Raw genomic sequence first — 57,671 nt, forward strand, 5'->3', positions numbered from 1 at the left:
GCCAACTGCTCCTGGTGCGATTGAATGCCGGGACTGCTGAACCCAGCAATCAAGTCGCCCAGCATAGCCTTTGCACGGAACAAAGGCCAACTACGGCGAGGAACATGATCGCACGAAACTAAACAAGTAATTGCTCATCGGTTCAGTCCAGCAGACACAATAGCTCTTTGTTCTTAAGCGAGTTGAACAAGAGATAAGGTGGCTCCTCCGATGGCTGATCCGACCAGATTCTTCGATCAAGCGCTGCTTTCCCAGCGCGACCGTCTGCTAAAGCTGGATACTCCCCTCGGCGACGATATCCTCCTGCCACAACGCGTCCTTGCGCATGATCGTCTTGGACGAAGTTACGAATACACGGTCGATCTCGTATCGGTACGTGACGATATCGAACTCAAGAAGCTCATCGCCAAGCCGGTCACCCTCTGGCTACGACAACCAGATCGAAGCTACCTACCCGTCAGTGGTTATGTGCACACGATCAAACGATTGGGCAGTGACGGACAACTCACGTTTTGCCAGATGTCGTTTGCGCCGTGGCTGTACTTTCTGAAATTTCGCAAGGACGCCCGGATATGGCAGGACAAGGCAGCCGATGACATCCTGGCCGAAGTATTCTCCGCACATCCTCAAGCGGCAGGAAATTTTCGTTTTGAGTTGATCCAGCCAGCGGTTCCGCGCTCGTATTGCACGCAGTACGAGACGGATTGGCACTTTGTCCACCGATTGATGGAAGAGGAGGGATGGTACGGCTACCACAAGCAAGCGGAAGACGGATCCGGCCACGTCTTTGTCATTACTGACACGACTTATCGACTCCCACCTGTTCCGACTCAGCAGATTCGCTTCCACAGCGCAGGCACCGAGGATGAGCTCCAGGAAATTGGACACTGGAGCACAAGCCGAAGCGTGGCTCCGTATCAGTTCACCACTCGAACTGACGACTACAAGTCGCCCAACGAGCAAAAGCAATGCAATGTCTCCGTGCTGACGGAACACGGCGAGCTGCCCAGCCAGTTGGAAGTATACGAATACACGGGCGCCTATACCTATTCAAAGCGGGAGCAGGGAGACAGGCAAGCGCGTATCCGTGTGGAAGAGTGGGAATCAAGCATGAAGCGCTTCCATGGTGTTTCCAGTGTGCGTAATCTACGCGCGGGCAGTTGGTTCACGCTTGAAGATCACCCGGCCCATCGGGAGGATCCGGAGGAAGACCGCCAGTTCGTCGTCATTGCCCTTGACTGGTGCATTGAAAACAATTTGCCGGTGTCGGACAAATTGAGGGATGTTCCCGGCAGTCTCTCATCGCAAGTGAAAGCGTTCAAAGCCGCCATTGGTCGTGGCGATGCACCGGAGAGCAAAGACACCGGCCATTGCTTCAACTGTTTTGAAGTCCAACGGCGCAAGATTCCCTTTCGTAGTCCGGCGGAGCACGCCAAGCCGGACTTGCATCCGCAGACTGCCGTTGTCGTCGGGCCTGCTGGCGAAGAGGTCCATACGGATCGTCTCAACCGCGTCAAAGTCTGGTTCCGATGGGATCGGCAGAACCCCGGCGATGACAGGGCATCGTGCTGGGTACGCGTCAGCTACCCGAATGCGGGCCAGGGTTGGGGCGGGATCAACATTCCCCGCATTGGCCAGGAAGTCATCGTTACCTTCTTGAATGGGGACGTGGACCGGCCTGTGGTGACGGGACGGCTCTATAACGAAGACCAGATTCCGCAATGGCATACCGATGGGCGGCTTTCTGGTTTCAAGTCCAAGGAACTCAACGGCAGCGGCTTTAACCAGCTGGTTTTTGACGACACGACCAATCAAAACCGGGCGCATCTCTACAGCAGCAGCACCCATGCTCAGCTGAACCTTGGCTATCTGGTTACCCAGCGAGGCAACGAACGCAGTCGATTTTTCGGAACCGGTTTCGCGCTCAGCACTGACGATTTCGGCGGCATCGTCACGAATAAGGGGCTGTATATCAGCACCTTCGGTCGCCCTGGTGCGCAAGGAACACAGCTCGATGCGACGGAATCCACCAGTCAGCTCAAGGCGGCTGCGTCGCTCGCCGCAAACCTGTCCAGTACGGCGTCCAAGGCAGGCGCAGAACCGCTTGGCGGGCAGGATGCCCTCAAGCAATTCATCGACGCGACCGAAGACCGCTATGAAGGCGAAGGGCAAGGAGGCGCGAACCGCTTCAAGGAGCCGGTCCTGCTGGCCGGATCCCCGGCGGGGATTGGGCTTGCCAGCAACACGGGCACGCACGTTCATGCGGGTACCGATGTGACCCTATCGTCCGGTATGGATACGAATATGGCGGTGGGTAAAAGCTTTCTCGCCAGCGTCGCTGAAAAGATCAGTCTGTTCGCTTATAACGCGGGAATCAAGCTGTTCGCAGCCAAGGGCAAAATCGATATACAGGCACAGGGCAACGATCTCGACATCATTGCGGAAAAAGTCCTGCGCTTGTTGTCGACAACTTCCCGGATTGAAATCCATGCAAAGGAAGAGGTCACGATCTCCGCGGGCGGGTCTTCTATAAAAATCAATGCTTCCGGCATTACGAACAGCACGTCAGGCAAGTGGACTGCACACGCCTCAATGCACACCATGCCAGGCCCGGCAAAGACTTCTTATGTGATGCCGCATGTGCCCAAGGCCGCGCTGGAAAAGACCGACATCGAATTCCGGCATTTGACGGACTGGGGCGAACCCTTGGCAGGTGCTGCATACAAGGCGACGTTGAGCGACGGCAGCATTCGTAAGGGCACACTCGATGCGCAGGGCATTGCTCGGATCAGTGATGTACCTGCTGGTACGGCAGCGAAGATCGAATATGACTACAAGCCGCTGCAGGCAAGCTCCACCGTATCGGCCGAACTGGATGAGGATATCCACGAGTTACTGAACTGGGTCTCAAGCATCGGCGTTAAGAAAGGTAAAGCATGAGCCCAAGACCTTTACCGCCAGATCAAGACACCATTCTCCAAGATGCCTGGGACACGGTTGTCGGAGGAGTTAATTGGCTGAATTCCGTCCTCTTGGGGGAATTTGCTGACAACCGACCACTCTCGGCCGTCGTGGCCGACATGCTGATCAGCTTCGTTCCGGGGGTTGTTCTCGTCACTAGCGCCCGTGACGCGGTTGCTGTCATCCTGCGACTGGCTTGCCATCCCGAAAAGCGCGATGACCTTATGGAATGGGTGCTCCTTTGTGCCTGCCTGATCGTCTTGGCCCTGCCGTTCGCAATGGCAGCGGCTGGCGCCGCTGCGCTGGGCGCAGGCGCCGTCGTCGGCGGTATCGCGGGCTCGGAGCTTGGCGCAGCTCTGCGTGCCGTCATGCTCCTGCTGATCAAGGAAGCGTCAAAGCTGGTGGAACTGGTGCGATTTCTGCAGAAGTTCATCAAGGGTGATGTCCTGAAGTTCTTACGCGCCGTGAAATTCGCGCGCTACGAGAAAGCTCTGCTCACAGCGATGAATCAAGTCACCGGCAAGCTTCTCGAGATTGTCAAAGCACTGCGCACGCATCTTGAAAACCTGCGGTATTTCGATGCCGTCAAGACCACGATTGCAAAACTCGCAGAATGGGAGAATCGCTTTTACAAGGTACAGCAGGATGCGCTCAGGCAGATACCCAGAGCGCTGGCTGAACTCGACGCGCGGCTTAAAAAAGTGCTGGCGCAGACAGCGCCGAAGGAAGCGCATACGGTAGCTACGGGAACACAAGCTGATAAGGCTGTTGCAAAGCTACCTACCCAACAGCGGGTACGAGATACGCCGGGTAACGTCGTGGCAAAGACACAAAATCAGGCTTCGGACACAACGGTTTTGGAGAAGACAAAACGCGGAGTCAAACTAGAAAGCAAATCAAAACTAGTTCCCGGTGAGCCAATAAAGGACAAACCAGACCCCATCAAGCCACTTGATGAGGGCACGAATTCGAAAAAGCAAACTGTCGCTGATGCTGCTGTAGCGGCTGACCGGGAGCGGATAACGCAACTAGCTAAGGAAGGTAAAATCGCCGAAGCTCAAAAAATTCTACAGCCTTATGTAGATGCAGCCAAAGAGGCCAAGACATCAGCGGAAAAGCAGGCCGCAATGGATGCGATAATAAACAGATTGGACGTGACCTCTGACAAGGAAAAAATGTTTTGGTCCGGGAACAAAGACCTAGCCGCGAAGATGGCAAAGGAAAAAGGGAAGACCATCTTAGAGCAAACGCCGGGTGGAAGCGTCATTGATGGGTGGGAAGATTTGAATAATACGTTCTCTTGGGGCGGCATTGGCGTTGAACCTCGCGGGCCGGACTTTTGGGGCAGTGTGTCGGCTAAATATTCGGGTGACGCGGCGGGGAAAATCGACGTTATTCAAGATTTTGAGAAGAAGTTTCCGCGCGGGGGGGATATTTGGCGAGATTATGAGTGGCCGACCATCGTTGATCAAGGTAAGGTGACCTCTATAAATATTTATGGTATGGACCGTGCAGGTAATTTGGTAAAGTCGCTTGAAGTAGAGCCTGGCGGGGAGGTTGCTAAAAAACTATTTGGAGGAGGGTAAAATGACATTGGCGTTCGAAAATTTTATGAAGCAGTTTGAGATGACAGGTAGTGAAAAAGCTGATGGGTACAGTCGGGACGCATTCGTTGGGCTAGACAGTCAGGAGAAAGAAATCGTTTTCAAGTTGTTGGTGACAGAACTTCCTTGGTCCGCTGAATGGCTCTTCTTTCTTGATCCAGAAAGAGCTCTGACCGTAGTAAAACAAAAAGAAGAGCAATTACGAGGGAATTCTTATGCCCATGTTTATAAACTACAGGAGCAGTTGGTGAAGCACTCTGGGGAGTTGCTCTACCAGAAACACATGATAGAGGATTATGCAAACTATGCAGATGGTTTGAAGCCTCTTGTCGTAGACGCTATTGGTCGCACTCCTGCGAACGAGGTAACGCGAGAATTTTTCAAGCAAGTTATTTTGGTGGAAGTTAATGCTAGTGCCGTAGCAAGAGCAAGCCGAAATTTGCTGAGTTCACTCAAGGTTCCTCGTCAAACTGAAAGCGAAGAACAAAATTACCAAAATTTGATGGATAGGTTGCGCAGCGATAGTGATCAGGTTAAAAGGAGGGCCATCGCTGAGTTGGAGCGGTTTGCTTTCTCTAAAACCTAAGCTCTTTTTTGTGAAAACCCCAATATCCACGTATCGGGATGGGTAGGAAGTTCGAAATGAAGAAAATCACCCACTATAATTTCTATAATTCGTGACAGCTAGATGAGCTGAGCATCAAACCAAGTGAGGAGTATCGCATACTAATGGATCCTGATTGATCTGAAAAAAGGCGATCTTGTTAAATTCATCGGATTCGATGATGTGGGTAATCACTATAGCATATTTGTGTTTATGGATTCAGAAGGCAAAATTTTAGAGGTTGCTGGGGACTGTGCAGGACGAAATCATTCCTGCATGAAGAATCTCAGCTTGCCTTATCAAAAATTTAGTTAGCCGCTCAACAGCGCGCTACGCCCAGAAATGAACCAGGAAGAAAGAACAGTAGCATTTAACTACCTCCTGAAAATTGTGGAGGCTGGAGGTTCTGAGGAAAGTGTTAATGAATTGTTTCTGGCTGATGCAGGCCATGCACAGCTAATCGTGAAAGGATTGTCGAGAAACAATTCTTTGCGAGATGAGGCGAAGCTCGCTGCAATATGGAACCTGTCCTGCATGAAGTCTGATTCTTTACTTCTTCCTGTGTTTATCGAATTAATGTCGGTTGCGGATAGGCGAATAGTTGAAAAATATTCAGAATGAGTTTGTTTGGCTAAACCTCCTGTGCTTATCCATAGGTGGCCGTCACTAAGCTAGAAATCAGGGTACACCCGCAAGCGCAACGGTGACCGTGCAAGGCGACCATACGCTCACCCACCAGATACGTCGCAGCACCTTCGACAATACTATTGATGCCGTGCCCAGCTAGTGGGCAGGTAATCATATCTCCAACCCGGGCAATTCCTATTCCGTTGATGAAATGCGTAGTCGACGCTGAAATGACTTTGCCGCCATGTGATGTAGAGTCTCCCAAGCGGACGATTGGTAGTGCCATATGTGTTCCTCGTCAGTAATTAAATTTTTAATTCAGTTGTTGGTTGCCTGATAGCAAGCGAGGTTCTTGTCAAATTGAAGCGTACATGGACGCGCGTACTCTAGTGCTGGCGTCGAACAACATTTGTGTCCCGAACGGCTATCGGTCAATCGCTTGCTGTAGGACGGTTTCGCGAACATTCGCCTAAAGACGCGGTATGCTGGTAGACGTCATCAGTGCTGTGGCATTCGGTAAGGAAACCAAGGGCAAGGAGCGTCTGGAAATCACTGACATGGACGACAACAAGCACGAGCCCCCTGATCACCAAAGACAAACAAGTGCTGGTGCACGACGGTCAAGTGGTGGCGAGATGATCGTCGACGGTCCTATTACTTAACTCATCCGTACGCCCATCCCCTGTAATGACTGCTATGATCCACAGCTGAGTTAACGATTTATCCACACCTTGCCCACCGAGCACCATGCCCTGGCCCTTTGACGCGACCCCGGACGCCGCAAGCGCATCCTTGACTATGTCGGAGATGGAGCGCCAGATGCGCGCCTTCCCCTGGGAGACCACCGCCGTCGGCCCGGTCGCCGGCTGGCCGCAGAGCCTGAAAAGCGCCGTGCGCACCGTGCTCGACCTGCGCCTGCCGGCCTACCTCGCGTGGGGAGATTCGTACGTCCAGTTCTACAACGACGCCTACGTCCCCATCCTCGGCGCCAAGAAGGACGCCGCGCTCGGCAACGATTCGCGTGTCACCTGGGCCGAGATCTGGCCGGTCATCGGCCCGATGTGGGAGCAGGTGCGCCAGGGGCAGGCGATGGGGTCCGATGCGCTGCCGTTGACGATCAACCGCTACGGCTACAGCGAGACCTGCTACTTCAGCCATTCGTACAGCCCGATCTACGGCGACAGCGGCACGGTCGAGGGCGTGCTGGTCACCTTCGTCGAGATCACCAGGGCCGTGCTGGGCGAGCGGCGCCATGCCTACCAGCTCCGGCTGGCCGACACGCTGCGCCACGAGACCGAGTTCGGCCCGATGCTCAAGGCGACCATCCGCCTCGCCAGCGAGTACTTCACCAATTCCAACGTCGCCTATGTCGAGCTCGACGAGCAAAAGCGCACCTTCACGGTGAAGGAGGAATGGAAGGACGGTTTCGAGACCGGCGGCGCGCAAGGCACGCTGCCGGTGGACATGCTGTCGCCGGCGCAGCTCGGGCAGCTGTACGCGGGTGCCACCATCTGCATCGACGACGTGTCGACCGACCCGGAATGCGCCGCCGTCGCCAAGCCCTGCCTCATGCTCGGCATCCATTCGGTGATGGTCATTCCGCTCAAGGACGGCAACCGCCTGCACGGCGCCGGCTTCCTGTACAAGGACCATCCGTACCGCTGGACCGACGACGAGCGCACCTTGGCCGAAGACCTGGCGCGGCGCACCTGGGAAGCGCTGCGCCGGATCCGCGCCGAGGAGGCGCTGCGCGAGGAAAAGCGCGTGCTCGAACTCCTGAACCGCGCCGGCAGCGTGCTCGCGTCCACGCTCGACATCGATACGCTGCTGCAGTCGGTCACCGATGCCGCCACCGAACTGACCGGCGCCGCGTTCGGCGCCTTCTTCTACAACGGCAAGGACAGCAACGGCGACGCTTACTTGCTGTACACGCTCAGCGGCGCGCCGCGCGACGCCTTCGAAGGCTTCGGCCACCCGCGTCCCACCGAGGTGTTCCGCCCGACCTTCGAGGGCGGCGCGCCGATCCGCAGCGACGACATCACCAAGGACCCGCGCTACGGCAAGATAGGGCCGCACTACGGCATGCCGAAGGGCCACCTGCCGGTGCGCAGCTACCTGGCCGCGTCGGTCAGCTCGCGTTCGGGCGAGGTGCTGGGCGGCCTGTTCTTCGGCCATCCGGAGCCGAACCGTTTCGACGAGCGCACCGAGCAGCTCATCAGCGGCTTCGTGGCCCAGGCCGCGGTGGCGATCGACAATGCGCGCCTGTACGACATGGCCCAGCGCGCGGCCAAGGAGCGGGAAGGCATTCTCGCCAGCGAGCGCGCCGCGCGCGCCGAGGCCGAGCGCCACAACAAGATGAAGGACGAGTTCCTGGCCATGCTGGCGCACGAGCTGCGCAACCCGCTGGCGCCGATTACCAACGCGGCCCAGCTGATCAAGATGCCGGGCGCCGACGAGAACCTGCGCCGCAAGGCCGGCGACATCATCTCGCGCCAGGTGCGCCACATGACGGAGCTGGTGGACGATTTGCTGGACGTCTCGCGCGTGACGCGCGGCCTCGTCAAACTCGAGACCGAGACGCTGGAGCTGAACGCCGTGGTGCGCGCCGCCGTGGAGCAGGCGCGCCCGCACATCGAGGCGCGCCAGCACACCCTGACCGTGGATGCGCCGAACCTGCCGGTGATCGTGGCGGGCGACCGCACACGCCTGGTGCAGGTGCTGGTCAACCTGCTCAACAACGCGGCCAAGTACACGCCGCCGAACGGGCGCATCGCGCTGCGCCTGGAAGCCGGGCCGGAGCAGGCGCGCCTGACCGTCCTCGACAACGGCACCGGCATGGACGCCAAGCTGCTGCCGCACGTGTTCGACCTGTTTACGCAGGCCGAGCGCACGCCGGACCGCTCGCAGGGGGGACTGGGCATCGGCCTGGCGCTGGTAAAAAGCATCGTGCAGATGCACGGCGGCCAGGTGGAGGCGCACAGCGATGGCCCCAACCTGGGCACCTCGGTATCGGTGCTGCTGCCGCTGGCCGACGGCGTCGTGCAGCAGGCGCCGGCGCGCCTGCGCAACGCCGCGCGCGCGGTGGCGTCGTGTCAGCTCGCCATCGTCGACGACAACGTCGACGCCGCCCAGTCGCTCGCGGTGCTGCTGCGCGCGCAGGGGCACACCGTGCGCGTGTTCGAGGACGGCGTGCGCACGCTCGCCGCCAGTGACATCGCCGGCACCCAGGCTTTTATCCTCGACATCGGCCTGCCCGACATGACCGGCTACGAGCTGGCGCGCCGCCTGCGCCGCGACCACCCGGAGGCGACCTTCATCGCGCTCACCGGCTACGGCCAGGCGCGCGACCGCGACCTTTCACGGCAGGCCGGTTTCGACCATCACCTGGTCAAGCCGGTCGAGTTCCGCGCGCTGGCCGATATCCTGGCGCAGCTGCCGCAGTGCGATCCGGCCAACAAGCAGTCCAGGGCGGAACCGGATGTTGCCGATGTGAGTTGAGGGTGCGCTGACGGTGCGCTGACGGTGCGTTGACTTAGCTGTCTTGACTTTACTACCGTAAGTCAGCAGTATTGTTGAATTCCTGTCATCAATCCTAGCTCCGTGTCCCGTAAAAAGAACAGCCGCCAGTGGGCGCGCCTGCGGATCCTGTGTTCCGGCGGCCTGCACCTGATGACCCTCATCCCCGACGCGCTGGCGCTGGTGCGCGAGCTGATCCCCAACAGCGCTTCCCAGCTGTTCCTGCACGCCGAACGGGCGCCCGAAGACAGCATCGAGGCGAAGGTGCTGGGCGTGCTGCCGCCGCCCAACGGCTACTTTTATGGCGATGCGGCGGCGTTTACCGGCCTGCACCCGGCGCAGCTGCGCGCGCAGGCCCTTCACGTGCTGGAGGTGCGCCTCGGCCCGGCTTCCAGCCCGTTCGGCACGCTCACGCTGCTGCGCAATGAGGGCCCGTCCTTCGACACGGAGGATGCGGAAGACCTCGGCCGCGTGGCCAATTATTTCGACCATGCGCTGCGCAATGCGGTCGGCCACGGCCTGTCGGGCATGATCGAGGACGAGGCCATGCTGCTGGCCACCACCGACGGCGACATCCTGTTCCTGAGCGACTCGGCCGGCGCGCTGCTCGACCAGCTGGCCTCGCAGGAGCAGCAGGTGTTCGACCGCCGCATGCTGCCGCCGTTCTGCCTGCGCCTGGTGGAGTCGGTGGTGTACGGCGAGCGCTATCCGTGGCGCCTGCCGGCGGGCGCGCTGGAGCTGGCCGGCGGCGTGCTGGAGGCGCGCGCGCAGTGGATGAGCGCCGGTTCCTGCGCCGCCATCCACAGCCGCACCGTCGGCATCTTCCTGAAATTCGTGGTGCCGATGCCGCTGCGGATCTGGCGCGCGCTGGGCAGCGTCGAGCTGTCGCCGCAGCAGATGGAGGTGGCGTTCTGGATGGGCGTGGGAGGCGGACGGGAGGCGGCCAGGTCGCGCATGGATGTCAGCGACGCCGTGCTGCGCGACTGCGTGAAAGCCGTCTACGAAAAGCTCGGCTGCACCTCCGAAGCCGGCCTGCTGGCAATCCTGCGCCCTCCGGTCTCGCGCCTGTAGGAGGCCCCGGCCTGCGGCTGCTCGTCCGGAACACCCCCCATGGAAGGGGATGGAATACACTTGCTTGGCTTTTTATTATCTCAACTGAATCTCGAAGGAGCTTGTCATGAAGATTCGCTGGATGTGCGCTGTCCTGCTGGGTGCCAGCTGCGCCGTTGCCAATGCCGCCGACATGAAGGTCACCATGAAGATGGCGACCGAGAAGGGGGAGGGGGCCAACGTCGGCACCGTCACCATCAGCGAAACGCGCTACGGCCTCGTGTTCACGCCTGCGCTCACCGGGCTGCCGCCCGGCCTGCACGGCTTCCACGTGCATGAGAACGGCAACTGCGGACCGAACCAGAAGGACGGCAAGCCGGTGCCTGCGGGCGCCGCCGGCGGCCACCTCGACCCGGGCAAGACCGGCAAGCACGGCCTGCCGTGGGGCGACGGCCACCTGGGCGACCTGCCGGCCTTGACCGTGGACGAGAAGGGCGCTTCAAGCAATCCGGTGCTGTCGCCGCGCCTGAAGCTGGCGGACGTCAAGGGCAAGGCCCTGATGATCCATGCAGGCGGCGACAACCATGCCGACCACCCTGCGCCGCTCGGCGGCGGGGGCGCGCGCATCGCCTGCGGCGTGATTCAATAGCCACCCCTGATGCCATCAGGGGTGAAATAAAATTTCAAGTTAAAGGCTTTTCTGAAATGAAATTTCAACACCTGATGGCGACGGCGCTGCTGTTCGTCGCGCTCGACAGCCGCGCAGCGCTGATCCACCAGTTCGACCTGAACGGCTCGCTCCAGGACGCCCGGTCCGGCAAGACGCTCTCGACGCTCGGCGGCAAGCTGGAAGCCGGCCAGTACGTGTTCGGGGCCAACCAGGGCCTGTACCTGGAACTGGACAAGCACCTGGATAGCTACACGATCGACATGGCGTTCCGCCTCGACGAGATCGGCGGTTTCCGGCGCCTCGTCGACTTCAAGAAACAGGTATCGGATAGCGGGCTGTACACCGAAGGCAGCGCATTTCGGCTGTACGATTACCGCACAACCGGGGGCAGCGTCGCCGCCAGGGCGCCGACCCGCATGACGATCACGCGCGACAGCGACAAGCTGTTCGCGCTCTACCAGAACGGCGACCTGGTCTTCAGCCTGACGGATACCAATGACATCGCTGCGCTCAGCACGAACTTCCTGTACTTCTTCAAGGATAACGGCGGCAGCCATTCCGGCGAAGCGGCGCCGGGCGCGGTGGACTTCATCCACGTGTACGACAACGCGCTCGGTGCGGCGCAAGTGAAGGCCCTGCCGATGCCGACGGCGGTCGCCGAGCCGGCGTCGCTGGGCCTGATGGGCGCCGGCCTGGCGCTGGTAGGCTGGACGCGGCGCCGCAAAAGCTGAGCCGCTTTTCGCAGGGTGGGCGGCGATGCCGCCCACCCTGCGCAAGAGGCAAGCGCTTACTTGGCGGCGCGCGCCTTCCCGAACGGATCGCCCGCCTTCCACTGCGGCGCCTTCGGCGAATCGGCCACCATGCGGCCCAGGTTCAGCGTGAACTGCGCCTGCTGCACCATGCCCGACAGGTCCCAGTTCGGATCGTATTCGTCGTTGGCCTGGTGGTAGCGCGCGCGGTAGGACTTCTGCTTGGCGTCGTTCGCTTCCTTGTCCTTGACCCAGGTGCTGCCCGCGCCCACCGAGAACGCCGGCACGCCGGCCTTGGCGAAGCTGAAGTGGTCGCTGCGGAAGTAGCCGCCGGCCAGGTCGGGACGCGCCGGGGCGATCGTCATGCCCATCTGTTTCGCGGTGGCCGCGGCCATCGCGCCCAGGTCGGAGCGCTCGCTGCCCGGGGTGCTCACGTCCTTGACCAGGCCCACGAAATTCAGGCTGTCCAGGTTCAGGTTGGCGACGGTCTTCTCGATCGGCCACAGCGGCTTTTCGGCATAGGCCGCGCTGCCCAGCAGGCCTTGCTCTTCGGCCGCGACCCACAGGAACATCTGGCTGCGCTTGGCCGGGTTGCGCACGGCTTCCTGCGCCATCGCCAGCAGGGCGGCGGTGCCGGAGGCGTTGTCGACGGCGCCGTTGAAGATGGTGTCGCCCTCGGTTCCCTGCTTGCCCATGTGGTCCCAGTGGGCGCTGTACACCACCAGCTCGTCCTTCAGTTTCGGGTCGGTGCCCGGCACCACGCCGGCCACGTTGAACTCGTTGAGCGTGCGCACCTCGGCGCGCGCCTCGCCCTTCACGCGGGCGTTCAGCGCCACCGGCTGGAAGTTCTTGTCTTCAGCCGCCGCGCGCAGCTTGTCGAGGTCCTGACCGCCGGCGGCGAACAGCTTGCGCGCGGTGGCGTCGGTCATCCAGCCCTGCAGGCCGGTGCCCAGCTTGCCCTCGGCCAGCTGGAAGCGCTCGGCGCCGGCCCAGCTGTTCTGCACCACGCTCCAGCCGTACGAGGCCGAGGCGTCGGTGTGGATCAGCAGGACGCCGGCCGCGCCCTGGCGCGCCGCTTCTTCCAGCTTGTAGGTCCAGCGGCCGTAGTAGGTCAGGCCTTCGCCGTTGAAGCGCTTCGGTTCCGCAGCGGTCGGCTTCGGATCGTTCACCATCATCACCAGCACCTTGCCTTTGAGGTCCTGGCCCTTGAAGTCGTTCCAGTTCTCTTCCGGCGCATCGATGCCGTAGCCCACGAAGACCAGTTCCGCGTCCAGGATGTGGTCGGCCTTGGCGTCGCCCGGGCCCCAGACCCAGTCCGGGCCGAACTGCAGCGGCAGCTGCTGGCCGCCGGCGATGATGCCGATGCTGCTCTTCTGCGGCAGCGAGCGCACGCCGGCGATCCTGACCGGCTGGCGGAAGCTGCCGTTGTTGGCTGGCTGCAGGCCGATCGCGGCGGCTTGCGTTTCGAGGTAGGTGACGGTCAGCTCGCCGCCGCGCTGGCCGGTGCCGCGGCCTTCGACGACGTCGGACGACAGGAAGGCCAGGTGCGCGCGCAGCGGCGCTTCCTTGACGGTTGCGGCCTGTGCGGACTGCGGCGCGCGGGTGGCGCCGGCGCCTGCGGCGTGGGCCGGGTAGGCCAGTGCCAGGCTGCCTGCGAGGGCGGTAAGGACAACGGAGGAGACGATCTTGTGCATGGAATCCTGCTGCGTAAGTTGATAATGACGTGATGCGTGGGGTGTGCACGGCGTGCATGGTGTGCGCTTGGCATTGTATGCCAACTGCTCAGTAAAACCGCAACACGTCGGACGAGATCGTCATGCCCGTCCCCGGCATGAACGGCGGCGCGCCCGGCGGCAGCAGGTGTTCGGGCAGCCCCGGCATGCGCTCCTCGACCACCACCGCCAGCACGTCGTCGGCCGGGGCATCGAGGGTGAAGCGCAGCAGGCGCTCGCCCATCCCGTACAGCGACACCGACCACGCGCTTTCCCCCGACGTCAGCAGGCGGCCGTCGAGGGTCGAGCGCCACGGCCGGGTGCCGGCCGCCCGTAGCTCGATGTGCGGCGCCCGGTTCTTCGAGCGCAGCGTGAATTCGACCTGGCGCATCACCGGCGTCGTACGCTGCTGCTCGGTGGAGAAGGCCAGTGCCGGGCTCCTGAGCACGAAGGCTTCGGGAAAGGCGATGCGGTCCTCGCGCGGCGCGACCGCGTACCACCGGCGCGGGCTGTGCCAGCCGAAGACGTCCACCTGGATGGCGGGACGGTCAAGATTGGGAAACAGCTGCCTGGTCCAGGCGTCGAGCGCTTGCGGCGGCAGCAGCCAGTAGGCGCGCCAGCTGTTCATGTCCTTGAAGTAGACCAGGCGGTTCGGCTCCTGCGCCGGACGTTCCCGCGGCACGGGGCCAGCCGCTGCATCCGGTACAGGCCCTGGCACCGGCAGCGCGAGGCAGGCGGCGAAGACCAGCCCCAGCACGGCGGCCACGATGCGCCCGACAGGCAGCAGCAGGAGCAGGCTGGCAAAGCACAGCAGCATCAGGGCGATGAGCAGGGCCGGCACATACACGCCGTGGGGCGCCGCCAGCCCGGTCCAGGCGTCGCGCAGCGCCGGCACGAACAGCAGCAGGGCAGCGGCCAGGGCGGCGGCGACGAGCGCGGCGCGCGCCGGCAAACCCATCGTTGCCGCCGGCGCCCCCAGGACGGTGAAGGCGCCGAGCGCCGCCGCCAGCGGCCAGGCCAGCACGTACGCCGTCTCCGGCGCGGCGAGCAGCGCCGACACGAGTGCCACCGCCAGCCAGGCCATCGCTCCCAGGAAGACCGGTACGCCACCCACCAGCCTGCCCAGCAGGTACAGGCTGCCGATGAACAGGCAGGCGCCGCTCACCAGCAGGACCAGGGCCGGCTCGGCGGTGGGCGCTTGCGTCATGGCGGCCAGCGCGTCGCGCCGCTCCCACAGGAACATGCGCGCGGCCAGCAGCAGCACGGCCACGCCGAAGAAACCCTGCACCAGCGGGGCCACGCTGGTGTCGAGCCGGGCCAGCGCGTCGCGGTAGCCGCGCGCCAGCAGCAGGATGCCCAGGGCGCCCAGGCCCCAGGACAGGATCGCAGGGTGCTGGACGGCGCCCACCAGCGGCAGCATGAACACCGAGTGCGCCCCCCGTTTGCCGCGGACCAGCGGCGCGTCGCCGTAGTGGCGCGCCAGATGCAGCATCGTCTCGCCCAGTTGCGCCGGCATGGCCGGGTCGAGGCGGTCGATGCTGTCGAGCGTGCGCTCGCCGCCGAAGCGCCGGCCGCTGTTCACGAACAGCAGGGCAGGGGCATCGATCGCCGCCAGCGGGCCGATGCGCGGCGTGTCCGGCAACAGCTTGCGCAGCCGCGCCATCAGCGACGATCCGGCGATGTCCGGCGCCGCGCCGGCAAGGCCGCGCAGCACCATCCCGCCGGCGCCGCTGGCGTCGTACAGGACCGGCGGCCCGCTGCTGCCCGCGCTGTCGAACTTCAGCGTCAGCCCGACCTGGCGCGCCCACGGATGCTGTTCGGCGAAACCCTTGGCGCCCAGGCCGCCGACGTCCTCGCCGTCCGCGAACAGCAGCACGATGTCGTTCAACTGCGCCGGCCCGGCGCGCAGCGCGCGCGCCGTTTCGAGCAGCGCCGCCACCTGGGCGCCGGAACGCGCCGCGCCCGGCGTCGTCTTGCCGGTGTCGTAGTGCGCGGCCAGCAGCAGCGCCGGCCGGCGCATGGCATCGGGGGCGCTGCCCGGCAGGCGCGCCAGGATGTTGTGGACCACGCCCAGCGTCATGTGGGTGCCGCCTCCCGGACGGAGGGTGGACTTCTGCACCGTCGCCGTCTGCACCAGCGGCGCCAGGCCCATGCCGCGCAGTTGGTCGGCGATGTAGTCGCGCGCCCTGGCGTTGGCATCCGTTGCGATGGGGCGGGGCGCCGCGGCGAGGGTGGCAACGTGCTCCATCATCCGATCAGGGGAGGGTGGCGCAGCCGGCGCAGGCAGTTGGCGGGTAGGCGCCAGGGCCAGCCAGGCCAGCGCCAGCAGGGTCAAGCAGGCGGCCGCCAGTGCGGCCAGGCCGAGGGCGCGCGGCGGCGGCGCGGGAATTCCAGCGGTATGCATGATGCTCTCTCCATTATTCGTGTTGTTGTGGGTACGGCAGGCGTGTCGGTGCGAAGGTCTCCCTGAAAAAGGCGAAAAAAAGCCCGCCGGCCTGAAAGGCGGCGGCGGGCGAAGAAGGGAAACGGAAAACCTGATGTGCCGCGCGTTACTCGAGGGTCCAGACATAGGCGATCTGCGCCCAGCTGGCTTCGGCGATGCCGTTGTTCATGGCCGGCTTGAACTGGCACAGGCTCAGGGCGTTCACCGCGGCGCGGTCGAGGTCGCGATGGCCGCTCGACCTCTGGATGCGCGCATCCTGCACCCGGCCGTCGGGTCCGACCATCAGCGCCAGCGTGACGGTGCCGCTGTCGCCATTGCGCGCCGCGCTGACCGGATAGTCCGGCTTGGCGCAGCTGTTGGCGTCGGCCAGTACGGCGCTGCGCATCTGGCCGGGGCTGGCGTTGCCGGCAGGCGTGGGTGGGGCAGGCGGCGCTTCGCTGCGCGCCGGCTGGGCCGGCTCAGGCATCGGCTCGGGCTCGGTGCTGGCCTGGATTGTTTCTTCCATCGGCGGCAGCGGCGTGTCGATTTCGGGCGCCGGCACCGCGATGGTCGGCTCGACGGCCCTGGCCTGCGGCTGCGGCGGTTGAGGGGGCGGTGGCGGCGGCGGCACTTCCGGCTTGATCCAGGCAATCGGTTCTTCGAGCAGGGCCGGCAACTGGATGCTCTTCGCATGCATCGCGTTCATGACGCCCATGGCGACCAGCACGTGCAGGCCGGCGACGAGGGCGAACTTGCCGGCCTTGCCGCCGGTCCCATCGTTGAGTTGCGAGAAGTGCATGGCGATCTCCTTTGTTATCGCGTCCGGCAAAAGGGGCGCAAGATTTTTTGCTTGAGGAAAGATATGCAACTGATCAGCTTGTGGAATCAATATATGCTAGGTGCTAGCAATAAGTAAAGCGGTTTGATGGTAATTTTTACTTCTCTTTTCAAGCTGTGGCGGTATCTGCAGGGAATGGCAGGGCACTCGCATCGAATCCCGTTGTATGAAATAATCCCCTTACAACCCGTGTCCTTTCCGTTGGCTGGAAGGTTCCGCTGCCAGAAAGTGGCAAGCGACTGTCAGTACGCCAACAAACGGGTCCAAAAACAGGAGTGAACTGGTGTCCGAACAGAAAAAACCGATCCGCGTGATGCTCGCGGATGACCATCCGATCGTCATGACCGGTTTTGCCATGTCGCTCGAAGCGGCCGGCATGCAGGTGGTGGGGCAGGCCAAGACCCCGAGCGAAGCGGTGACGCTGTACGCGGCGCAGCAGCCCGACGTCGTCATCCTCGACATGCGCTTCGGGACCGAACTGACCGGCCTCGATGCCGCCCAGAGCATCCTGAAGGACGATCCGCGCGCGAAGATCATCTTCCTGAGCCAGTTCGACCAGGACAGCCTGATCAAGGAAACCTACCGTCTCGGCGCCCATGCTTTCGTCACCAAGGATTGCGACCCGTCCGACCTGGTCACCGCGGTGCGCCATGCGCACGACGGCAAGTTGTACTTCCTGCCGCAGATCGCCTCGCGCCTGGCCAGCATGGCGGTGCGCGGCGACGTGACGCCGCAGTCGCAGCTCGATGAACGCGGGCTCGAGATCTTCAAGCTGATGGCCGAAGGGCTGACCAATGCGGAGATCGCCGAACGGCTCGACCTGTCGACCAAGACCATCAGCAACATCAGCCAGTCGATCAAGGAAAAGCTCGGCGTGCACCGCCAGGCCAACATCACCCTGCTGGCCGTGAAGCACGGCCTGATCGAGCCGTAAGCGATCCATGGGCTACCAGCGGACCATGCGCGCGGCTGCCGCTGCGCTCGCGCTTTGCATGGGGATGGTGCAGGGCGGCGCGGCGCATGCGGAGCAACTCAAGGACGACGAGGCGATGGGCTTTCGTTCGCAGATCATCACCGGCGACGACAGCGAGGTCACCCGGCGCATCGCCGAAGACCTGTACAAGCGCCTGCTGCCGACCTTCGCCGCTTTCCGTACCGAGCTGGCCCAGCGCCACCGCATGCTGTACGTCGCGATCGGCCCCACGGCGCTGCGCGACGCGGTCTCGCGCCGCTGCGACTGCGTCGTCATCTCGGCGTTCACGTCCAGCCAGGTCTGGCGCTCGCTGACGGCCAAGCTGCCGCCGGGACGCGCCGCCCGCTACACCGCCGTGTATGCCGAGCCGGCGCCGACCGACCAGCTGCGCCTGGCCGCGCTGCTGTACGGGCGCCCGGCGCGGGTCGGCACCATCCTCGGCCCCGACACGGCCTTCCTGCGTCCGGCGCTGGAAGCGGGCGTGGACGTGCAGCTGTTCGCCGGCGGCGACGACATCAACCACACCCTGAACCGCATGACGCGCGCCGAAGTGCTGCTGGCGCTGCCCGACGGCGACGTGTACAACCCGGAAAACGTGCGCAACATCCTGCTGTCGACCTACCGCCGCAAGCAGGGCGTGATCGGCTTCTCGGCCGACATGGTGAAGGTGGGGGCGCTGGCCACGACCTATTCCGAGATCGAGGACATCAACACCCAGGTGGCCGAGATCGCTGCCCATTTCGTGGCCACCGGCGAGCTGGCGCCGCCGCAGTTCCCGCGTTACTTCCGCACCGTGGTCAACGAAGGCGTGGCGCGTTCGCTCGACCTGCGCGTCACCAACGCAGCGCGCGAGTTTGCCCGCCTGCCGGCGCGCCCGCGTGCGGGTGTGCCTGCGAGTTCGCCCGAGCCCTCGGCTGCGCCCCAGCCAGACAAGCCATGACCCTGCGATTCTGGCGCGGCTGGAGCATCGGCCGGCGCATGGCCTTCATCACCATGCTGCCGGTGACCTTCCTGTTCACCTCCTTCGTGTGGTACTCGTACTATTCGCACCGCGCCCAGGTGGCCGACGAACTGGCCGAGCGCGGGCGCATCCTGGCGCGCGCGCTGTCCGAGACCAGCGAATACAACGTCATCTCGGGCAACCTGTCCGACCTGCGCCTGACCATCAACGGCCTGGTGCAGTCGGACCGCAGCATCTACCGGGTCGAGGTGGTGGGCGTGGACGGTGGCCAGGCCGTGCGCGTGGATTCCGAATCGGCGCGCGACGCCCAGCCGCATTACTACGAGGCGCCGATCAAGAAGCAGGTGGTGTGGATCAACCTGTTCACCGACAACGGCACCCCGCACGTCTCGGCCTCGAGCGCCCTGCGCCCGCCGACGCTCACCACCGAAGTCGTGGGCTGGGTGCGGGTGACGATGTCGCCCTCGAACATGATGGACAAGCAGACCCGGCGCTTCCGCTTCGAGATGAGCATCGCCGCGCTGGCGCTGGCGGCCAGCGGCGTGCTGGCCTGGGTGCTGGCGCGTTCGCTCACGGTGCCGCTGCGCGAAGCGATCGGCGCGCTGCGCGGCATCCGCAACGGCGACTTTCGGGTGCACCTGCCGGTCAAGACCGGCGGCGAGGTCGGCGAACTGCAGGCCTCGATCGGCGAGATGGCGCAGGCGCTGGACGAGTCCAAGCGCGACCTCGAGAACAAGGTGGCCGAGCGCACGCGCGACCTGCTCGCCTCGCGCAACGAGGCGCTGCGCGCCGACGCCGACAAGCGCAAGCTGATCCAGAAGGTGAACTCGATCATCGAGGACGAGCGCAAGAGCATCGCGGTCGAGATCCACGACGAGCTCAATGCGTCCCTGATCGCCGCGCGCCTGGAGGCGCAGTCCATCGGCGCATTGGCCGCCAGGGCGGCGAAGGCGGAACCGAGCCCGGAGATCGAGGAGATCGGGCGCAAGTCGCAGGCCATCACCAAGCTGGCGCTCGACCTGTACGCCAACGGCCGCCGCCTGGTGCGGCGCCTGCGCCCCGAAGTGCTCGACATGCTGGGCCTGCACGGCGCGGTGGAAGAGATGGTGCGCCACTACGACGGCAGTTCCGGCTGCAGTTTCGAGTTCCACGGCGAAGGCGACTTCGCGCGCCTGTCGAACGAGCTGGCCATCTCGGCCTACCGCATCGTGCAGGAGGCGCTGTCGAACGTGATGAAGCACGCGCATGCCTCCTCGGCCCAGGTGCGCCTGGTGCTCGACGAGGGCGCGCAGACGCTGCGCATCGTGGTGGCCGACGACGGCAACGGTTTCGATCCGGCCAGCGCCTCGGAGGGCATCGGCATCATCGGCATGCGCGAACGCGTGTACGCGGTGCACGGGGTGATGGACGTGCGCTCCCGGCCCGGCGGCGGCACCGTGGTGGCCATCACCTTGCCCCTGACGGCGCCAATTTCCGCGCCGAATCCTGTATCGTAACGGTCCGGCTTAACCAACACGAGCAATCATGTCGAACGAACTGCTGACGCCCTACGAAAAAGGCAACCTGAACCAGACCACCACGCTGGCCGACTGCATCGCCTGGTACGAAGACCTGGCGCGCCGCTACCCCAACGTGCTGCGCTTCCACCAGGTCGGCGTGTCGGATGCGGGCGTGCCGATCCACGCGGGCGTGGTCAGCAGCGACGGCGTATTCGACCGCGACGAGATCAAGCGCGCCGGGCGCCCGGTGTTCTTCAACAACAACGGCATCCACCCGGGCGAGCCGGAAGGCGTCGATGGCTGCATGGCGCTGGTGCGCGATTTCTGCACCCAGCCGCAGCGCCTGGCCGCGCTGGGCAGGACCGTGTTCCTGTTCATCCCGCTGTACAACGTCGACGGCAGCCTGAACCGCGCAAACACCTCGCGCGTGAACCAGGACGGCCCGGAGCAGTTCGGCTTTCGCGGCAACAGCCGCCACCTCGACCTGAACCGCGACTTCGTCAAGTGCGATTCGCGCACCGCCCAGGCGTTCAACAAGCTGTTTTCGGCCTGGGACCCGGACGTGATGGTCGACACCCACACTTCCAACGGCGCCGACTACAGCTACACCATGACCCTGATCCACACCCAGCCGGACAAGCTGGGCGGAGAACTGGGCGAGTTCCTGCGTTCGACCATGCTGCCGGCGATGTATGCCGGCATGGACGCGCGCGGCTGGCCGACCTGCCCCTACGTGAACCCGGTCAAGGACAGCCCGGACGACGGCATCGCCGACTTCCTCGAGACCGCCCGCTTCTCGACCGGCTACGCGGCCCTGCACCACACGATCGGCTTCATGCCCGAGACCCACATGCTCAAGCCGTTCAAGGACCGCTACGAATCGATGCGCGCGCTGGTCGAGACCGCGCTCGAGTTCACGGTGCGCAACGCGGAGCAGATCCAGGCGCTGCGCCGCGCAGCGAAGGGGGCCAGCGGCACCCGCACCGAATGGCCGATCCACTGGGCGATGGATACCGGGAACCCGTCGACCTTCCGCTTCAAGGGCTACGAGGCCGGGTACAAGCCGAGCGTGCTGGGGACGTACGCGCGCCTGTGGTACGACCGGACCAAGCCGTGGGAGCGCGACATCGCCTGGTACAACCGCTTCCCGGCCGATATCCACGTGCCGGCACCGCGCGCCTACGTGGTGCCGCAGCAGTGGGTTGAAGCGATCGAACGCCTGCAGTGGAACGGCGTGCGCATGGAACGTGTCGAAGCGGATCGCATGGAGGAGGTGGACTACTATCACATCGTGTCGGTGGCCTCGCGCCCGAACGCCTACGAGGGCCACATGTTCCATGACGACGTGGTGCTGGAAAAGCGCCGCGCGCGGGTAGCGCTGCGCGCGGGCGACGTCATCGTGCCGCTCGACCAGGACAATGCCCGCTATGCGGTCGAGACGCTGGAACCGCTGGGCCACGACAGCTTCTTCCGCTGGGGTTTCTTCAACAGCGTGCTGGAGAAGAAAGAAGCGTATTCGGATTACGTGTTCGAGGACCACGCGCTGGAATTGCTGAACGACGAGCCGGCGCTGGCGGCGAAGTTCGCGACGTGGAAGGAAGCCAATCCGGCGCTGCTGGGCAAGCAGGAGGCGGTGCTGGACTTTATCTTCGCGAATTGCGAGCGCTATCGCGAGCCGGAGTGGAGGCGGTATCCGGTGTTCATGCTAATCTAACTGGTGCTGTTAATTCTGTTTCATGTAAAAATAATCTTAAAAGATGTTCGGTGCTCGAACGGTTCAATGCCGAGGCCGAACATCTTTGGCTAACGCCTTCTATTCTTTCTTTTCTTTTTTTCTTTTTGTTTTTTCTTTTCGTCTTTTGCTTTCGCCGCTTCCTTGTCAGCATTGATGTCCGCAATTTTTTGTTTTTCTACTGCCGTATTCCATTGTTCGACAGCACTTTCAAAGCTATCAAAGATGCGTTTCCCTCGTTCGGTTATGCATAACGTTTTGCGTAGACTAGGGAAAATTTCAAGCCGTTCCTTGTTCAACGCAAAAAGCAGAAACTTTGATGCGATGAAAGCATATAGGCCTGTCGCAAAAATTGTTATTTGCATCCACAATGCTTGAGATTGCGAATAAGTATTGGTGAATATTTCGTACGCCCAGTGAAAAAACAAGACGTACCCGGTTACAAGAAGTGCTAAGAGGCCATATATTGGCCGCTTTAGCAAGCTAGTTTTCCCAATCTCTAAGTGTCTTAGGGTAAGTACATCAAAAAAACTAACAGCCAAAAATGGCATGCCTAAAAAGGCGAGATCGATATTCGAAAAGTTATATTTGTTAGGTGCTAAAAAGAAGAGTAGTGCTAACGTTAGTCCTACCGTAAAGCAGCTAAATAAGTCTTTCTTTATCCCCGAATAAAATTCAATCATATAAGGGGAGCATTTTCCACGCAGCGCTAGCTGGAAATCATAAAGGTAGAGCGTGGCTGCGCCCCACATTGGGCCGCCAAAGCTGGTGCGAAATATGGATGAGGCGCCCCCGTCAGTAAAGCTCATCTCCCAAATAAAGGAAATCCCAATTACAAGCAGGACCAAGTAGAACATTGTTAGATCAAGGAGTTAATGGGGAGTTTGGCGGTATGGAACAGACACCTACGGCACTGTTGTGAAACCTTGCTGGGTTGGGGGCCAAAATCAGTGTCGTGACAGGCGAATAGAAACATGGCGGCAATAGGCATACGTACGAAGCCTAACCGCCATTTATCGTTATTTTTGAAGGGTGTCTACTCTAGTATGGTATCTACTGTGCGTTGGCAATCCACCGATCCACCTTCGCCTCCAGCACCGCCAGCGGCAGCGTGCCTTCCTCCAGCACGACCTTGTGGAATTCCGGCAGGCTGAATTTATTACCCAGTGCCTCCTGCGCGCGCTTGCGCAGTTCCATGATCTTCAGCGAGCCGATCTTGTAGCCCAGCGCCTGGCCCGGCCACACCATGTAGCGCTCGATCTGCGCGCGCGCCTCGTGCTCCGAGTAGCCCAGCGTGTCCTGGAAATAGGTGATGGCGCGGTCGCGGCTCCAGCCCTTGGCATGCAGGCCGGTGTCCACCACCAGGCGCGCCGCGCGCAGCATTTCGTCGTTCAGGTGGCCGAAATAATCTTCCGGCTTCTCGAACAGGCCCATCTCCTTGCCCAGGGTCTCGGCATACAGCGCCCAACCTTCGGTGAAGGCGTTGTTGCCGCCGAACTTGCGGAAGTTCGGCAGGCCCAGTTCCTGCACCAGCGCGATGTGGAAGTGGTGGCCCGGCTGGCCTTCGTGCAGGTAGAGCGTGACCATGCCGGTGCTGCCGTACTGCTTCGGGTCGTTCACCACCGACCAGAACACGCCGGGGCGCGAACCGTCCACCGCCGGCGGGGTGTAGTGGTCCGACGCGGTGGCGCGCGACAGTTCCGGTTCCAGGCGCAGGTCGAGCGGCGACTTCGGCATCAGGGTGAACAGGGCCGGCAGCTTGGTGCGCACTTTGGCGTCGAGCTCGCGGTAGACCTCGATCACCTGCTGGTCCGAGGTGAAGGGCTTGAACTTCGGCTGTTCGGATACCCAGCGCGGCAGGCCGGCGGCGGGGCCGGTGTAGCCCATCTTCGGGCCGGTGACGGCATACTCTCCCTGGATGCGCGCCACTTCCTTCAGGCCGATCTCGTGGATCTGGTCCGGCGTGAGGTCGGTCGTCGTCATCGCCGCCACGCGCGCGGCGTACCAGGCAGCGCCGCCGGGCAGCGCGTTCCAGCCGGCGCTGGTGCGGGTCTTCGGCAGGTAGTCCTTCTCGAGGTAGGTCGCCAGGCGTTTCAAGGCCGGATTGAGCTTGTTGCCGATGGTCTTGCGGTAGGCTTCCCTCAAGCTGCGCTTCTCGGCCGCCGTGAAGCTGGCCGGCATGTTCTTGATCGGCGTGTAGAAGATGCTTTCTTCCGTCTTGCCCGCCACCAGCTGCTTGAACTGGGGCAGGGCCGATTGCATCGGTTCGCGCGGCTGCACGACGCCGCGCTTGACACCTTCGCGCATGTTGACGATCGACTGGTCGATGTGCGGCACCAGCTGGGCCAGTCGGTTCAGGTAGGCGCGGTACTCGCGCGGCGTGGTGAGCGGCTGGGCGCCCTGGCCGCCGGCATAGTTCGCCAGAATCACCGGCATGCTGATCATCTGGTCGATCGGGATCAGGTGCTCGGGGAAGGCGGCCAGGCGCAGCGCCGACTCGAGCTCGAACTTCAGGATGTCATGGCTGGTCTGGTCGCGGGTGCCGAGGCGCTCGCGCGGAATCCCTGACAAGCGCTTGAGGTAGTCGCGGTAGCGCGCGAACTGCTGCTCGCGCAGTTTCGGCGAGATCGACAGGCCGAGCTGGTCGTTGAAGCGGCTGTCGCCGTTCTCGGTGGCCCAGACCGGCTCGAAGCGCGCCAGCGATTCATAGTACTCGTCGGCCAGCGCGTTGATCTGCCGGCTTTCCGGCGTGGCGGTGGCGGAGGCGGGCGTGGGGACGGAAGCCGGCTGGGCAGCCGATTGGGCAAGGGCGCCCGGTGCGCAGGCCAGCAGTGCGGCCGCGGCCAGTGCCGCGGCGGCGGGCCGGGCCAGCTCGAAGCGTGCTTTCATGTCGTTATATCCTCGTGAATCAGTAGCTGGCGAGCGGCGTGAGGGCGCCGTTCTTGAACGTGTAAACCGTGACGGCGGTCTTCTTCAGGTTGCCCTTCGGGTCATAGCCGTAGGTGCCGACCACGCCCTGGTAGCTGATGCTGTGCATGGCGGCGCCGACCTTGGCGGCATCGGTCGAGTTCGCGCTCTTCATCGCCTGGGCGATGAACTTGGTCTGGTCGTAGAACGACGGGGCGTACACGTCCGGGTCGCGCTTGAAGCGCGCCTTGTAGGCGTTGATGAAGGCCGGTCCGCCCGGCTGCTTGGCGACGATGGCGCCGGCCTGTGCGCAGCGCACGTTCTCGCCGACGGCCGGGCCGCCCAGCTTGGCCATCTCGGGGCTGCACAGGGTGTCGCCGCCCAGCAGCGGCACGTTCAGGCCGAGCGCCTTCATCTGGCGCGCCATCGGGGCCGCCTGCGGCGCGTAGCCGCCGAAGAACACCGCATCGACGCGCTTGGCCCGCAGGGAAGTGAGGATGGCGGCGAAGTCGGTCGCCTTGTCGGTGGTGTATTCGTGGCCGGCGACCTTGATGCCGTTGGCCTGCGCCTGGCGCTTGAATTCCATGGCGATGCCCTGGCCGAAGGCGGTGCGGTCGTCAATCACGCCGACGTTCCTGACCTTCAATTCCTTGGCGGCGTAGGCCGCCACCGAGCCGCCCACCTGGGTGTCGCTGGCGACAATGCGGAACACGGTCGGGTAGCCGGCCTGGGTGATCTTGGGATTGGTGCCGACGGTCGACATCAGGATGCCGTTGTCGTTGTAGACGCGCGAAGCGGGAATCGCCACGCCCGAGTTGTACGGGCCGAGCACGAACTTGACTTTCGCATCGGCGAACTTCTGGGCCACGTTCACGCCCTGTTTCGGGTCGCCCCCGTCGTCTTCGGACTGCAGTTCGAAGCGGAGCACATTGCCGCCCACCTGGATCTTCTGCGCGTTGAGTTCTTCGATGGCGAGGCGCACGCCGTTCTCGTTGTCCTTGCCGGCGAAGGCATTGGCGCCCGACAGCGGGCCGCTCACGCCGATCCGGACGACTTGTTCCGCAGCGTTGGCCTGGACAGCGAGCAGCGCCGCGAATGCGAGCGGCGCCAGGGTGAATTTGGATGGCATTACCGTTGTCTCCGTTGTATTCGAACGGATGCCATCATCGCACGAATAACGCGCCCGATAAAACCCTCATGGCGGCGTTGCAGCGCCTCGATCAGGCAGGCAGCCCGTGCGCGATCAGTTCCAGCGGCAGCGCCGTGGTGCACTTGATCTGTTCCATCGAGAAGGCGGACGAGACGCCGGTCAGGCGCGCGGTCTTGATCAGCTTCTTGTAGAAGCGGTCGTAGCCGGCGATGTCGGTGGTGACGACCTTGAGCAGGTAATCGACGTCGCCGCTCATGCGGTGGAATTCGAGCACTTCCGGCAGCGCCATCACGGCCGCCGCGAAGCGCGCCAGCCATTTCTCGTCGTGCTCGGCCGTGCGCACGCTGACGAACACCGTCACCGGCAGGCCGACCTTGTTGCGGTTGACGATGCTGACCCGGCTTTCGATATATCCCTCTTCCTCGAGGCGCTTGACGCGCTTCCAGCATGGCGTACTGGACAGGCCGACCTTTTCGCTCAGGCCCGAGATCGAGAGGGTGGCGTCTGCCTGCAATGCAGCAAGAATGGCGCAATCAAACTTGTCGAGTGAATTCATTTTCCCTATATCGATATATGGAGAACACTTATCCTATTTTGCTGCGATAAATCAGAAAACTTGGGATATCTTTTCCTGCACGACTCCTTACTATATGCCGGAACAATAACACGATCCGCTGCGGAAAATTACTTTTTTGTAAGTTTTTCATGAACAACGAACTCTACCTCGACGCCAACGCCACCTCGCCCGTGCTGCCTGCCGCGGTCGCTGCCGCCACGGCCGCCATGGAAACCTGCTTCGGCAACCCGAGCAGCAGCCATGCGGCCGGCCTGCGCGCCAAGGCGCTGCTCGAGGCGACGCGGGCCGCGGCGCGGCGCGTGCTGGGCGCCCCGGACGGCGAGCTCGTGTTCACCAGCGGCGCGACCGAAGGCATCCAGGCGGCCGTGCTGTCGGCGCTGTGCGCGGTACGCGAGCGGCGCCGGCGCGGCCAGGCCTGCGGCAACCTGCTGCTGGTTGGCGCCACCGAGCACAAGGCGGTGCCGGAAAGCCTGGCGCACTGGAACCGCCTGCTCGGCACCGATCTGGAACTGCGCATGCTGCCGGTCGATGCCGACGGGCGCCACCGCCTCGACGTGCTGCGTGAACTGGCGCCGCGCGCGGCCTTCGTCTGCACGATGGCCGCCAACAACGAGACCGGCGTCGTGTCCGACCTCGACGGCATCGCCGCCGTGCTCGCGCAGACGGCCAGTCCCGCGTTGTGGATGGTCGACTGCGTGCAGGCGCTCGGCAAGCTGCCCCTGGCACTTGGCGACACGCGCATCGACTATGCGCCGTTCTCCGGCCACAAGCTGTACGCACCGAAAGGCATCGGCATGCTGTACGTCCGGGCCGGCGCACCCTATACGCCCCTGATGTGCGGCGGCGGGCAGGAGGGCGGCCGGCGCTCGGGCACCGAGAACATGGCCGGTATCGCCGCGCTCGGGGCGGTGCTGGCGGCGCTGGAGGAGGGCGGCACCTTCCGCACCCATGCCGAGCTGCTGGCGTACCGCGACCGCCTCGCCGCCGCCTTGCGCGAAGCCTTCCCCGGGCTGGTCTTCAATGCGCCGCTCGACCACGCGCTGCCGACCACGCTCAATTTTTCGGTGTTGGGCCTGGGCAGCAAGGAACTGCTCGACCTGTTCGACGCGGCCGGCGTGCGCGTCAGCGCAGGATCGGCCTGTTCGGCCGCCCGGGCGGCGCCGAGCTACGTGCTCGATGCGATGGGCGTACCCGAGGCGCGCAGCGCGTCGGCGGTGCGCCTGTCTTTCGGCCCGCTGGTGGAGGCGGCCTTCATCGACAGCGCCTGCGAGCGCATCCGGCGCTGCGGCCGGGCGCTGGCGCAGGCGCGTCCCGCCGCGGCCCTGCAGCAGCTCGAAGCAGCGGGCGCCAGCGGCTGGCTGCTGTTCGACGAGGCGGGGAGCGAGTGCATCGCGATCGACCCGCCCGCCGCGCTGGCGCCGCGCATCGCTGCCGACCTGCGGGCACACGCCTGCCGCCTGCTGGCGGCGATCGATACCGGCCACGGCGCCGGCGGCGCCGAGGCCTTGTGCGCGCTGCTGCCGCCCACGCCGTCCACGGCGCGGCAGGTCCGGTTCGGCGGCCACATCCTGGATGCGATCGCGCTGGGCGAGGACGTGCTGGCGCAGGCCGGCGCCGCCTTCCTGCTCGGCCGGCCGCAGGGCGATAGCCTCGCCCCGGATCAGGTGCGTTTCGTCTTCGGCCTCGCGCCGGGCCACGCCGCTCTGGCGGCGGCCCTGTGCTGCCACCGCAGCGGCGAACCCGCGCTGTCGCGTCCGGGCGCCGATCCGCTGCCCGACGACGGCATCGACCTCGACGCCGTGAGCGCCGCAGCCTTCCTGCACGCGCATCCGGATGCGCTGCTGGTGGACGTGCGCGAACTGCCCGAACACGCGGCCGGCGCGGCGCTCCTGCACGGACACCAGGCGCACAACGTCCCGCTGTCGCAGCTGGCCGGGCAGGCCGCCCAGTGGCTGCGCGCGCCGCGCCCGCTGGTGTTCATCTGCCGCAGCGGCAAGCGCAGCGCGCGCGCGGCCCGTACCATGCGCCGCCTGGGCCATGCGCAGGCCTGGCACGTCGCCGGCGGCCTCGCCCTGGCCGGTTGACCCTTTCCGGCCGGGTCTTCCCCGGCGCGTCTTCCTCGCCATACAGTGGCTGATGGGGCGCTCTCCTGCGCCTGTGTACGCCACCGCACGGTAGCGCCCAGCGGCTTCCCCTAGCATGACGGGGGCCATGCGCGCCCTGCGCTTGTCGTCTTGCGTCTGTCGTCAACAGCGTATGCCCCTGTATCGAGGTCCCTGTTGAACCCAGAAACGAATCCGAAGGCCGACTCCCCATCCCGCTCCCGACCGGTGGAAGGAAAGGGCACACGCGGCCTGCTGGCGCTGCTCCTGGAGCAGGCCGGCGCACTCGATGCCGCCTGCGATGCGCTCGACCGCGCACGCCAGGCCGGCAGCGAGCTGCCGCCCGCGGCCGGCGCGATCCTCGACCATATCCCCCTGATCGACGCCCACGTGCGGCAGGCGCGCGGCCAGCTGCTGCGCGACGGCGGCGCGCTTCCCGTGCGGGCCGATGGCGCCGTACGCATCCGGCTGCTGGCGCAGGAGGCGGTGGCATGGGATGGCGGCCGCATCGAGCGCGACAGCCTGGCGCGCTTCCTGGCCAGCCAGGAACAGCCGCTCACGCTGGCCGAACTGCGCCTGTTCCCGGCGGCGCTGCGCATCGCGCTGCTTGGCGCCCTGCGCCGGATTGCCGCCCGCTGCGACAGTGCCTGCCGCGAGCGCGCGCTGGCCGCCGGGTGGGCGGCCAGGATGATCGAGACCGCCGAACGCCGCTCCGGCGACCTGGTCCTGCTGGTGGCCGACATGGCGCGCGCGGTGCAGCCCATGGGCGGCAGCTTCGCGGCCGAACTGGCGCGGCGCCTGCACGGGCGCGGCAGCGCCCTGGCCCAGGCGCTGGCCTGGATCGACAAGCGGCTGGCGGATGACGGTTCCGGCATCGAACGGATGGTGGCGGCCGAGCGCGACACGATGGCGGCCGACGGCGCGGCTGCCACCGATTGCCTGGCCAGCCTGCGCCTGCTGGGCGGGATCGACTGGCGCGTGTTCGCCGAAGGCATCGACAGCGTCGAAGGCGTGCTGCGCGCCGATCCGGACGGCAGCTATCCGCGCATGGACGGTCCGACGCGCGACCTGTACCGGCGCGCCATCGAACGGCTGGCGCGCCGCAGCGGCCGCGCCGAGCCGGACGTGGCCCAGGAAGCGCTGGCGCTGGCCGGGGTGAACCGGGCGCCGGCCGAGGGTGGCCTCGACCTGCGCCGCCGCCACATCGGCTACTACCTGGCCGGACAGGGCGTGACCCAGCTCGAAGGGCGGCTGCGGCCGCAGGCGGGTCCGCTGGCAAGGCTGCGCCGGCGCCTGCGCGCCGCGCCGCTGGCCGCGCGCATCGGCGCCATGACGCTGCTCACGCTGCTGTTCGCGGCCGCGCTCGTGGCCTGCGCGCGCCAGGGCGGGGCAGGGCTGGGGCTGCAGGCGCTCATCGGGCTGCTGGCCCTGGTTGGCGGGAGCCAGCTGGCGCGTGCGCTGGTCGACATGATGGCGGCATGGCTGGCGCCCCCGGCCGCCATGCCGCGCATGGATTTCGATGACGGCCTGCCACGCGAGGCCCAGGCACTGGTGGCGGTGTCGGCACGCCTGTCCAACCCCGGGCAGGTCGATGCGCTGTGCCGCGACCTGGAGGTGCGCCATCTCGCCAACCGCGACCCGCGCCTGCGCTTCTGCCTGCTCGCGGACCTGCACGACGCCTGCGCCGAGGAGCTGCCCGGCGACGCGGCGCTGGTGGCGCGTGCCGCCGAGGCCATCGAGGCCCTGAACCGCAGGCATGCGCGCCGCCACACGTTCACCGTCACCGACGAGGACGGCCAGCCGGCCGCCAGCACGGTGCTCGTCGAGCCCTTCCTGCTGCTGCAGCGCCCCCGCGTGTGGGACCGCGGCGAGCAGGCGTGGATCGGACGCGCGCGCCGGCGCGGCCAGCTGGCCGACCTGAATGCCTGGCTGGCCGCCAGGCCCGCCGAGGCGGGGCGCGAGCGCTTTGCGAGCGTGGTCGGGAACACGGCCGGCCTGGCCGAAGTGCGCTACGTGATCGCGCTCGACGCCGCCACCGACCTGCCGCGCGATGCCGGCCGCAGGCTGGTCGGGGCGATCGCGCATCCGCTCAACCAGCCGGTGCTGGACGCCGGGGGGACGCGCATCGCCGAAGGACACGCCATGCTGCGGCCGCTGGTCGGCGCCGCCGCGCCCGGGCGCTACGCCTGCCGCTACCGTCAGCTGTGGAGCGAAGGACGGGGCACCTGGGCGGCGCAGGCCGGCCGCGAGGAACAGACCCAGGCGGTGTTCGGCTGGGCCGCGATCTACGACGTGGACGCCTACGCGCGCGTGCTGCACGAGCGCCTGCCGGACCACGTCCTGCTGGCGCCCGGCGTGGTGGACGAGGGCTGCCTGCATGCGGCGCTGGACTGCGGCGTGCGCCTCGAGGAAGCCTTCCCCGGCAGTTATGGCGAGCATGCCGTGCGCCGCCACCGCGCCGTGCGCGCCGCCTGGCAGTCGGCCGGCTGGGTGCGCCGGCGCCTCGGCAAGGGAAAGGACGAGGGCAGGGGCGGGGGCAGCGGCAAGGCCAATCCGATGACGCCTGCCGCGCGCTGGCAGTTGTTCGACGCCCTGCGCGACAGCCTGGCCGCGCCCGCGCTGCTCGCGCTGCTGGTGCTGTGCTGGAGCGCACTGACCGAGCCCGCCTTCTGGACCGCGGCCGTGCTGTCGGTGTTCTTCCTGCCCGGGCTGCTCGGCAGCCTGGTGGCCCTCAGCGACCGTCCCCACGACGCCCCCTGGCGCCAGCACCTCGACAGCTGGGCGCGCGGCGCGCGCGTGGCGCTGGTGCGCGCCGCGCTGGCGACCAGCTTCCTGCCGCATGCCGCCTGGTGCCAGCTGGACGCCGCGGTGCGCGCGGTCTGGCGCCGCCATGTCTCGCGCCGCCACCAGCTCGAATGGCGCCCGCCCGCGCTGGCCCGTCCCGCCCGCCGCATCGAGAACAACTGGCTGACGATGTGGTTCGCGCCGGCGCTGGCGGTGGCCACCGCGCTGCTGCTGACCTTCGCCAACCCCTACTCCTTGTTCACCGCGGCGCCGGTGCTGCTGGTGTGGTTCCTCTCGCCTGCGCTCGCGTGGTGGACCAGCCTGCCCGTCCGGCCGCGCCCGCCGCGCCTGTCCGCCGCGCGCCAGGCATTCCTGGCGCGCCTGGCGCGCCGCAGCTGGCGCTTTTTCGAGGACCACGCCGGCCCGGCCAACAACTGGCTGCCGGTGGCCAGCGTGCAGGAGCACCCGCACCCGCTGGCCGACGCCCGCACGACGCCGGCCGGCATCGGCATCTATCTGCTTTCCGCGCTGGCCGCGCGCGACTTCGGTTACCTGCCGCCGGGCGAGCTGGTGCGGCGCCTCGACGCCTCGCTGGCCTCGATGGTGCTGCTGGAGCGCTGGAACGGCCATTTCCTCGCCGCCTACGACAACGCCACCCTCGCGCCCTGCGAGCCGGCCTTCGTCTCGACAGAGGAAAGCGGCTGGCTGGCCCTGGCCCTGCGCCTGCTGGCGGTGGGCCTGGACGAGCTGCCGGATGCCCCGGTGGCCGGGCCGCCGGCGCTGGAGGGAATCCGCGCCACCCTGCACGTGGTGGACGAGCTGGCGCAGGCCGCCCCGCAGCCGGCGGCGGTGCGCAGGCTGGTGGACGGCGTGTGGACCGTGCTCGACCCCAGGCAGTGCCGCGCCGCGGATACCTTGCCCGGGCTGGCCGATTGCCTGCGCTATGCCTGCAAGGCCGCCGATGCGCTGCTGGCCGGCGTTGCGGACGGCGACGAGCTGCTGCGCGACTGGGCGGCGCGCCTCGCCGCCCAATGCCATGCCGCGCAGGACGACCTGCTGGCGCTGGCGCCATGGATGCGCGCCGAGCAGGAATACGTGCTGGACGCCGGCCTGACGCGCATCCCGACCCTGCGCGAGCTCGCCGCCCTCGAGCCGCAAGGCAGCCATCCTCCGGGCCTGGCGCGGCTGGTGCGCGACGGGCGCGCGCACGCGCAGGTATTGCTGAGGGAATGCGCGCGGCTGGCGGCCCAGGCGCGCGGCTTCGGGCGCATGGATTTCGCGGCGCTGCTCGACCGCGAGAGCGGCCTGCTGGCGCTGGGGTGCCACGTGCGCGAGAGCCGGCTCGATGCCGGCAATGGCGACCTGCTCGCTTCCGAAGCGCGTATCGCCAGCTACCTGGCGGTGGCGCAGGACCAGCTGGGGCAGGGCCACTGGTGGGCGCTCGGCCGGCCGCTGCGCGTTTCCGGCGCCGGTCAACTGCTGCTGTCGCGCACCGGCGCGCTGTCGGACGTGCTGGCGCCGCAGCTCCTGCTGCCGGCCTGGCGCGACGCGCTGCTCGACCATGCGGGCCGCGCCCTGGTGCGCGCCCAGGCGGCGCACGGTCAGCGCAACGGCATCCCGTGGGGATTCTCGGAGTCGGCCTGCAATGCCGTCGATGCGCAATTGCACTTCCAGTTCCGGCGCTTCGGCATCCCGGCGGCGGCGCTGGAACGCGGCGCGGCCAATGAACTGGTGGCCGCGCCCTATGCGGCCATGCTGGCGCTGCCGGTGGCCCCCAGCCTGGCGCTGGCCAACCTCGAACGCATGGCGCAGGATGGGCTGGCCGGCGGCTACGGCTTTTACGATGCGGCCGACTACACGCCGGGACGCCTGCCGCACGGCCAACGCAGGCAGGTGGTGCGCACGGCGGCGGCGCGCCACCAGGGCATGGGCTTGCTGGCACTGCTGCAGCTGCTGCACGACGCGCCGATGCAGCGCCGCTTCGCGGCCGATCCGGAACTGCGCGCCGCCCTGCCGCTGCTGCAGGAGCCGGTGCCGGCCTTCGGCGCCGCGCTCCCCGCGCCCTATGGAGACAGGCCCGCGCAGGCGGCGCCGGCCCACGGGCGCGTGGTCGACCTCGCCGGCCCGGCCATGCCCGAAGTGCAGTTGCTGTCCAACGGCAGCTACCACCTGATGGTGACGGGCGACGGCGCAGGCCGCAGCCTGTGGGGCGACTTGCCGCTCACGCGCTGGCAGCCCGATCCGCTCGGCGGGCGCGGCGGCCTGGCTTGCGTCGTGCGCGACAGTGCGTCCGGCGAGCTGTGGTCGTCCGCGCTGGCGCCGGGGTGCGGGGAGCCCGAACGCTACGAGGCGGTGTTTGCCGAAGGCCGTGCGGGCTTTCACCGCGAAGACCGCGGCCTGGCCATCCGCAGCGACGTCGCGGTCGCGCCGGGGGAAGATGTCGAGCTGCGCCGCATCCGCATCCGCAACCTGGGCGAAGCGCCGCGGACGCTGGACGTGACGAGCCACGCCGCCCTGGCACTGCCGCCCGGCGCCGCCGGGCAGGGGCCGCGCCCGCAGGTGACAATCGACGAGCCTTCGCAGGCGCTGCTGTGCATTGCCGGTCCGGCCGCCCCGACCCTGCTGCACCTGATGACCGTGCAGGGCGAATCCGGCGCGCCGGTCTTCAGCAGCACCTGCCCGGACCCGGCCGGCCCCTTGCCGGCGCTGGACGATGCGCCCTCGGCGCCGGTGCTGGCGATCCGCCGCCGGGTGACGCTGGCGCCCGGGCAGGAAGCCACGCTCGACCTGGTGCTGGGCGCGGCCGCCACGCCTGCCGCCGCGCGCGAACTCGCCGCCCGCTACCGCGATGCCGGCGCGGTGGGACAGGCCGTGGAGGCCGCATGGACCCATGGCCAGGCCTTCCTGCGCAGGGCCGGCCTGGGCGAGGCGCAGGCCCAGCTCTACAACCGCCTGGCCGCCTGCCTGCTGGAACCGGTGCCGGGCCTGCGCGCCGAGGCCGGCGTCATCGAGCGCAACGTGCGCGCCCGCGCGGCCCTGGCGGCCTATGGCGTGGACGGCAGCCTGCCGCTGCTCGTGCTGCAGCCGGGGCCGGACAGCATGCTGGCGCGCGAAATCCTGCAGGCCCATGCCTACTGGCGCGCCCGTGGCCTGGCGGCCGATCTGGTGGTGCTGTGCGACAGCCGCGCGGTGCGCGAACAGGTCGAACGCCTCGACCCCGGCGAGCGCGAGCACCTGCACATCCACCTGCTGGCCGACGTGCCGCAGGAAGACCGCATCCTGCTGCGCGCCGCGGCGCACGTGCTGCTGCTGGAAGAGCGCGGCACGCTGGCCGAGCAGCTGCAGCGCGCGGCGCGGCCGCTGCCGGCCCTGCCCGCGCCATTCGTGCCCAGGGTGCAGCCTGCGCCGTGGACCACCGATGCGCCGCCGCTGGAGGACGAACCGCTCCTGGCCGGGCCGCACCTGCACGACGACGGCGCCGGCGGCTTCTCCGCCGACGGGCGCGAGCTCGTGCTCCGCGCCGGCCGCGCGCTGCCTTCGCTGCGGGTGCATCCGCTTGCCAATGCCGGCTTCGGCGCCGTCGTCACCCAGGCAGGCACGGGCGGCAGCTGGTGCGGCCGCCGCACGCTGCGCCTGAGCCCGGACGAGGGCGAGGCCTTCTACCTGCGCGACGAGGACAGCGGCGCGGCATGGTCGCCCACGCCCTGGCCGATGCCCTCCGGCGAGGATTACGTGACGCGCCACGGCTTCGGCTACACGCTGTACCTGCACCAGGCGCACGGCATCCGTTCCGAGCTGCGCTGCTTCGTTGCGGCGGAAGCGCCGCTCAAGTATTCGGTGCTCAGGCTGCGCAACGCCTCGGATGCGCCGCGCCGCCTGTCGGTGACCGGCTACGTGCAATGGCTGATGGATGAAGCAGAAGAGGGCGCGGCGGCAAGCCCGCATGCCGGGCTGCAGGTCGTGACCGGCATCGATGTCGCCAGCGGCGCCCTGTTCGCCCGCAACGCCTTCGGCACCGGCTTCGGCGGCAAGGTCGGCTTCTTCCACGTGGAGGCCGCGTGCGTCACGGCCACCTGCGACCGGCGCGAATTCGTCGGCCGCCACCGCAGCCTGGCGAATCCGGCCGCCCTCGAGCGCAGCAGCCTGGCGGGCGCCACCGGCGCCCTGCTGGACCCGTGCGCGGCGCTGCAGGCCGCGGTCGAGCTGGCGCCGGGGGCGGAGACCGAACTGGTGTTCCTGCTCGGCGCGGCCGGCCCCGACAGCCTGGCCGCCAGCCGCACCGTGCAGCAGCATGGCGGAAGCAAGGGCGCGGCGCTGGCGCTGCGGCAGGTGCACGCGTACTGGGACACGCTGCTCGGCGGCGTGCGCGTGGACACGCCCGACCCGGCCTTCGACCTGTACGCCAACGGCTGGCTGCCCTACCAGGCGGTGGCCGGCACGATGGGATGCGCACCGGGCGCGCAGCTGCAGGGCGCGCTGGCGGCGGTCCACGGCCATCCCGCCACGCTGCGCGCGCAGATGCTGCGCGCCGCGCGCGAGGACATCGGCCGCGCCGGCGCGCCGGTCGAGGACTTCCTGTGGCTGCCCTTCGCCCTGCACCGCTACCTTGGCGTGACCGGCGACTATGGCGTGCTGGGCGAAGCGGCAGGCGGCGAACCGTCGAGCGGTACGCGCCTGGCGCACGACGACCTGTACCAGTATTGCGTGCACGGCCTGCGCGGCTGCCTGCGTTTCGGCCCGCACGGCCTGCCGCTGCAGGACGCGCGCATGCACGAGGACGACACGGAAAGCGCCGGCCGGCCCGAATGCCTGCGGCTGGCCTTCATGCTGGCCGCGGTGCTGCAGCGCTTTGCCGAGGTGGCCGACCGCCGCGCCGACTTCGGCTTCGCCACCACCTGCCGCGGCGCGGCGCTGGCGCTGCATGCGCAGGCTGGGGAACACGGCTGGGATGGCCATGTGTATGGCGATGGCGCCGACCCCGGCACCCAGGCCTGGGCCGTGCTGGCCGGCGCCGACCCCGCGCGTGCGGCGGCGGCGCTGGCGCACGCGCTGGATGCAGCGCTGGCCGCGGACGCGGCGCCGCCGGACGGGCGCACCCTTGCCTGGACCGCGCTGGCGCTGGCCGGCCAGGGCGCGGCCACGCGCGCCTGGGAAGCCCTCGCCAAGCTGAGTCCGCTCAGCTCCGGCAGCGGGGACGCGGCATGCGTGCGCTACACCGGCACGCCTTGCGCCATCATGGAGAACACGGATGCGCCGGCCGCCGGCTGGGCCTGCCTGCTGCTGACCGACGCGCTGCTCGGCATCGGGCGCACGCCGGACCGGCTGGCGCTGGCGCCGCTGCTGCCGGCCGGCTGGGAATCGCTGCGCCTGCGCTACCGGACCGGCAGGACCGGCAAGACCGAGTTCACGGTCACGGTGCGCCGCGCCACCGAGGGCGAACTGCTGGTGCTCGACGGCCGGGAGCAGCAGGGCAACACCATCGCCCTCGTCGACGACGGGCGCGAACACGCGATCGAACTGTATGTGGAACGCAGGCCAGGCGATACAATCGCGGGCCATCAATACAACCAGCCTGGGACAAGGACATGACAAACAAGATCACGCTGGCGGCCTGCGCCGCCCTGCTGTGCTGCGCGGCCCCCGCCGGCGCGGTGGACTGGAGCGACAACGCCATCAGCTACCGCTACGGCACCCGCTTCGCCGAGCCGTTCAACCCCGAGCACATCAAGAAGCACATCGTCGCCTTCACGCACGCCAGCGGCTACAAGTACGGCAGCAACTACCTGAACCTCGACCTGCTCAAATCGGACAGCACCGACCCCCGGTCGCTGGGCAGCAGCAGCGGCGCGCGCGAAGCCTACCTGCTGTACCGCCACACGCTCGACATCGGCGCGCTGCGCGGCCAGGAGATCCGCTTCGGCAAAGTGAAGGGCGTGGGCCTGACGGCGGGCTTCGACGTCAACCACAAGGACGATGTCGGCTACAACTCGCGCAAGCGAATGCTGGTGGCCGGCCCCACCCTGATGTGGGACGTGCCGGGCTTCCTGAACACCAGCATCCTGTGGCTGCGCGAAAGCAACGCCCCGAGCGGCCCCTTCCCGCCGATCGCCAACGTGCGCGGCCGCTACACCTACGACACCCACCCGATGTTCGGCGCCAGCTGGGGCATCGACGTGGCCGAAGGCTGGGCCTTCGAAGGCTTCCTGAACTGGATCGCGGAAAAAGGGCTGGACGAGACCGGCAACCCGACCAGCGCCGAGACCAACCTCGACATGGCGCTGATGTATGACATCGGCCCGCGCTTCGGCTACGCCAAGAAGAAGATCCGGGTCGGCGTCGGCTACCAGTTCTGGAACAACAAGTTCGGTAATTCACGCAGGACGACGGGCGGGGCAGGGCAGCGCGCCAGCACGCCGATGGTGCGGGCGGATTTTCATTTTTAGGTGTTTGTCAGGCCATTGAACTCGCTCAACAATTGTAGTTAAATTTACAATTGTTGAGACGTTTTTGCGCAAGGTGGAGTTCGGTGCAATTGCAAAAATTGCACTATGAAAACCACATCCCCCACCCCCACCATTGGTGCGCTGCTGCTGGCCCTGTGCTGCAGCAGCGCTGTCGCGGCCCCGGCCGAGCACAAGGAGTTCGAAGCGACCCTGCACGCGCCCTTCAAGGCCGCGCCGGATGCGCGCCGGACCTTTCATCTATCCTTCCACTACCCGGGCCTGGAGCAGCCGGCCACCGTGTACTGGAAGCTGGAACTGGTGAACCCGCAGGGCCGCGTGGCGCGGCTCTGGCGCGGCAACAGCAAGCTGTCCGGCGATCCCGTCCCCGTGCGGGTCGCGTGGGACGGCCGCATCGGCGCCGGCCCGGCCCCGGCCGGCGTGTACCGGGTGCGCCTGCGCGCGGTGCTGCGCGGCGTTCCGCACGACGGGGCGCACACTGGGGCGCACGGCCATCACGACGAGGCGGTCGAGCAGGACTGGGAGATCGCGGTCGGCGCCCCGGCCGCGCCGCGCACGCCGCGCTTTGCGCCGCTGCCGGGCGTGCGCGAGATGGCGGAGCGGGCCGAAGGAACGGCGATGGCGCCGGCCACCGGCTCGCTGCCCTACACGGTCTACCTGGGCAACCTGCACAGCCAGAGCAACCACAGCGACGGCGGCGCCGCGCTCGGCGAATGCAAGGGCGGACAGGACCCGCTCAAGTCGCAGTACGGGCCGGAAGCGGCCTTCGCCTATGCGCGCGGGCGCGGCCTCGACTTCCTGGCCGTGTCGGAGCACAACCACATGTACGACGGCTCGGACGGCAGCAATCCGGACGCCGACCCGCTCGCCGCGAAAGCGTTGTACCAGGCCGGCCTGACCAGCGCGGCCGCCTTCAACGCTACCAAGCCGGGCTTCCTGGCGCTGTACGGGATGGAATGGGGCGTCATCAACAACGGCGGCCACATCAACATCTTCAACAGCGACGAGCTGCTGGGCTGGGAGACCAACGCCAGGGGGGAATTGATGGCCGATACGCGCACGCCGCGCAACGACTACGCGGCGCTCTACACCCTGATGCGCCAGCGCGGCTGGGTGGGACAGTTCAACCACCCGTCGCACAGCGGCCAGTTCGTGGTGAACGGCGTGCCGCTCGGGTACACGCAAGATGGCGACGAGGCGATGGTGCTGTGCGAGGTGATGAACAGCACCGCCTTTTCCAGCAACGATACCGAGACCGAAACCCGGCGCAGCAATTTCGAGGGGGCCTGCAACCGGGTGCTGGAAGCGGGCTACCACGTGGCCTTCAGCACCAACCAGGACAACCACTGCGCCAACTGGGGCGCGGCCTACACCAACCGCACCGGCGTGCTGCTGCCCAACGGGACGCCCTTGAGCCGCGATACGTTCGTGGAGGCGCTCAAGGCGCGCCGCGTGTTCGCCACGATGGACAAGACCGCGCAGCTCGTGTTTACCGCCAACGGCAGGCTGATGGGCGAGCGGTTCACCAACAAGGGGCCGCTGACCCTGCAGGCGAATTTCGCGTCCACCTCGGGCAAGAAGGTGGCGGCGGTGGCGATCATGGCAGGGGTGCCGGGCCGCAACGGCACCGTGACGCAAGTGTCGAACCTGGCCACGACCACGTTCACGCCGGCGCCGGGCGTGCATTTTTATTATGCGCGGGTGACGCAGGACGATGGCAACGTGTTGTGGTCGGCGCCGGTGTGGGTGACGCAGGAGTAATCAGAACCCGAGCGCTTCGCCCGCCCCGAGCAGGGTGGCGATGCCCAGCACCGCGAAGATCAGCGCCGCGATGCCGTGCACCAGCGTGAGCGGCACGCGGCCGGCGATGCGCTCGCCGAAATACACAGCCGGCACGTTCGCCAGCATCATGCCGAAGGTGGTGCCGGCGACGACCGCCGCCATCGATTCGTAGCGTGCGGCCAGCGCCACGGTGGCCACCTGCGTCTTGTCGCCCATCTCGGCCACGAAAAAGGCGATCAGGGTGGTGAGGAACACGCCGTAGCGCGCCAGCGGCGTTTCTTCTTCATCGATCCGGTCCGGGATCATGGTCCACACCGCCATGCCGAGGAAGGACAGGCCCAGCACCCAGCGCATCACGTTCGGGCCCAGCAGCTCGCTCACCAGGGCGCCGACGGCGGCGGCGAAGGCGTGGTTGAACAGGGTCGCCACGAAGATGCCGAACACGATCGGCAGCGGGCGCCGGAAACGCGCGGCCAGGAGGAAGGCCAGCAGCTGGGTCTTGTCGCCGATCTCGGCGAGTCCCACGATGCCGGTCGAGACGAGAAAGGCGTCCATGAAGTAAAGGCGGGCGGCTGAAGCGAAAGGGGCAGATCATAGCAGAGCCGGCCCGTCAATACAGGCGCCCTGGTGCTTTCCCGCCACAGGCGAAGATGCTATTCTGCTCGCGCCTTCGGCCCTGCCGGGCTGACGAATCGACCCCTTCTGCGAGAGACCATGAAGACAAGCACCCTGCTGCGCGCCACGGCCTGCGCCATCCTCAGCCAGTGGAGCGCCTACGCGTTCGCACTCGATCCCCTCAGCTACGCCAGGTACGACCAGGTCAAGACCACGGCCCTGCACCTGGACCTGAAGGCCGACTTCACGCGCAAGACCCTGGCCGGCTACGCCGAGCTGACCCTGGACTGGATCGACAAGTCGGCCGCCACGCTGGACCTCGACACGCGCGAGCTGGCGATCTCGAAGATCGAGGCGCAGGATGCGAAAGGCGCCTGGAAGCCCGTCAAGTACACCCTCGGCAAGCCGGATGCCGAAAAGGGCCAGGCCCTGAGCGTGGCGCTGCCGGGCCAGCCGGCCAGGGTGCGCATCCACTACAAGACCGCGCCGACGGCCGCCGCGCTGCAGTGGCTCACGCCCAAGCAGACCATGTCGGGCAAGTACCCGTTCATGTTCAGCCAGTCGCAGCCGATCAATGCGCGCTCCTTCGTGCCGATCCAGGACACCCCGGCGGTGCGCTTCACCTACACCGCCCGCATCGAGGCGCCGCAGGGCATGCGCGTGGTGATGAGCGCCGATAACGACCCGAAGGCCACCGGCAAGGGCGGCTGGAAGTTCACGATGCCGCAGCCGATTCCGTCTTACCTGCTGGCGATCGGCATCGGCGAGCTGGAAGCGCGCACGCTGGGCGGGCGCACCGGCGTCTACGCCGAGCCGATGCGCATCAAGGCCGCCGAATACGAACTGGCCGACACCGAGAAGATGGTGGAAGCGGCGGAATCCCTGTACGGCCCTTATCGCTGGGGCCGCTACGACATGCTGATCCTGCCGCCCTCGTTCCCGATCGGCGGCATGGAAAACCCGCGCCTGACCTTCCTGACCCCGACCATGATCGCGGGCGACCGCAGCCTGGTGGACCTGATCGCGCACGAGCTGGCGCACAGCTGGTCGGGCAACCTGGTGACCAACGCCTCGTGGAAGCACTGGTGGCTCAACGAAGGCTTCACCACCTACGTCACCACCCGCATCCTGGAAAAGATGTACGGCGAAGAGGTGGCGACCATGAACCTGCAGGTCGAGCAGGAAGAAGCGCTGGCGTCGCTAAAGACCATCCCCGTGGCGCAGCAGGCGCTGGTGACGCGCCATCCGGACACCTCGTCCGAGCACTATACCGACCAGGGCCTGGCCTACCCGAAGGGCGCCTGGTTCCTGCGCACGCTGGAGCAGCGCGCCGGCCGCGCCGCCTTCGATCCGTTCCTGCGCAGCTGGTTCGACCGGCACGCCTTCCAGAGCGTGACCACCGAGCAGTTCGTTGACTACCTGCGCGCCAACCTGCTGGCCAGGAATCCGAAGATCATGAGCGACGCCGAGCTGGACGAGTGGCTGTACGGCCCCGGCATCCCGGCCAGCGCCACCAAGGCCGTGTCCAGCCGCCTGACGAAGCTGAACGACACCACCGCGCGCTGGCTCAAGGGCGACATCAAGACCGCACAGCTCGACACCAAGGGCTGGAAGGCGGAAGAGTGGATGAAGTTCCTGAACGACATCGACAAGAAGGCCAGCGCCGCCCAGCTGGAGGAACTCGACAAGGCGTTCGGCCTGGCCAGGACCAGCAACAACGAAGTCGCGTTCCGCTTCTACCGCGCCTCGATCCATGCCGGCTACCGCGGCATCCGTCCGCACCTGGAAGCCTTCCTGATGAGCGTCGGCCGCCAGAAGTTCGTGGTGCCGCTGTACGGCGCGCTGCGCGCCAACCCGGACGACCGCGCCTGGGCCGAGCGCATCTACAAGGCCGCGCGCGAGCGCTACCACCCGGAGACGCAGGGCAGCGTCGACAAGCAGATGAATAAACAATAAGGACCGAGGACGTGCTTTCCATGAACCGCATTGCAGCTGCACTGCTGATCGCATTTTCCGCCACCGGCGCCGCCGTGGCGCAGACCGCCGCGGCGCCGGCCACCGCCGCCGCCGGCACAGCCGCGCACGGGCCGGCCTACAATCTCCAGGCCGACGTCGAACGCGTCATGAAGGAGTTCGACGTGCCGGGCATCGCCATTGCCGTGGTCAAGGACGGCAAGGTCCTGGCCGCCGAAGGCTTCGGCGTGCGCAAGCGCGGCGAGCCGGCCAGGGTGGACGGCAAGACGATCTTCGAGATCGCCTCGAACTCCAAGGCCTTCACCGCCGCCGCGCTGGGCATGCTGGTCGACCAGGGCAAGCTGGCCTGGGACGACCCGGTCATCAAGCACCTGCCGGACTTCCGCATGTACGACGCCTACGTCACCGCCGAGATGACCATCCGCGACCTGCTGGTGCACCGCAGCGGCCTGGGGCTGGGCGCCGGCGACCTGATGTGGTGGCCGACCACCACCTTCAGCACCGACGAGATCATCCACAACCTGCGCTACATCAAGCCGGCCACGAGCTTCCGCAACAGCTACGCCTACGACAACCTGCTGTACATCGTCGCCGGCAAGATCATCGCCGCCAAGTCGGGCAAGACCTGGGGCGAGACCATGCACGAGTGGATCCTGAACCCGATCGGCATGACCAACACGACGACGAGCCTGGAAGAGAACGCGAAGTTCGCCAACGTCTCGGCGCCGCACAGCAAGATCAACGGCAAGGCCGTGCCCGTGAAACCGATGCCGGTGGCGAACGCGGTCGGCGCGGTCGGCATCAACACCAATGCCGAGGACATTGCGCGCTGGATGCAGGTGCTGCTCGATGGCGGACGCGTCGGGAAGGACGCCGCGGGCAAGGAAGTGCGCCTGTGGTCGGACAAGCAGGCACGCGAGATGTGGACCGCCCAGACCCCGATGGCGATCAACACGCCGCGCCCGCCGCTGGCCGCCACCAAGCCGAACTTCTACGCCTACGGCCTGGGCTTCCAGCTGCGCGACTACCAGGGCAAGCTGGTGGCCATGCACGGCGGCGCGCTGCAGGGCTTCTATACCCGCGTGCTGCTGGTGCCGGAAGCGAAGCTGGGCATCGCCATCTTCACCAACGCCGAGAGCGGCCCCTCGCTCAACGCGCTGCAGTACCGCCTGCTGGACCAGCACCTGGGCGTGGCGCCGACCGACTGGATCGGCCGCATCGCCGACATCGACAAGGAGATGCAGGCCAAGGAAGCCGCCCGCATCAAGGGCGAAGTCGCCACCCGCGCGGCCGGCTCGAAGCCGTCGCTGCCGCTGGCCTCGTACGAGGGGGAGTATGAGGATCCGTGGTACGGCAAGGCTGCCATCCGCCGCGTGAACAACAGGCTGGTGATGTCCTTCTCGCGCACGCCGGACCTGACCGGGGAGATGGAGCACTTCCAGCACGACACCTTCATCGTGCGCTGGAAGGAGCGCAACTTCAACGCGGATGCCTACGTCACCTTCTCGCTGGACCACGACGGCAGCATCGAGCGCGTGCGCATGAAGCCGGTCTCGACGGAGACGGACTTCAGCTATGACTTCCAGGATTTGCTGTTTGTGCCGGTGAAGAAGGAAAAGAAGGTTTAAGAGAACCTATCAACACCTCCATGGCTGCGTTGCATCGCCTCGCCGTACAGGCGTACTGTCTTCGGCGCTGCGCCTTGCCCTGAAGGTTTGTTGAAATTGGGTTCCCGCCTGCGCGGGAACGACGGTCTTGGGACCAACGCAATTTGATCCGTCATCCCCGCGCAGGCGGGGATCCGATTTTGCATGAGAAGCCGCTAGGGCTTACTTCCCGCCCCACACCCGCATCATGTCCTCCGACCCCTGCGTCCGGATCCCGTTGTCGGACAGGATCGCCTCGGTCGCATCCATCACCGCCTTGCGCGGCAGGATCATGGTCTCGCCGTAGCGCTGCTCGAACTGGAACACGACGTGCTCGTCCTTCAGGTCGCGCAGGGTCGACACCAGGTGCGCCAGGCTGCGGATCTTGACGCCGTTGACCGTGTCGACCACCGAGCCGAAGCGGTTGCTGTAGCCGCTGACCAGCTTGTGCGGGAAGAACGGGCTGCTGACCACCACCAGTTCCTCGCGCGTCGCGTCCGGCGAGTCGCCGCGCCGCGTCACCAGCGGGCTGGCGTTGAAGCTGTAGGCGTTCATCGCCCCGGCATTCGTCACCAGGAAGGACAGGAACTCGGCCGTCGCGCGCGTGAACGTCACCGGGCCGTACACGAAGTAGGACGGATAGCCGCCGTTCAGGTCGGGAATGAGCAGGGGACGCGGGCCGCTGGCCGGCACCTCGACCTTCATCTGCTTGCCGTTGCGGACGATCGTCATCGGCACCTTGCCGTTCTTCGCTACCTGCTGGATGCGGTACTGGAAGCGCACGCGCAGGTTCGCGCCCAGCTGCACCATGCCCTGGTTGTCGATCGGGTGCTCGCCGATGTGGGTGATGATGTCCCACTCCTTCAGCGGCCAGCCTGCGTCGGTCCTGTACGGCTTGTGCACCACCGCGCCGGCCACCGACTTGTCGAGCTTCAGGAACTGGCGCAGCGCCGGGTTCTCGAGCGTCTGGATGCTGTCGTGCAGCAGCGGCTTGCCGTCGTAGCGGCCGTCTGCCACGTCCTTCAGGAACAGTTCGATCTCTTCGTTCGGGATCACGTAGCCGATGTTCTGGGCGCCCGCCGCCATCGAGAACGCCAGGCCGATCATCTTGTCGCCGGCGATCACCGGCCCGCCGCTGTTGCCCGGGTTGATCGGCGCGTCGATCTGGATGCGCAGGCCCGAGCTGAACGAGCCGTAGCCGACGAATTCCACGCGCGAGACGATGCCGCGGGTAGTGGACAGCGAATTGCCGCCGACCGGATAGCCGTAGGCGTACACGGCTTCGCGCACGTCCGGCAGCACGGCTGCGCGCTGCACGGGCGGGCGCTTGTCGAAGAAGGACGGGTCTTCCAGTTCCAGCACGGCGAGATCCAGGCCGCGCGCCAGCGCGATCACCCTGGCCGGGACCTTGTCGCCCGACTGGCTGGCCTGCACCTCGACCTGGCTGGCGTAGCCGACCACGTGGGCGTTGGTGAGGATGCGCTTGCCTTCGATGATCACGCCCGAGCCGGTCACGTCGCTAGGGGACTGCTTCGCCCACGGCTTGTACGGGTCGGGACGGCGCACGGTGGCGAAGATCTTGACCACCGAATTCTCGACCGCCGGCAGGGCAGGGGCCTTGGTGGCGGACGGCGTCGCGACCGCGGGCGAGGGCGGCGTCGCAGGCGTCGGGGCGGGCGGAGGGGAGGTGTCCTGGGCGTGGACGAGGCCGGACAGGGCGAATGCCACGGCGGCGGCAAGGCGTGCGGTTTTCATGAATTCCTTCGGTGGCTTGATTGATACTCAACCGCAAGAATATACACGCTCGCCGCCGAATGAAATACTCGAATCGTCACGAAAAAGGGGCAGCCCATCGGACTGCCCCTTTCCCGTACGGATGACGGCGGTCTTACTGCTTGACGAACTTGAGCGTCATGCGGTCGCTCTCGCCGATCGCCAGGTACTTCTCGCGGTCCTTGTCCTTGTTGGCCAGCACCGGCGGCAGGGTCCACACGCCCTTTTCGTGGTTGGCGGTGTCCTTCGGGTTGGCGTTGACTTCCGACTTGGCGGCCAGCTTGAAGCCGGCGCTCTCGACCATCTTGATGACCCAGGCTTCGTGCACGTAGCCGCTGGAAGCCTTGGCGTCCTGCGTCATCGAGCTAGGGAGGCGGTGGTCGACGATGCCCAGCACGCCGCCCGGTTTCAGCACCTTGTGGATTTCCTTGAAGGTGTTCTTCAGCGCTTCGTCGCCGTGGCCGGCCCAGTTGTGCAGGTTGCGGAAGGTGAGCACCATGTCAACGCTGTTCGGCGCCGCGATCTGGTAGCGGGTCGGCGGTTCGAAGATGCCCGGGACCACCTTGTCGAAGACCGCCGGGTTCGAATCGAGCTTCTTCTTGAAGGCCATGCCGTAGCGCTTCTCCGGCGCGATTTCCTCGCCGGCGCCGATCAGCTTGCCGTTCTGGCGCAGGTAGGGCGCCAGGATCTCGGTGTACCAACCGCCCGACGGCGACAGCTCCACCACCGTCATGTTCGGCTTGATGCCGAAGAAGGTCAGGGTTTCGTACGGGTGGCGCGCCGCGTCGCGTGCCTTGTTGGCGGCGCTGCGGTGTTCGCCCGCGATGGCTGCCTTCAGGGCGTCGTCGGCCTGCGCGACGCCAGCGGCGCTCAAGCCGGTGGCCAGGGTTGCAGCGATACCTGCGGCCAGGATCAGTCGTTTCATCGGTTCGAGGTCTCCAAGTGATTGTTCGCGGCCGGGCAGGGCGCCGCCGCCGCGCCGATGATCGGTCACACGGCGCGGACAGTCAAGCCTTGTCCGCGTATGCATATCGCGCCCGCACCTTGTCCGCCCATGTGTCCGCGGCAGGCGGGCGGACAGTCGCCGGACAGGTAGCGGACACACCGGCGGACACGTTCACGAACACCGTCGTGCGCAAACATCATGTGCCCGGCCGATGTTTTGATCTGGCATAACAATTGCCTATTCAAAATCCCAAGTTGCTGCTAAGGTTGACAAGTTTGCCGAGGCCTATTTTCGCCCGGTAAAGACGCTTCCTCCGCCGTACATACAAGAGCGGGCCGCCCACAAAGCGGGACCGCTGCCCAGAAGTAGGTTGATTTCAGGAGACATTATGGAACGCCGTACCTTTCTCAATTTCAGCAGCCTGGCGCTCGCCTCCACGCTCGTCCCGTTCAGCCGCGCCATCGCCGCTGAAGAACTGCTCAGCAGCATGCCGACGGCCGCCAAGAAGGCGCTGGCCGACGTCGCGCTGAACGCCGCCACCAAGGCCGGCGCCAGCTACGCCGACGTGCGCATCGGCCGTTACCTGAACCAGTTCATCACCACCCGCGACCTGAACGTCGAGAACGTGGCCAACACCGAGTCCGCCGGCGTGGGCGTGCGCGTGATCGCCAACGGCGCCTACGGCTTCGCCGCCACCTCGGACATGAGCAGCGACGGCATCGCCAACGCGGCGCGCCAGGCGGTGGCGATCGCCAAGGCCAACGCCAAGCTGCAGTCCGAACCGGTGCGCTTGGCTCCAGTCAAGGGCGTCGGTGACGTTTCCTGGGCCACGCCGATCAAGAAGGACTGGCGCACCGTGCCGATCAAGGAGAAAGCGGACCTGCTCATCGCCGCCAACAAGGCCGGCATGGAAGGCGGCGCGACCTTCATGAATTCGATGCTGTTCCAGGTGAACCAGCAGAAATATTTCGCCTCCACCGACGGCTCCTACATCGAGCAGGACGTGCACCGCCTGTGGGCGCCGTTCCAGGCCACCGCCGTGGACAAGAGCACCGGCAAGTTCCGTTCGCGCTCCGGCCTGGGCTCGCCGGTCGGCATGGGCTACGAATACCTCACCCCCCGCAAGGAAGACAAGCTCAAGGCCGCGGGCGGCGTCGCCACCCTGTACACCAATTCCTACGACATCATCGAGGACGCGCGCGCCGCCGGCCGCGACGCCAAGGCCAAGCTGACCGCCAAGTCGGTCGTGCCGGGCAAGTACGACCTGATGCTGTCGCCGGAACACCTGTGGCTGACGATCCACGAGAACGTCGGCCACCCGACGGAACTGGACCGCGTGCTCGGCTACGAAGCCAACTACGCCGGCACCAGCTTCGCCACGCTCGACAAGTGGGAATCGAAGAAATTCAAGTACGGCAACCCGATGGTCAACCTGTACGCCGACAAGACCACCCCGGGTTCGCTGGGCGCGGTCGGCTACGACGACGAAGGCGTCAAGACCAAGCGCTGGGACATCATCAAGGACGGCATCCTGGTCAACTACCAGGCCACGCGCGACCAGGCCCACATCATCGGCGAGAAGGAATCGCACGGCTGCTCGTACGCCGACAGCTGGAACTCGGTGCAGTTCCAGCGCATGCCGAACGTGTCGCTGGCGCCCGGCAAGAAGCGCCTGACCCCGGACGAGATGGTCAAGGACATCAAGAAGGGCATCTACATCGTCGGCGACGGCTCGTTCTCGATCGACCAGCAGCGCTACAACTCCCAGTTCGGCGGCCAGCTGTTCTACGAGATCAAGGACGGCAAGATCGGCCCGATGCTGGAAGACGTGGCCTACCAGTCCAACACCCTGGAATTCTGGAACGCCTGCTCGGCCATCTGCGACGAGCGCGACTGGCGCATGGGTGGTTCCTTCTTCGACGGCAAAGGACAGCCGCCGCAGATCAGTATCGTGTCGCACGGCTCGTCGACCACGCGCTTCAACGGCATCAACGTCATCAACACCGCCCGCAAGATCGGCTGAGGAGAAGGACACCCATGAGCATCCTGAACCAGGACCAGACCAAGCGCATCACCGACCGCGTGCTGTCGCTCTCGAAAGCCGACGAGTGCATCGTCAACGTCGAAGGCAGCCGCATCGGCAACATCCGCTTTGCCCGCAATGCCGTCTCCACCGCCGGCCTGGCCGACGACACCCGCATCACGGTGCAGGTCGCCTTCGGCAAGCGCCAGGGCACCGCCACCATCAACGAGTTCGACGACAAGTCGCTCGAGCGCGCCGTGCGCCGCGCCGAAGACCTGGCGCGCCTGGCGCCGGAGAACCCGGAATTCATGCCGGCGATCGCCAAGACCGCCTACAAATCCTCCGAGACCTTCGTCCAGCGCACCGCCGACATCGACCCGGAATTCCGCGCCCAGGCCGCCGCCTACGCGATGGAAGCCTGCCGCAAGAAGGGCCTGGTGTCGGCCGGCTTCCTCACCGACCGCGCCAGCTTCGAAACCATCGCCAACTCGAACGGCGTGTTCGGCCACCAGGTCGCCACCTCGCTCGACTTCACCTGCACCGTGCGCACCGAAGACGGCCGCGGTTCGGGCTGGGTCAAGCGTTCGGCGCGTGACGTGGCGAAATTCGACCCGCGCGAAGCGGCCGACGTGGCGATCGAAAAGGCGCTGCGCTCGGTGGACGCCAAGGCGCTCGAGCCGGGCCGCTACACCGTGGTGATGGAGCCGTCCGCCACCAGCGACCTGCTGACCTTCATGATCGGCGGCTTCAATGCCCGCATGGCCGACGAGGGCCGCAGCTTCCTGTCGAAGAAGGGCGGCGCCAACCGCCTGGGCGACAAGCTGTTCGACCAGCAGGTCAACATCTGGTCCGACCCGTGGGACAAGGACGTGCCGGTGCTGCCGTGGGACGGCAACATGCTGCCGCGCGAACGCACCCACCTGGTCAAGGACGGCCGCATCAATGCGCTGAACTATTCGCAGTACTGGGCCAGGCAGAAGAACCAGCGCGCCATCGGCAGCGCCGGCAACATCATCATGGCCGGCACCGACAAGAGCACGGCCGAGCTGATCGCCAACACCAAGAAGGGCGTACTGGTCACCCGTACCTGGTACATCCGCATGGTGGACCCGCAGTCGGTGCTGGTCACCGGCCTGACCCGCGACGGCACCTTCTACATCGAGAACGGCAAGGTCAAGCATCCGATCAAGAACTTCCGCTTCAACGAGAGCCCGATCACGATGCTCAACAACATCGACGAGATCGGCAGGCCGCTGGTGATCGGCGGCGACGAGGCGAACTACTCGATGCTGATCCCGGCGATGAAGATCCGCGATTTCAACTTCACGTCGCTGTCGGACGCGGTGTAAAAAGCCAGCGGCCCAAACCAACGTCGTTCCCGCGAAGGCGGGAACCCGATTTTGCATGCGCTACCACGACGCTACGAACTTGGATTCCCGCCTGCGCGGGAATGACGGATCATAGGGAAACTCATAGAAATGGAACGTCGTAAATTCCTCCAGATCGGCGCCGGCACCGCGGGCGCCATGCTGATCCCCGTCTTCGGCAACGCCATCGCCGCCGAAGAGCTGCTCAACCCGATGGCCGCCAGCGCCAAGAAGGTCCTGGCCGACGTCGCGCTGAATGCCGCGACCAAGGCCGGCGCGTCCTACTGCGACGTGCGCATCGGCCGCTACCTGAACCAGTTCATCATCACGCGCGACCTGAACGTCGAGAACATCAGCAACACCGAGTCGAGCGGCGTGGGCGTGCGCGTGATCGCCAACGGCGCCTACGGCTTCGCCTCGACCAACAGCATGACCCCGGACAGCGTGGCCGAGGCGGCGCGCCAGGCGGTGGCGATCGCCAAGGCCAACGCCAAGCTGCAGACCGAGCCGGTGCGCCTGGCGCCGGTCAAAGGCGTGGGCGAAGTGGCCTGGGCCACCCCGGTCCTGAAGGACTGGCGCGCCATTCCGGTCAAGCAGAAGGCCGACATGCTGATCGCGGCCAACAAGGCGGGCCTGGACGCCGGCGCCAACTTCATGACCGCGTCGCTGTTCCAGATCAACCAGCAGAAGTATTTTGCTTCCACCGACGGCTCCTACATCGACCAGGACGTCCACCGCCTGTGGGCGCCGATCAACGCCACCGCCGTCGACAAGGCCAGCGGCAAGTTCCGCTCGCGTGCGGGCCTGAGCTCGCCGGTGTCGATGGGCTACGAGTACTTCGATGCGAAAGCCAGCGACAAGGTGCGGGCCGCCGGCGGCGTCACTACGCTGTACACCAACTCCTACGACATCGTCGAGGATGCAAGGCTGGCGGGAAAGCAGGCGCGCGAGAAGCTCACCGCCAAGTCGGTCGAGCCGGGCAAGTACGACCTGGTGCTGAGCCCCGAACACCTGTTCCTGACCATCCACGAGAACGTCGGCCACCCGACCGAACTGGACCGCGTGCTCGGCTACGAAGCCAACTACGCCGGCACCAGCTTCGTGGGCCTGGACAAGTGGGAATCGAAGAAATTCAAGTACGGCTCCGAGCGCGTGAATTTCGTTGCCGACCGCACCACGCCGGGCTCGCTCGGCCTGATCGGCTACGACGACGAAGGCGTGCGCGCCAAGAAGTGGGACATCATCCGCAACGGCATCCTGGTCAACTACCAGGCCACACGCGACCAGGCCCACATCATCGGAGAAAAAGAATCGCACGGCTGCTCGTACGCGGACAGCTGGAGCACCATCCAGTTCCAGCGCATGCCGAACATCTCGCTGGAGCCGGGCAAGGCCCGGCTCACACCGGACGAGATGATCAAGGACGTCAAGAAGGGCATCTACATCCTCGGCCGCGGCTCCTACTCGATCGACCAGCAGCGCTACAACTCCCAGTTCGGCGGCACGCTGTTCTACGAGATCCGGAACGGCAAGATCACGGGCCCGCTGGAAGACGTGGCCTACCAGACCAATACCCAGGAATTCTGGAATGCCTGCAGCGCCATCTGCGACGAACGCGACTGGCGCATGGGCGGCTCGTTCTTCGACGGCAAGGGCCAGCCGAGCCAGGTCAGCGCGGTCTCGCACGGGTCGTCTACCAGCCGCTTCAATGGCATCAACGTCATCAACACCGCACGCAAGATCGGTTGAGGGGAGAAACACATGAAACAGCTGAACCAGGAACAAGCCAAGCGCATCGCCGACCGCGTGATCGGTTTCTCGAAAGCCGACGAATGCAGCATCTCGATCGAAGGCAACCAGACCGGTAACATCCGTTTCGCGCGCAACAGCGTGTCGACCTCGGGCCTGACCGAAGACACCCAGCTGGCCGTGCGCGTCGCCTTCGGCAAGCGCGTGGGTACCGCCGTGGTCAACGAGTTCGACGACAAGTCGCTGGAAAAGGCCGTGCGCCGCGCCGAGGAGCTGGCGCGCCTGGCGCCGGAAAATCCGGAATTCGTGCCGGCCGTGAGCAAGCAGGACTACCTCACCACCAAGACCTTCATGTCGACCACGGCCGCGATCGACCCGGCCTACCGCGCCGACGTGGCGGCCGCGGCGATCGGCCAGGCGCGCGCCAAGAAGCTGGTCACGGCCGGCTTCTTCACCGACAGCACCCGCTTTGCCTGCATCGCCAACTCGAAGGGCGTGTTCGGCTTCCAGGAATTCACCGACCTCTCCTTTACCTGCACCGCGCGCACCGAAGACGGCCGCGGTTCGGGCTGGGTGACCCGCTCGGCGGTCGATGCGCGCCGCTTCAATGCCGCGGAAGCCGCCGAGATCGCGATCGACAAGGCGCTGCGCTCGGTCGATGCGAAAGCACTGGAACCGGGCCGCTACACCGTGATCCTGGAGCCGGCCGCGACCTCGGAAATCCTCGGCAACATGTTCGCTTCCTTCAGCGCGCGCTCGGCCGACGAAGGCCGCAGCTTCCTGGCCAAGAAGGGCGGCGGCAACCGCCTGGGCGAGAAGCTGTTCGACGAGCAGGTCAACATCTGGGCCGACCCGTGGAACCCGGACGTGCCGGTGGCGCCGTGGGACAACGAGACCATGCTCGCCCGCAAGCGTACCGACCTGATCAAGAACGGCCGCGTCGCCTCGCTCGAGTATTCGCCATTCTGGGCGCAGAAGACCGGCAAGCAGGCCACGGCGGGCCACGGCAACATGATCATGGCCGGCGGCACCAAGTCGCTGGACGAGCTGGTCGCCAACACCAAGAAGGGTATCGTGGTCACGCGCACCTGGTACATCCGCATGGTCGATCCGCAGTCGCTGCTCATCACCGGCCTGACCCGCGACGGTACCTTCTACGTCGAGAACGGCAAGATCAAGCATCCGGTGAAGAACTTCCGCTTCAACGAAAGCCCGGTCACCATCCTCAACAACATCGAGGAACTCGGCAAGCCGGAGATCATCGGCGGCGACGAGGTGCCGTACCAGATGGTGCTGCCGTCGATGAAGGTGCGCGACTTCAACTTTACTTCGCTGTCCGACGCGGTGTGAGTTTCTTTTTAATGGCCCGCTTATGGCATCCTTCGATTTCTACTTCACGCGCCTGATGTACGAGTCGGGCAATTGGGACGTGGACATCCGTATGCCCAGCAACGTGCTGAACTCGCTCGTCGAGTACACCACGTTGCGGGTGGATCCGACCGAGCGCATGGTCGCACTGTCGGATCCGAAGATGCTGCAGGCGCCGTTCTGCTACCTGGCGGGGCACAAGCTGGTGCAGTTCACGCCAGCCGAGCGGCGCAATTTCGAAAAATACGTGCGCGGCGGCGGCTTCGTGTTCGTGGACGACTGCAACCACGACATCGACGGCCTGTTCGCCAAGTCGTTCGAAGCCGAGATGGCGAAGATCTTCGGCGCGTCGGCCTTGAAGAAGATCCCGAATACGCACCCGCTGTATTCGTGCTTCTTCAAGTTCGACGGCCCGCCGACGACCTCTGGGGAACTGAATGGCTGGGGCGACGACCTGGTGCACGAGTACCTGAAGGCGATCGAGTTCGGCGGGCGCATCCGCGTGCTGTACTCGAACAAGGACTACGGATGCGAGTGGGACTACGACTTCCGCAACAAGCGGTTCCTCGCGGTCGACAACACCCGCTTCGCGGTCAATATCATTCAATATGCGTTGGGAGCGTAAGTGGTGGCTGAACGTGATGCGGTAGCGTGGAGTGAACAGGAAATTGCCGGACTGGTGGAGAAAATCGGCGCGCTGAAGGCGAGCATGGCGCGCGTGATCATCGGGCAGGAAGAGGTGGTCGACCTGCTCGTGACCTGCCTGCTGGCGGGCGGCCACGCGCTGGTGGAGGGCGTGCCGGGCCTGGGCAAGACGCTGCTGGTAAAGTCGCTGGCGCAGGCCACCGACATGCAGTTCCGCCGCGTGCAGTTCACGCCGGACCTGATGCCTTCGGATATCGTCGGCACCGAGATCCTCGAAGAAGACACCAGCACGCGCCAGCGCGTGTTCCGCTTCCAGCAGGGCCCGGTGTTCACCCAGGTGCTGCTGGCCGACGAGATCAACCGCGCGCCACCGAAAACCCAGTCCGCGCTGCTCGAAGCCATGCAGGAGCGCGCCGTTACCTTCGCCGGCACCACCCATGCACTGCCGCGTCCGTTCTTCGTGCTGGCCACGCAGAACCCGATCGAGCAGGCCGGCACCTATCCGCTGCCGGAAGCCCAGCTCGACCGCTTCCTGCTGCGCATCGACGTCGCTTACCCGACCGAGGACGAAGAGGTCATGATGGTCTCGCGCACCACGCATGCGGGCCTGGATGACGCCGAGCCGGCGATGAGCGTCGACACGCTGCTGCGCCTGCAGCAACTGGTGCGCGACATCGAGATCGGCGAGCACCTGTTGCGCTATGCCACGCGCCTGGTGCGCGCGACCCGCCCTTCCGAGACCACGGTCGCCGCGGTGAAAAACCACATCGGCTGGGGCGCCGGCCCGCGCGCCGGCCAGGCCCTGGTGCTGGCCTCGAAAGCCCGCGCCCTGATGCAGGGCCGCCTGGCGGTCACGCGCGACGACATCCAGGCCATGCTGCTGCCGGTGCTGGCGCACCGCGTGCTGCGCAATTTCGAGGCCGAGGCCGACGGCATCGCCATCGCCGACATCCTGCAATCCCTGCGCAACGAGATCCGGGTCGATTAATCTTGTCGCTGGTGAAGACCGCGCTGATCGCGCATACGCAGAAGCTCGACCTCGTGATCCGCCACGTGCTGGCGGGCCTGGGGCACGGCATCCACGCCGGGCGCGAGCGTGGGGCGGGCGTCGAATTTTCCGAGTACCGGGCCTATGCGCCCGGGGACGAGTGGCGCCGTGTCGACTGGAAGCTGCTGGCCCGCGCCGACCGGTACTTCGTGCGCGAGGCCGAGCGCGACAGCCACGTGGCGGTCTGGCTGGTGCTGGACGCCAGCGCCTCGATGCTGGAACCCAGCCGCGAGGTGGAAGGCGTCGACAAGCTGGCCTATGCGCGCACGCTGCTCGGCTGCGTCGCCGCCATCGCCCAGCGCCAGGGAGATGCGTTCGGCCTGGTCGTACTCAATGGTGGCAAGGTGCAGTTCACCCCGGCCCTGCGCGGCCCGCGCCAGCTGCAGCGCGTGCTGCTGCAGCTGAGCCGGGTGCAGGCGGACGGCGAACTGCCGGACGCCGACACCCTGCGCGCCAGCCTGCATTTCGCCCAGTCGCCGAGCGTGATCTTCGCGGCCAGCGACCTGCTCGATTGGCCTTCGCCGCTGTCGCAGGCCTTGATGCGCCTGCGCGGCATGCGCCACGACGTGCGCGTGCTGTGCCTGCAGACCCAGGCCGAGGTCGACGCCAGTTTTTCCGACGCCCTGGCCTATCGCGACCCGGAGCAGGGCGCGGGCGTGTTCCGTTTCGGCTCGGACCTGAAAGCGGGTTACCGCCGCAACCGCGAGCAACACTTCGCGCAGGTGAGCGCCGCCTGCCGCAAGCATGACATCCCGCTGGTGGCGGCGCGCATCGAGCAATCCCCCGGCGAGGTGTTGCGGCTGTGGCTGCGCCGTCCGGGAGGCCGGCCATGAACGCGCTCTGGTGGTTGGCATTGCCGGTGCTGCTGTTGCCGGTGTGGTGGCACCGCCGCAAGCGCGAGCAGCACCAGGCCGTGCCCCTGGCCACGGCGCGCTTCCTGCCGCGCACCGAACCGCGCCAGACGCGCGAATGGCGCTGGAACGACCTTTTCCTGCTGCTGGTGCGCTGCCTGCTGCTGGCCTGCGCCATCGCCTGGCTGGCCGACCCGGTCATGCCCTGGCGCGGCGACACCGTCATCGTCGCTGCCGGTACCGATCCCCAGTGGGCGGACAAGCAGGCCGCACAGGCCGGGCTGGCGCAGGCCGAACGCGTCACGCTGCCGGCAGCGCGTGCCATCGGCTTCCTGCGCGCCCATGAGCGCGAGTGGCGTCCGGAGGCGCGGTTGCTGGTGCTGGGGGACATTCCGATGCCGGCGCTGGTGCCGGAATTCGGGCGCAGGATCGAATTGCGCACGCTGGCACAGGCGCCGAGCAAGGACGAGCGCCGCGTCCACATCGTCAGCGAGCGTGCGGAACAATGGCGCCGGGTGTTCGCGGCGCAGGGCGTGGCCATCGACGAGACGCCGGGCGAGCAGACAGCGCTGATCGTCTGGGACCGTGCCGACGCGCCGCCGCCGTCGCTGCGCGCGCCGTTGTGGCTCGTTACCCATATCGCCGCCTTCCCCGAGCTGGACAAGGCAGCGCAGGTGGGCGGTCTGCGCTACGCCGACAGCCCGCGCGGCCGCCTGTGGCATTCCGCCGCATGGCCGCCGCAAGACGTGAAGGCCGCCCGCAACCTGCTGGAAGACTGGCAGCGCCTGCACCTGGGGCCGCTGGCCTACACCGCGCCGCCGCGCGTGTTCGCGGCATCGCCAGCGGTCCGCGCACCCGAGCCGAGCGGCGCGCTGCGCGGCATCCTGATGGCGCTGCTTGCCGCCTTGTTCGTACTCGAAAGGATCCTGACGCATGCAAGAAGGCGCTGAGATCGTCCGGCGCGTCTGGCGCGCCGCCCAGCTGCGCCGGCTGCCGCTGTGGATCGCCGGCGCCTTGCCGTGGCTGTTCATCCGTTCGGCGCCGGGCCTGATCGCCTGGCTTGCCTGGTGCTCCTGGGATTGGGCCATCCTGCGCCGCCGCGTCGGCTACGCATGGACCGCGTGGCTGGACGGCGCCGTGCCGCAGATGGAAGACAGCAGCGCGCTGCTCGAGCATGCGCCGACGCCGGTGGCCCAACTGCAGCGCCGCCGCCTGCTCGACCGGATCGACGCCAGCGTCAGCGGGCCGCAATTGCGCCGCATCGCACGCGGACGCGTCAAGGCCGGCTGGCCGTGGCTGCTGGGCAGCGTCGCCGCCGCGGGCGCGGTCTGGTTTGTCGCATCGGCGCCGCCTGAAGCCGTCAGTGCGCCCGCTGCGGCGCCGGCGGCAGCCGCCGCGCCGGGCGCTTCCCGGCTGGTGGTGCGCACTGCGCCGCCGGCCTACACCGGCGTCAAACCGGTGGAGGCGGCGCCAGGCGATTTGCTGGTGCCGGAGCAGACGGTCGTGAGCTGGTGCCTGAAGGACGGCGCCGGCATGGAGAAGATCGAGCTCAGCAACGGCCAGACCCTCGTGCCGGGCAAGGAATGCGCACGCTGGACCGCGACCGAGTCGGTGTTCTGGCGCTGGCAGGGCAAGCGCCACACGCTGAAGGTGACGCCCGACCAGCCGCCGGAAATCACCATCCTCACCCCGACCCAGATGGTGCAGGACCTTTCCGAAACGGCGACCAGCGCCCCGATGGCGGTCAAGATCCAGGACGACTACCGGATCGTGCGCGCCACGCTGCACATGACGCTGGCGCGCGGCAGCGGCGAGAACATCCGCTTCACCGACCGCGAAATGCCCTTGCCGGGCTCGCCCGACCCGAAGCAGCGCAACTGGTCGAAACGGTGGTCGCTGGCCGAGCTGGGCATGGAGCCGGGCGACGAGCTGTATTTCTTTGTCCGCGCCACCGACAACGCCGGCCGTCCGCACACGGTCCAGTC

General features: G+C 66.3%; 38 protein-coding genes and 1 pseudogene (1 of these 39 running past the window's edge). 28 read left to right on the forward strand and 11 right to left on the reverse strand.

Annotated elements, in window-relative coordinates:
- Positions 1–210: 210 nt before the first annotated feature.
- From ACFFJK_RS20170 to ACFFJK_RS20185, 4 genes are all read left to right on the forward strand, one after another.
- The gene (locus tag ACFFJK_RS20170; protein ID WP_379681471.1) at positions 211–2,940 is read left to right on the forward strand and encodes a type VI secretion system Vgr family protein; all 2,730 of its coding nucleotides are present in this window, start codon (positions 211–213) and stop codon (positions 2,938–2,940) included.
- Positions 2,937–4,547: a hypothetical protein gene (locus tag ACFFJK_RS20175; RefSeq protein ID WP_379681472.1), complete on the forward strand. Its 1,611-nt coding sequence runs from the start codon at positions 2,937–2,939 to the stop codon at positions 4,545–4,547. Before ACFFJK_RS20170 ends, ACFFJK_RS20175 begins: the two co-directional genes overlap by 4 nt.
- A 1-nt stretch (position 4,548) precedes the next feature.
- On the forward strand, positions 4,549–5,151 hold the full coding sequence (locus tag ACFFJK_RS20180) for a hypothetical protein (RefSeq protein WP_379681473.1): 603 nt from the start codon (positions 4,549–4,551) through the stop codon (positions 5,149–5,151).
- 360 nt (positions 5,152–5,511) lie between these two features.
- Positions 5,512–5,790 (forward strand): hypothetical protein, encoded by a 279-nt coding sequence (locus ACFFJK_RS20185; RefSeq protein ID WP_379681474.1) that lies wholly within the window; start codon positions 5,512–5,514, stop codon positions 5,788–5,790.
- A 25-nt stretch (positions 5,791–5,815) separates the two neighbouring features.
- Here the strand turns inward: ACFFJK_RS20185 and ACFFJK_RS20190 are convergent, their stop codons facing one another.
- Complete coding sequence (locus ACFFJK_RS20190) at positions 5,816–6,082, reverse strand: PAAR domain-containing protein (protein WP_379681475.1); 267 nt, start codon at positions 6,080–6,082, stop codon at positions 5,816–5,818.
- A 167-nt stretch (positions 6,083–6,249) separates the two neighbouring features.
- Between ACFFJK_RS20190 and ACFFJK_RS20195 the strand changes: the two are divergent.
- From ACFFJK_RS20195 to ACFFJK_RS20215, 5 genes and pseudogenes are all read left to right on the forward strand, one after another.
- Positions 6,250–6,449, forward strand: a pseudogene (locus tag ACFFJK_RS20195) (hypothetical protein); the annotation flags it as partial.
- A 94-nt stretch (positions 6,450–6,543) separates the two neighbouring features.
- The gene (locus tag ACFFJK_RS20200) at positions 6,544–9,294 is read left to right on the forward strand and encodes an ATP-binding protein (RefSeq protein WP_379681476.1); all 2,751 of its coding nucleotides are present in this window, start codon (positions 6,544–6,546) and stop codon (positions 9,292–9,294) included.
- 102 nt (positions 9,295–9,396) lie between these two features.
- Positions 9,397–10,383, forward strand: coding sequence for a helix-turn-helix transcriptional regulator (locus ACFFJK_RS20205; protein WP_379681477.1), 987 nt, complete (start codon positions 9,397–9,399; stop codon positions 10,381–10,383).
- Between the two features lie 106 nt (positions 10,384–10,489).
- On the forward strand, positions 10,490–11,011 hold the full coding sequence (gene sodC, locus ACFFJK_RS20210; protein WP_379681478.1) for a superoxide dismutase [Cu-Zn] SodC: 522 nt from the start codon (positions 10,490–10,492) through the stop codon (positions 11,009–11,011).
- A gap of 56 nt (positions 11,012–11,067) precedes the next feature.
- The gene (locus ACFFJK_RS20215) at positions 11,068–11,763 is read left to right on the forward strand and encodes a LamG-like jellyroll fold domain-containing protein (RefSeq protein WP_379681479.1); all 696 of its coding nucleotides are present in this window, start codon (positions 11,068–11,070) and stop codon (positions 11,761–11,763) included.
- 56 nt (positions 11,764–11,819) lie between these two features.
- On the opposite strand, the gene ACFFJK_RS20220 is transcribed toward ACFFJK_RS20215, so the two are convergent.
- From ACFFJK_RS20220 to ACFFJK_RS20230, 3 genes are all read right to left on the reverse strand, one after another.
- The gene (locus tag ACFFJK_RS20220) at positions 11,820–13,475 is read right to left on the reverse strand and encodes a M28 family peptidase (RefSeq protein ID WP_379681480.1); all 1,656 of its coding nucleotides are present in this window, start codon (positions 13,473–13,475) and stop codon (positions 11,820–11,822) included.
- Positions 13,476–13,563: 88 nt separating this feature from the next.
- On the reverse strand, positions 13,564–15,897 hold the full coding sequence (locus ACFFJK_RS20225) for a M28 family peptidase (RefSeq protein ID WP_379681481.1): 2,334 nt from the start codon (positions 15,895–15,897) through the stop codon (positions 13,564–13,566).
- A gap of 145 nt (positions 15,898–16,042) precedes the next feature.
- The gene (locus ACFFJK_RS20230; RefSeq protein ID WP_379681482.1) at positions 16,043–16,714 is read right to left on the reverse strand and encodes an energy transducer TonB; all 672 of its coding nucleotides are present in this window, start codon (positions 16,712–16,714) and stop codon (positions 16,043–16,045) included.
- 322 nt (positions 16,715–17,036) lie between these two features.
- Between ACFFJK_RS20230 and ACFFJK_RS20235 the strand changes: the two genes are divergently transcribed.
- From ACFFJK_RS20235 to ACFFJK_RS20250, 4 genes are read left to right on the forward strand one after another with little or no spacing between them, the layout of a single operon-like run.
- Positions 17,037–17,687 (forward strand): response regulator, encoded by a 651-nt coding sequence (locus tag ACFFJK_RS20235; RefSeq protein WP_379681483.1) that lies wholly within the window; start codon positions 17,037–17,039, stop codon positions 17,685–17,687.
- 7 nt (positions 17,688–17,694) lie between these two features.
- The gene (locus tag ACFFJK_RS20240) at positions 17,695–18,666 is read left to right on the forward strand and encodes a hypothetical protein (RefSeq protein WP_379681484.1); all 972 of its coding nucleotides are present in this window, start codon (positions 17,695–17,697) and stop codon (positions 18,664–18,666) included.
- Positions 18,663–20,183, forward strand: a complete 1,521-nt coding sequence (locus ACFFJK_RS20245) for a sensor histidine kinase (protein WP_379681485.1) — start codon at positions 18,663–18,665, stop codon at positions 20,181–20,183. Before ACFFJK_RS20240 ends, ACFFJK_RS20245 begins: the two co-directional genes overlap by 4 nt.
- A 28-nt stretch (positions 20,184–20,211) precedes the next feature.
- Positions 20,212–21,900 carry a M14 family zinc carboxypeptidase gene (locus tag ACFFJK_RS20250; RefSeq protein WP_379681486.1) on the forward strand — a complete coding sequence of 563 codons (1,689 nt, stop codon included), beginning with the start codon at positions 20,212–20,214 and terminating at the stop codon, positions 21,898–21,900.
- Between the two features lie 89 nt (positions 21,901–21,989).
- Here the strand turns inward: ACFFJK_RS20250 and ACFFJK_RS20255 are convergent, their stop codons facing one another.
- From ACFFJK_RS20255 to ACFFJK_RS20270, 4 genes are all read right to left on the reverse strand, one after another.
- Positions 21,990–22,727: a hypothetical protein gene (locus tag ACFFJK_RS20255; RefSeq protein WP_379681487.1), complete on the reverse strand. Its 738-nt coding sequence runs from the start codon at positions 22,725–22,727 to the stop codon at positions 21,990–21,992.
- Between the two features lie 244 nt (positions 22,728–22,971).
- Positions 22,972–24,807, reverse strand: coding sequence for a DUF885 domain-containing protein (locus ACFFJK_RS20260; RefSeq protein ID WP_379681488.1), 1,836 nt, complete (start codon positions 24,805–24,807; stop codon positions 22,972–22,974).
- 19 nt (positions 24,808–24,826) lie between these two features.
- Positions 24,827–25,954 carry a branched-chain amino acid ABC transporter substrate-binding protein gene (locus ACFFJK_RS20265; RefSeq protein WP_379681489.1) on the reverse strand — a complete coding sequence of 376 codons (1,128 nt, stop codon included), beginning with the start codon at positions 25,952–25,954 and terminating at the stop codon, positions 24,827–24,829.
- Between the two features lie 91 nt (positions 25,955–26,045).
- Positions 26,046–26,531, reverse strand: a complete 486-nt coding sequence (locus tag ACFFJK_RS20270) for an Lrp/AsnC family transcriptional regulator (protein WP_379681490.1) — start codon at positions 26,529–26,531, stop codon at positions 26,046–26,048.
- 149 nt (positions 26,532–26,680) lie between these two features.
- On the opposite strand from ACFFJK_RS20270, the gene ACFFJK_RS20275 reads away from it, so the two are divergent.
- The 4 genes from ACFFJK_RS20275 to ACFFJK_RS20290 all read left to right on the forward strand — a co-directional run bounded on the left by ACFFJK_RS20275 (position 26,681) and on the right by ACFFJK_RS20290 (position 39,660).
- A complete protein-coding gene (locus ACFFJK_RS20275) occupies positions 26,681–28,636 on the forward strand; it encodes an aminotransferase class V-fold PLP-dependent enzyme (protein ID WP_379681491.1) in 1,956 nt (651 codons plus the stop codon).
- A gap of 195 nt (positions 28,637–28,831) precedes the next feature.
- Positions 28,832–37,027, forward strand: a complete 8,196-nt coding sequence (locus tag ACFFJK_RS20280; RefSeq protein WP_379681492.1) for a GH36-type glycosyl hydrolase domain-containing protein — start codon at positions 28,832–28,834, stop codon at positions 37,025–37,027.
- Positions 37,024–37,881, forward strand: a complete 858-nt coding sequence (locus ACFFJK_RS20285; RefSeq protein ID WP_379681493.1) for an outer envelope protein — start codon at positions 37,024–37,026, stop codon at positions 37,879–37,881. The genes ACFFJK_RS20280 and ACFFJK_RS20285 overlap by 4 nt, the downstream gene beginning before the upstream one ends.
- A gap of 105 nt (positions 37,882–37,986) precedes the next feature.
- Positions 37,987–39,660, forward strand: a complete 1,674-nt coding sequence (locus tag ACFFJK_RS20290) for a CehA/McbA family metallohydrolase (RefSeq protein ID WP_379681494.1) — start codon at positions 37,987–37,989, stop codon at positions 39,658–39,660.
- On the opposite strand, the gene ACFFJK_RS20295 is transcribed toward ACFFJK_RS20290, so the two are convergent.
- Positions 39,661–40,236, reverse strand: a complete 576-nt coding sequence (locus ACFFJK_RS20295; RefSeq protein WP_379681495.1) for a TMEM165/GDT1 family protein — start codon at positions 40,234–40,236, stop codon at positions 39,661–39,663. It lies immediately after the preceding gene.
- A 159-nt stretch (positions 40,237–40,395) separates the two neighbouring features.
- Here ACFFJK_RS20295 and ACFFJK_RS20300 point away from each other — a divergent pair, with 159 nt between their 5' ends.
- Both ACFFJK_RS20300 and ACFFJK_RS20305 read left to right on the forward strand, forming a co-directional pair.
- A complete protein-coding gene (locus ACFFJK_RS20300; protein WP_379681496.1) occupies positions 40,396–42,252 on the forward strand; it encodes a M1 family metallopeptidase in 1,857 nt (618 codons plus the stop codon).
- 20 nt (positions 42,253–42,272) lie between these two features.
- Positions 42,273–43,898 carry a serine hydrolase gene (locus tag ACFFJK_RS20305; RefSeq protein WP_379681497.1) on the forward strand — a complete coding sequence of 542 codons (1,626 nt, stop codon included), beginning with the start codon at positions 42,273–42,275 and terminating at the stop codon, positions 43,896–43,898.
- 201 nt (positions 43,899–44,099) lie between these two features.
- On the opposite strand, the gene ACFFJK_RS20310 is transcribed toward ACFFJK_RS20305, so the two are convergent.
- Together ACFFJK_RS20310 and ACFFJK_RS20315 are read right to left on the reverse strand one after the other, a co-directional pair.
- On the reverse strand, positions 44,100–45,671 hold the full coding sequence (locus ACFFJK_RS20310) for a S1C family serine protease (protein WP_379681498.1): 1,572 nt from the start codon (positions 45,669–45,671) through the stop codon (positions 44,100–44,102).
- A gap of 133 nt (positions 45,672–45,804) precedes the next feature.
- Positions 45,805–46,614 carry a class I SAM-dependent methyltransferase gene (locus tag ACFFJK_RS20315; protein ID WP_379681499.1) on the reverse strand — a complete coding sequence of 270 codons (810 nt, stop codon included), beginning with the start codon at positions 46,612–46,614 and terminating at the stop codon, positions 45,805–45,807.
- A gap of 409 nt (positions 46,615–47,023) precedes the next feature.
- Between ACFFJK_RS20315 and ACFFJK_RS20320 the strand changes: the two genes are divergently transcribed.
- From ACFFJK_RS20320 to ACFFJK_RS20360, 9 genes are all read left to right on the forward strand, one after another.
- Entirely contained in the window at positions 47,024–48,658 is a 1,635-nt protein-coding gene (locus tag ACFFJK_RS20320; protein WP_379681500.1) for a TldD/PmbA family protein, read from the forward strand.
- A gap of 14 nt (positions 48,659–48,672) precedes the next feature.
- Positions 48,673–50,007: a TldD/PmbA family protein gene (locus ACFFJK_RS20325; RefSeq protein ID WP_379681501.1), complete on the forward strand. Its 1,335-nt coding sequence runs from the start codon at positions 48,673–48,675 to the stop codon at positions 50,005–50,007.
- Between the two features lie 129 nt (positions 50,008–50,136).
- A complete protein-coding gene (locus tag ACFFJK_RS20330; protein WP_379681502.1) occupies positions 50,137–51,774 on the forward strand; it encodes a TldD/PmbA family protein in 1,638 nt (545 codons plus the stop codon).
- Between the two features lie 12 nt (positions 51,775–51,786).
- Positions 51,787–53,124, forward strand: coding sequence for a TldD/PmbA family protein (locus tag ACFFJK_RS20335; RefSeq protein WP_379681503.1), 1,338 nt, complete (start codon positions 51,787–51,789; stop codon positions 53,122–53,124).
- A gap of 22 nt (positions 53,125–53,146) precedes the next feature.
- Positions 53,147–53,767 carry a DUF4159 domain-containing protein gene (locus ACFFJK_RS20340; RefSeq protein WP_379681504.1) on the forward strand — a complete coding sequence of 207 codons (621 nt, stop codon included), beginning with the start codon at positions 53,147–53,149 and terminating at the stop codon, positions 53,765–53,767.
- A gap of 3 nt (positions 53,768–53,770) precedes the next feature.
- The gene (locus ACFFJK_RS20345) at positions 53,771–54,775 is read left to right on the forward strand and encodes an AAA family ATPase (protein ID WP_379681505.1); all 1,005 of its coding nucleotides are present in this window, start codon (positions 53,771–53,773) and stop codon (positions 54,773–54,775) included.
- Between the two features lie 11 nt (positions 54,776–54,786).
- Entirely contained in the window at positions 54,787–55,668 is an 882-nt protein-coding gene (locus ACFFJK_RS20350) for a DUF58 domain-containing protein (RefSeq protein ID WP_379681526.1), read from the forward strand.
- The gene (locus ACFFJK_RS20355) at positions 55,665–56,636 is read left to right on the forward strand and encodes a BatA domain-containing protein (protein WP_379681506.1); all 972 of its coding nucleotides are present in this window, start codon (positions 55,665–55,667) and stop codon (positions 56,634–56,636) included. The genes ACFFJK_RS20350 and ACFFJK_RS20355 overlap by 4 nt, the downstream gene beginning before the upstream one ends.
- On the forward strand, positions 56,620–57,671 hold the 5' portion of the coding sequence (locus ACFFJK_RS20360; protein WP_379681507.1) for a hypothetical protein. The gene runs 952 nt beyond the window's last position; the window shows 1,052 of its 2,004 coding nt (coding positions 1–1,052); its start codon is at positions 56,620–56,622; the stop codon falls past the right edge of the window. The genes ACFFJK_RS20355 and ACFFJK_RS20360 overlap by 17 nt, the downstream gene beginning before the upstream one ends.

It is taken from the genome of Massilia consociata, from assembly GCF_042432755.1.
GTDB lineage: Bacteria > Pseudomonadota > Gammaproteobacteria > Burkholderiales > Burkholderiaceae_D > Telluria > Telluria consociata.

Bases quoted from the DNA above. Each gene is read 5' to 3' on its own strand.
- ACFFJK_RS20240 (WP_379681484.1), top strand. From the start codon at position 17,695: ATGGGCTACCAGCGGACCATGCGCGCGGCTGCCGCTGCGCTCGCGCTT.
- ACFFJK_RS20215 (WP_379681479.1), top strand. From the start codon at position 11,068: ATGAAATTTCAACACCTGATGGCGACGGCGCTGCTGTTCGTCGCGCTC.
- ACFFJK_RS20260 (WP_379681488.1), bottom strand. From the start codon at position 24,807: ATGAAAGCACGCTTCGAGCTGGCCCGGCCCGCCGCCGCGGCACTGGCC.
- ACFFJK_RS20185 (WP_379681474.1), top strand. From the start codon at position 5,512: ATGAACCAGGAAGAAAGAACAGTAGCATTTAACTACCTCCTGAAAATT.
- ACFFJK_RS20190 (WP_379681475.1), bottom strand. From the start codon at position 6,082: ATGGCACTACCAATCGTCCGCTTGGGAGACTCTACATCACATGGCGGC.
- ACFFJK_RS20170 (WP_379681471.1), top strand. From the start codon at position 211: ATGGCTGATCCGACCAGATTCTTCGATCAAGCGCTGCTTTCCCAGCGC.
- ACFFJK_RS20290 (WP_379681494.1), top strand. From the start codon at position 37,987: ATGAAAACCACATCCCCCACCCCCACCATTGGTGCGCTGCTGCTGGCC.
- ACFFJK_RS20340 (WP_379681504.1), top strand. From the start codon at position 53,147: ATGGCATCCTTCGATTTCTACTTCACGCGCCTGATGTACGAGTCGGGC.
- ACFFJK_RS20285 (WP_379681493.1), top strand. From the start codon at position 37,024: ATGACAAACAAGATCACGCTGGCGGCCTGCGCCGCCCTGCTGTGCTGC.
- ACFFJK_RS20320 (WP_379681500.1), top strand. From the start codon at position 47,024: ATGGAACGCCGTACCTTTCTCAATTTCAGCAGCCTGGCGCTCGCCTCC.
- ACFFJK_RS20225 (WP_379681481.1), bottom strand. From the start codon at position 15,897: ATGCATACCGCTGGAATTCCCGCGCCGCCGCCGCGCGCCCTCGGCCTG.
- ACFFJK_RS20355 (WP_379681506.1), top strand. From the start codon at position 55,665: ATGAACGCGCTCTGGTGGTTGGCATTGCCGGTGCTGCTGTTGCCGGTG.
- ACFFJK_RS20305 (WP_379681497.1), top strand. From the start codon at position 42,273: ATGAACCGCATTGCAGCTGCACTGCTGATCGCATTTTCCGCCACCGGC.
- ACFFJK_RS20220 (WP_379681480.1), bottom strand. From the start codon at position 13,475: ATGCACAAGATCGTCTCCTCCGTTGTCCTTACCGCCCTCGCAGGCAGC.
- ACFFJK_RS20175 (WP_379681472.1), top strand. From the start codon at position 2,937: ATGAGCCCAAGACCTTTACCGCCAGATCAAGACACCATTCTCCAAGAT.
- ACFFJK_RS20310 (WP_379681498.1), bottom strand. From the start codon at position 45,671: ATGAAAACCGCACGCCTTGCCGCCGCCGTGGCATTCGCCCTGTCCGGC.
- ACFFJK_RS20330 (WP_379681502.1), top strand. From the start codon at position 50,137: ATGGAACGTCGTAAATTCCTCCAGATCGGCGCCGGCACCGCGGGCGCC.
- ACFFJK_RS20325 (WP_379681501.1), top strand. From the start codon at position 48,673: ATGAGCATCCTGAACCAGGACCAGACCAAGCGCATCACCGACCGCGTG.
- ACFFJK_RS20230 (WP_379681482.1), bottom strand. From the start codon at position 16,714: ATGCACTTCTCGCAACTCAACGATGGGACCGGCGGCAAGGCCGGCAAG.
- ACFFJK_RS20265 (WP_379681489.1), bottom strand. From the start codon at position 25,954: ATGCCATCCAAATTCACCCTGGCGCCGCTCGCATTCGCGGCGCTGCTC.
- ACFFJK_RS20315 (WP_379681499.1), bottom strand. From the start codon at position 46,614: ATGAAACGACTGATCCTGGCCGCAGGTATCGCTGCAACCCTGGCCACC.
- ACFFJK_RS20335 (WP_379681503.1), top strand. From the start codon at position 51,787: ATGAAACAGCTGAACCAGGAACAAGCCAAGCGCATCGCCGACCGCGTG.
- ACFFJK_RS20250 (WP_379681486.1), top strand. From the start codon at position 20,212: ATGTCGAACGAACTGCTGACGCCCTACGAAAAAGGCAACCTGAACCAG.
- ACFFJK_RS20275 (WP_379681491.1), top strand. From the start codon at position 26,681: ATGAACAACGAACTCTACCTCGACGCCAACGCCACCTCGCCCGTGCTG.
- ACFFJK_RS20180 (WP_379681473.1), top strand. From the start codon at position 4,549: ATGACATTGGCGTTCGAAAATTTTATGAAGCAGTTTGAGATGACAGGT.
- sodC (WP_379681478.1), top strand. From the start codon at position 10,490: ATGAAGATTCGCTGGATGTGCGCTGTCCTGCTGGGTGCCAGCTGCGCC.
- ACFFJK_RS20300 (WP_379681496.1), top strand. From the start codon at position 40,396: ATGAAGACAAGCACCCTGCTGCGCGCCACGGCCTGCGCCATCCTCAGC.
- ACFFJK_RS20295 (WP_379681495.1), bottom strand. From the start codon at position 40,236: ATGGACGCCTTTCTCGTCTCGACCGGCATCGTGGGACTCGCCGAGATC.
- ACFFJK_RS20200 (WP_379681476.1), top strand. From the start codon at position 6,544: ATGCCCTGGCCCTTTGACGCGACCCCGGACGCCGCAAGCGCATCCTTG.
- ACFFJK_RS20245 (WP_379681485.1), top strand. From the start codon at position 18,663: ATGACCCTGCGATTCTGGCGCGGCTGGAGCATCGGCCGGCGCATGGCC.
- ACFFJK_RS20255 (WP_379681487.1), bottom strand. From the start codon at position 22,727: ATGAGCTTTACTGACGGGGGCGCCTCATCCATATTTCGCACCAGCTTT.
- ACFFJK_RS20270 (WP_379681490.1), bottom strand. From the start codon at position 26,531: ATGAATTCACTCGACAAGTTTGATTGCGCCATTCTTGCTGCATTGCAG.